Below are 54,795 nucleotides of genomic sequence, written 5' to 3' on the forward strand. Positions count from 1 at the left end.
CCGGGCGACGAGGTCACCATCACCTACGAACGCGACGGCAAGCAGCACACCACGGAACTCACCCTGGGTTCCCGCGTAGGCGACAGCTGACCGCACCCGCACACCGCGAACCCGTTACCCTGGTCCCCGCGCCGCCGATCACCGGCAGGCGCGGGGAGGTGTGCCCGAGCGGCCGAAGGGAACGGTCTTGAAAACCGTCGTGGCAGCGATGTCACCGTGGGTTCAAATCCCACCGCCTCCGCGCAGGTCATAGACATTGCAGGTCAGAAGGGGTGCCCCGTCCGCCGGGGTACCCCTTCTGCATGGGTCCTGTCTCACCCTGTCCCGCCCGTATCCCACCGTTGACCAGTACGTATGGGCCATCTGTGGGCCAGGAACGGGCCTACTCCCCCTTGTTCAGTTCCTGCGCGATGAGCTGGTTGGAGCGCGACTGTTCGCCCCGCAGGATCTTGGCGTAGAAGCGGAACAGAACCGCGATGCTGTGGCCGGCGCGGCGGGCCACTTCTACGGGGTCCACCCCGGATTTGATCCACAGCGAGACTCCGGCGTGCCGTAGTGAGTAGGGCACTCCGGCGAGTGGCGTTGCCGCTTCCTCGGCCGAGAGGACAGCAGAACGGGCCCTCTCCCATAGGTCGCAGTACTCCGTGGAACGGACCCGCCCACCCTCGGCGGCGCGGAACAGCCGACCATCCGGCGCAGTGCCGTGCGTAGTGATGTGCTCCCGCAGCATCGTCACGAGGATCGGTGGAATGGGTACGGACCGCGTCGCGCCACGTGCCCGCCGCTTCAGACTGCGCGTCTCGTACGACGATCCGTCGTCAGTCCACCCGCCCCCGACTTCCGGCCGGCTCTCTCCCAACAGCAGCTCGCCCCACTGCTCTGCCGAGTCGTCCGATCCGGGCGGCAGAGTGCAGTCCGCGCGCTTGAGCGAGGCGATCTCAGCGGGGCGCATGGCCGCGTAGTACAGGCACCCGAAGAATGTCGCAAGGTGCTTGCCACGTGTCCCCGTGGCACGTACGGCGTCGATGAACGAGCGAGCCAGGGCGGGCCCTGGGACGTATCGGAAGTCGATTTCGTCGTCCGTCTCGGGTGGCGTCCAGTCGACGCGAGCAAGGGGGTTCGTGGAGAGCAAACCCTTTTCCTCGACTGTGTACCGGAGAAGGTTGCTCAGCACCATGCGCTTCCTACGCGCGGTGTTCTCAGCGGCCTTCCTGCCGTCCATCCGGAGCGAGAGGGCTTCCAGGGCAGGACGGAGAAGGGCGGGGTTCTCCAGGGCGTTCACCTTCATGGAGTGCTCGCGGATCCAGACCAGAGCGGCCCGAATCTCGGCCGGGGGCTCTTCGACCTCGTGCCGGGCGACCAGCCGTCCGGCGGGCCCGGGGACCGCACGAAACGCCCACTGGTAGAGAGCGGCCCGCAGCCTTTCGGGCTGCGGCGCACCGCGAGACGTCGTGACCAGGGCCGGGACTACCACCGCCAGGGCTTCGGCGATTCCGGCCCGGTGCTTGGCTGCGGCTCGCGGCCACTTCATCAGGGCGTACATGGTGGCGTGCTCGAACCAGGTGGGCGACGTGAGCGCGGCCAACTCCCGCGCGGGCAAACCGGTGTCCTCGTCGAACTGCTCGCGCTCGCGGAGCGCGGTCATCAGTTCCGACCGTCGGCCGTCAGCTTGCGGCTTGAGCTTGAAGCTTTTGGAGTGCGGGCGTGAACCGACGCGCCAACGCAGTTCGTAGGGCTTCTGGCGGTTGGCTCGCTTGCGGATGGACCAAATGTCTACGTCGTACGTGAGCATGCGTCTCCCATGAGGGAGGGCCTCGCCGTGCGGCGGGGCCCTCGGTTGATTGCTGGGCGTTCTTCGAGCTACGCGGCGCTCTCCTCGCAGTGCTCCCACCACGCGTCAAGGTCTCGCCGACTCACGCGAACCTGTCCGTTGGGGAGCTTGCGGATCCGGGGTGCCTGACCGCGTGCGCGCATGCGGTAGAAGGCGGCGCGGCTCATGCCGATCTCGGTGAGGACTTCGGGGAGCTTGAGCATCTGGGGATTGGCCATCAATGACTCCTCGACAGCCGAGGGTGCTCGGTCGGCTGTGGGTGCGTGTGTCCGAAGCGCGGATTTCTGCGTCATGTGCGTCACCTGCGTCATCCCGTACGCCTGACCTGCGCTCTCTGCATGACGCAGCGGTTTCGGTGTGCGTCATTGGCGCGTCATGGGCTGCGTCATCCCATGACGCAGATGACGCAGCATGACGCAGGCGCCGCCGTCTGCGTCATGCTTCCTTCCGCAGGCCAGGGGCTGTTTCTCTCGCCTGCATGACGCACATGACGCAGGGTTTCCCCTCTTAGGAAAAGGAGGGGGTGTTTGTGGTGGTGGGGTGCGGCTCAGGACTGAAGAAGGAGCCGCTTCGCGGCGCGTCCAGCGCAGGGCGGCGCTGCCGCCGAACAGCAAGAGGAGCACGCGCGGCCGGGGTGCTCCTCTTGCTTGTTCGCGGTGAGGGTCGCCGGGTGGTTCCGGTCAGAACGCCTGTTGCTGGTGCGGGGGCGTGGCCGGTGAGCGGCTGATCTCGATGTAGCGGCCCTCGTAGGTGCGGCCGGAGTCGATGAGGACGCCCCGGGCGGCGAGGGTGGGTTGCAGGCGCTTGAGGCGGTCGGAGAGGACTTTGCCGGTGGTCGGCCATCCCTTGGGCAGGGGGCGGTAGTCCTCGCCGGTGTAGAGGCGGGTGAAGTGGTGCAGCCACTCCGTGGACGTCATCCGCTGCCCCGGGCCCGGCTCGATGTCGGCGGCGTGCCGCAGGACGGTCTGCGCCAACAGGTCGCCCTCGATCACGTCGTCGTTGAGGTCGTCCAGGGCGGCCCGGTAGGCGGCGAGCGCCCCGAAACCGGTGGCGGCATCGAGCTGCGCGCACAGATGGGCGAAGTCCGCCATCCGCAGATCGGTCGGGGTCTCCGCGTCGACCGCACGGACCTTGACCGTGAGATCGAGCAGGGACCCGAGGACGACGGGCAGGGCTTCCGCGTACTCCGCCCACAGCTCCGCCTCGGTGCGCCGCACCCGCGGGCGTTCCAGCCGGAGCGGCAGGAGCCGTTCGGCGAGGTCGGGGCGGATGACTCCGACGTCGATGCCGGTGAGGAGCAGGGGCCGGCGGTAGCGGGCGCGGAAGACGTCCCCGTCGGTGAACAGGGCACGCTTGACGCTCTCGGCTCCGGTCACGATGCAGCACATCGCGTCGGACAGGTCGGGGGTCATGTGGGAGAGGTTGTCGAGCGCGGTGACCCATCCGGCGGCCACGGCCGCGATCAGGTTCTCCTCGTCCTTCGGCGCGCGGCGCAGGTCGCCGGTCATGCCTTCGATGATCCGGGTGAGCATCCGGCCGCCGGTGGACTTCCCCGCGCCCTGGGGACCGGTGAGGAACGGGGCGGGGACGGGCACGGACGGTTCGAGACAGCCGATCAGCCACGCGATGGCCAGGCACTCGGTCTCGGCGGTGGCGAAGTTGCACAAGCGGAGCAGCAGATCGATGCCCTTGCCGTCGGTGTCCCGGGCGGGCAGGGGCAGTTCCCCGGTGAGCTGGGTGCGCCGCCAGCACACCTCACGCGGGTCGGGAACGGTGATGTCCCACCCGGTGGAGTGGATACGGACCGATTGGCCGTCGGCTCGCCCCAGGTCCAGCCACGTTGCCCCGTCCGTCCCGGGGGCGACGCGGATGTGTACCGGTTGTACGTCCTCGGTCAGCGCGAGCGCTTCGATCAGATCGAGTGCTTCCTTGAGGGCGGTGCCGTTGAACACGCCGATGCCGTCCTTGAACAGCCCGACCATGAGTTCTTGCCGGTGGCTTCCGGTGGTGCCCTGGGAGCGGATCGGGCGGGCCACGGGGTGGCCGTTGCGCTGCGCGTACACGGTCCCGTCGGCAGTGCGGAAGTACCGGAAGTGCGCCTGCGCGTACTCGGTGATGATCTCGCGGGCGGGGGTCTTGTCGTCGTCGGACATGGTCACAGCCCCAACCGGGTACGGGCGTTGGCCCAGGCGTCGGTGCAGTGCCGGGCCGTTTCGCCCTTGGCCTGCGCGGCGGCGAACAGCCGGGCGACGTGGGTGTCGGTGAGGCAGCCGCACCGGCCGTGCCGGGACAGCACGGCGAGGAAGGTGCGGTACACGGCCGCGTGAACCGCGCTGGATGCCTCCGTGATGCGCTGCTCGGCCATGGCGACGCCCCGTTCCAGGAAGACGGGCGTGCGGTGCGGGCACTCCCCCTGACCGCCCCTCAGGAGCCCTGAGAGCGCCTGTGACGCCCTGGGGGCGGGAGACGGCTCCTTTACTGCCAAGGCCCGGACAGCGTCCGGGAGAGCGGCCATGGTGCCGGTGCCGGGTCCGAGCCAACGGGCGTAGGCCATGGTGGACTTGATGTCGACACCGGGGCGGACCGCGTTCACGGAGCGCATGGCGCCCCGGTAGATCCAGTGTTCGCCGCGCGTCGTCGGCACGGTCCGCGTGGCGGGCAGGGCGGTGCGAGCCCAGGCGATGGCGTCGGCGTCATCGAGGTCGAGGACGGTCAGTCCGGCGCCGCCGGGGTGGTAGGCGACGCACACCGCCTGCCGCCACGCCGCCGCCCACTCGGGGGAGACGATGACGGCGGGGTCGGTGGTGGCGGCGGCCCAGGCGTGGCAGACGCCGGGGCAGCGGCACGGGCCCGGGGTTCTCATGTTCGGCCGGCCGCCGCACGCGTTGTCCGCGCACGTCGTGCAGTTGCCGAAGGGGACCTTGCCCCGGCGCAGGGGCAGCACCGGGACGCCGGACGCTGCGAGACTCAGCGCCACGTGCTGCGGGTAGGGCGTGGGTTGCGTCATGCTGGGGTATCTCCAGTTCCTTGACGGGTTCTGGCAGGCAAGGGCGACCGCGAATCTTTGGCGAGAGGGGCGGTCGCCCTTGGCGTAGCTAGCCGTGGAAGTGGTTGCGTTTGATCACGGCCTTGCGGATGTTCACGGTCGTGCCGCCACGGTGGCCGCCTGCTCCGAGGACCTGGACGGCGATCCAGCCGCCGAAGATGACGGCGGCGAGGATGATGAGCTGGCCGATGAACGCGGTCAGGGCCGCGATGAACGAGGTGAGCAGCAACAGTCCGCCGCACACCGCGAGGAAGCCGACGCCCCCGAGGGCGACGTTCACCGCCGTCCGCGAGACGGCCGGCTTGGCCGCGACCGGGGCGGGCCGCGGGTGGTCGACGGCGTAGCCGGTGACGACACGTCCGTCGGGCAGGACGACGCTCGCCACCGCCGGAACGGTGCCCGGCTGCACCGGCACCACCGGCGTCGGCTGGACAGCGACGGGCGGGAGCGGGGTCGGGTAGTGGACTTCCACGGCCCGTTCGGCGGGCGCGCGGCCGGTGTGCTCGGGGTACATGCGGAATCCCTTCCGGGCATGGGTCAGGGAGGCAGCGGCGCCCCTTCCGGGGTGCCGTCGGAGGGGGTGTTCTGGGGGGTGTGACCTGCGTTCCTCCCTGCCTCCCTGAACGATCATTCGTGCAGGTCAGGGCGAGGGAGGCGGGTCAGGGAGGGGTTCAGGGAGTTCTCCCTGTCTCCCTGACCCGCAGTGGTTCGGCTCCCTGCCGTCAGTCGGCGGAAGCGGAACCGGTGGCGTCGCGGTCGGCGAGGGCGCGGGCGACGCGGTCGCGGGCAACGCACATGACGCCGTCGGACTTGTACGGCCCGGCGCCGGCGTCGTCCAGGACGCGCTTGAGGTCGAGGAACGACCACTCGCCATACGCGCCGGCGTTCCGCGCGGCGAGCCGCGCGAGGACGTCCTTGGTGCGGACGCGGGGCGCGTCGCCGATCACGGCGGCGATGTCGGCGAGCGGGTCATGTTCCTCGCTGCGGCCGATGGAGTGCAGGGTGGTCACCCCGTCCCGCAGGGCCTTGGCCCGGTCGGTGATGGCGGTGGCGGCGTCGTCGTCGATGTAGTGCGTGCGGACCGTGATGGACGACTGCCCGGCCGGGATGGTGATGCCGTCGGAGGCGACGACCAGGGTTCCGCGGTCCAGGCCGGGCCGGAGCAGGTTCGGGGCGGCGCCGCCGTCGACGGCCTTGTCCCCGAGCGCCATGCGGGCCTGCGACTCGGTGCCCAGGGCGAGGGAGGCGCGGGTGTGGGCGCCCTCGCGCACGAGCTTGGGCAGGTTCTCGTTCGTGGGGTCCTGCGTGCCCTGCCACATCAGCACGTTCACCGCACGGCCCTGGTTGTGGATCTTCCGCACGGCCATGAAGTACCGGCTGTTCGCCTTCGACCCGCCATACGGCCGCTTGTCGGCGTCCTTGGCCGGGCACATGAACGCCACCTGCGCCTCATCCACCAGCACGATGAGCGGCGGGAAGGTGGTGCCGGGCGGGGCCTGGATCCGGCGGTTCATCTCATCGACGGCGCCCTCAACCATCTCGGTCACCTCGATGACGTGCTCATCTGTCGGCCCCTGGATGAGCGTGGAGGCCAGGCCGTCGAACATGGCCCAGTCCCCGACGCCCTTGAGGTCGCCCATGAGGAACTGCACCGACCGGTCCAGCGACAGCCACAGGGCGAGCGAGCGCAGGGCCACGGTCTTGCCCTGGTTCGACAACCCGGTGATGAGCAGGTGCCGCTGGTAGAGGGACAGGGCGGCGGCGTCCCCGCGCAGGTCCTGTCCCCAGGGGGCTTTGCCTTTGGTGTAGTCGGCGGTCATCGTGTCGTCGGTGACCAGCGGCGACGGACCGATCGGCTCATCCAGCGCCCCCGAGTCGGCGACCCACAACCTGACGGTGCGGGCAGCCTGCGGGATGGTGATGAACACCTCGTGTTCGTGCCGGGTGAGGTTCTCGGCGAGCTTGCGGCGCTTGCCCTGCACCTCGTTCGTCGACACCCCCGAGGGAAGGGTGACGTCGACCTCGACACCGCATCCGGCGATGGTGATCGGCCCGAGCATGGAGGCGCCGGCGTCGCCCATCTCCTTGATGGCCCGTGCCAGGGCGGGGACTCCGAGGTCGCGCAGGGCCTTGACGACGATGGACGGCGTGATCGGCTCCCCCTCGCCGGTGCGGGCGTTGGCGGGGAGGGCCCACTGGGGTGCGGCGTGCTGCTTGCGGCCGACGGACCACAGGGCGAGCAGGGCGAGGAACGGGCCGATCGAGAGCAGCGGGCCCCACACCACCTGAACGATGCGGATCAGCAGCGCGATGAACTCGACCGTTGCCGACAGCGGGGTGACGACGTCCCCGGCGTCGCCCGTGCTGACGGCCATGACGACCCCGAGCGCGACCAGCGCACCGATTCCCATGCCGGTGCCGACGGCGACGCCCTTGGCCGCGTCCATGGGGGAGTGGAGAAGGTCCATGCGGCGGTGGTGGCGGGCGGCGCGGAAGCGCTGCAGCCGCTCCTCCCACTCCTCGGCGGCTTCCAGGTTCCCCGCGGCCTCGGCTGCGCGGATCATGCGCTCGTAGCGTGAGCCGGTGCGGCCGTCCCAGGTGCGGCGGGCCACGATCCGCCCGCCGTTGAACGTGTAGAGGCCGTGCCGGACCACGGCGCGGCCGGCGGCCCGGGTGCGCTCGTGCGTCACGGCGGTCTTCACGGCGCGGCCGGAGCGCACCCACAGCGGCACCGGCCGCGCGGGCGGCGCGTCCGGCACCACGGTGAGGGTGGTCACGGCCGCCGTGTCGACGGCGGCCGGTTCGGCGGGCAGTTCGGTGGTTTTGTGCAGGTGAACGACGTTGTCACCCATGACGGAACGTCTCCTGACTGCCCCCGGACGGGGCGACAAGACGAGAAGAAGAAGGGGGCGCCGACGTGGTGGGCGTCGGCGCCCGAGAGAGGGGGTCAGCGGCGGTGGCCGGCCTTGTGAGCGCGCAGACCCGCCTTGCAGGCCCGGCACTTACGCTCGGGCCCGTTACCGGCGACCGGGGCGGGGATCACGTCACCGCAGACGGCCCGGGTCACGCCGAACACCAGCGGCCCGCAGTCCGGGCAGTGAAAGTGCGAGATCAGGACGGGCGCCTTGCCGGTGCGCGGCATGCTCACCACCACCCCGACGCCTTCTTGGCGGCCTTGGCGCGGGCGGCCTCGTTGACGAGCCGCAGCCGCTCGCCGTGCAGGGCGGACAGTTCCGCGTTCAGCCGCGTCTCGGCGGCGCTGCTCGTGGACTCCATCTGCGTCTCGGCGCGGCCGGTGCTGCGGCCCCGCAGGGTGCGGTAGGTGCCACTGGCGGCGGCGCGGAGCATGGCGCGGCGCTCGTGGCCGGTCAGCGGCCACAACTCACCCTGGCGGACCGCTTCCAGCTTCTTGGTGGTGTGCCTGATCTCGCGGTCCAGGCGGCGCATGTCGGCGTTGCTCATGGTCGGCTACTCCTCGAGGTGTCGGGGTGGTCAGGCGGCATGTGCGGGGAGGGCGGCGGGCGCGAGGAAGCGGAGTGCGGCCACGGCCTGTTGGGGGACCACGCCGTTGCCCAGCGCCTTGAGCTGTGCGGAGCGGGACAGGCCGGGGACGGCGGTGACGTGCCCGGCGGGCAGTCCCATGAGCCATTCGACGAAGGCGGGGCTCAGCCGTCCCACAGCGTCAACTGGCCCGGGGGCGGGGCGCTGGATGACCGTTTCCCACCGCGCGACCGCTTCGGCGTACTGGCCCCACTCGACGGCTCCGCCGGGAACGCGCTCACCGCCGTCTCGGGCAGGTTCGCCGTGCCCGACCGCACGCGCCGGTCCGTCGCATCCGTGCGCGAGACCGCGCCCTTCGCGCCGTCCGTGGCCCGCGGGGTCGGCAGGAGCGAGCCCATCTCGGCGGCCAGGCTCTTGCCGTGCGTGCCCGCTTCCTGCGAGGGGCTGCGTTTGGTCTGCCGGTTCTCGTTCTCCGACGCACGCGGGGTGGGCAGCAGCGAGACGACGTGACGCAGGTTCATCCCGCCCTGCGCCGCGTGTCCGGCTCCGGTGTTCTCCGAGGTCGACGGGGTCGGCAGGAGCGAGGTGACGGCGGTCGGAAGCTGCCCGCGCTGCCCGCCGCCCTTGAAGTCCCGTGCTGCCGGCGTCGGCAGGCCAGGCGAGGACGAAGAGCCGCCTTCGCTGGTGAGCCGCTCCCACGTCAGATGCGCGAAGAGTGCACCACCGCGCATCGAACCCGAGGGCGGCAAGGTCTCCAAGCACGGTGTCGAATCCGAGAGAAAGGTGCCCTGCGACGTTCTCAAACACCGCGAGACGGGGTCGTAGAACCCCAAGGGCACGGGCGATGTCGGGCCAGATGTGCCGCTCATCAGCGGTTCCCTTCCTCTTGCCGGCGGAACTGAACGGCTGGCACGGATAGCCGCCCGTCACGATGTCGACCGGCTCCACCTCGTCCCAGGGGGCGGCGGTGACGTCCCCCAGGTTCTTCACCTGCGGGTAGCGGTGGGCCAGGATGCGGGCGGCCCCGGCGTCGTTGTCCGCAACCCAGGCCGGCGAGCCGCCGAAGACGGCCTGGACGGCCATGTCCAGGCCGCCGTAACCGGAGCAGAGCGAACCGATCCGTAACGACGTCATGCCACGACCCGCTTCCACGCCGCCCGAAGACGGACCTCGGAAGCGGAGTGCCCGGACGCACGGAACCGGGCAGCCATCTCCCGGTACGACAGAGCCGGGGTCTCGCTGTGCCGGATCTCGTCAACGACGACGTCCAGCGCCTCATCGGTGAGCGCCGGCGTGGCCTCCAACGAGCGGGCCGTGAGCGGCTCGATCGGCCCCCACACCGGCAGCTCCCACCGGGGCGTGACGCCGGGTGTGACGCGGGTCGTCACGCTGGTCAGAGCCCTGCCGGTGTCCTCACCCTGGCGGGCCGTCTCCAGCGTCGACCATGCCCCGGCGAGGGTGGCGGCGGTCTTGGCCTGGACGCGTGCGACGCGCGCCCCGGCTTCCGTCACGGCCGTCAGCCGCGTCTCCTCCGTGGCCGCCTCGGCACGCAGTCGGGCGCGGGCCACGGCCGCTTCGTCGCGCGCTTCCTGCTGAATCCCGCGGATCGCGTCCAGGGCGACCGGGGTGAGCGCGGTGCGCTCCCACAGGCCGTGCACGAGCCACAACGCTTTGGCCGCGATCGGCAGCCACGCCACGGCCAGCCACGCCCCGGCGGAATGCTCCGCGGTGAGCGCGTGCGCGACCAACACTCCGGTGGCCAGGAAGCCGAAGGACCAGCCGACGGCGGTCACGGCCCGGTTGTGGTCACCCTGGGCTGCGAGGCGGCGTTCGTAGGCGAGGGTGGCCAGCCATCCCCCGTCGATCCCGAGACCGACGACCACGGCGACTGGCCACGGCATGGCCGTGCCCAGCCACATCACCACCACCGCGAGGGTGAGGACCATGGACACGGCCGTCATGGCAACGGCCGGCAGTACGGTCTTGGCGCTCATACGGTGGCCCCTTCCTGCTCGCGCACGTCCACGGCCGCGATCAGGACGACCGGAGTGCTGTCATCGCCGTGCTTCTGGCTGTCCTCGATCCAGGACCACTCGGCACCGGGCGACACCTCGTAACCGAGGGAGGCCAGTGCCTCCCGGCGCTCCGCACCGGTGGGCACCGGGCCGGGCTCGAACCGGACGGTGGGCCACTCGGTCTCCCCGTACCGCACGACGTACAGGCGCCACGCGCTGTCGTCGCTCGCCATCTGCGCGGTCAGCGTCCTCACGCGGCACCTCGCTCGAACGAGGGGTTGACCAGGCCGGTCAGCGCGGCGATGTCGTTGCCCGTGAGGAGCGTGCGTTCGGTCATGGCGTGCGCCACGATGCGGACCTCGCGCCACAGGTGGCCGATCTTGCGGCGGGCCATGCCCCGGACCATCGCCCAGGACTTGCCGCCCGCGGGGACGTGGTCACGGGCCAGGCAGTAGCCGAACTTGGCCAGCGTGTCGATGGTCTGCTCACGGTCGTGGTCGGCCGTGCACGCCAGCGCACGCTCCGGGGTCCACAGCCCGTAGGCCATCAGGTAGCCCACCTGCGCGATCTCACCGGCCGCCGCCATCGCGGCGAAGTGCCACGGCGGCGTGTTCCTCGCCTCGTGCGCGGTGTTGCCGGTCAGTGCCCAGCCGCCCGGCTCCGGCTCCCAGGTGATCACCTCGGAGGTGATGACGCGCATTCCGTAGGCCATGGCGAGCACCGCGTGCCCGGCCTCGTGGAAGGCGATCCCGAGCCGCGCCGCCTCGTAGGGCAGCGGCATCTCGAACGCGGGCCGGGGGTTGCCGCGGTGGTCGTTCAAGAGCTCGGGGGCGGGTGCCGTGGCCATCATGCGGCACCACCCGGGAGGCTCGCGCCGGCGCTGCGGTTGAGCAGCGCGACCCGCGCGGTGAGGGCGCGGCGGCGGGCCCGGCGGATGCGGCGGATGTCCAGCTCGGTCGGCGTGCGGTCCAGCGTGGTGATGTGCGCGTCCAGCAGCTCGACGTCCGCCAGGATGACGGGCATCTCCTGCTCGATCGCGTCCAGCTCCGCGTTCGTCGGCTCCATGAAGTCCGCGAACGCGGTAACAACGTCCTGAACAGTGACGATGTGACTCATTGGGTCGTGTTCTCCCTTGCAGGTGGCAACGGCCCGAACAGAGCCCCCGGTGTTCCCGCACCGGGGGCTCACGCCGTTGAAGTCGGGCTCTCCGGCTCCCTGCCACTCCGGCCGTACGGACCCCGCTCCGAGAGCGGTCCCGGACGGCCGAAGGAGGCAACCGGCGCAGCGCTAGCCGCCGCGATTCGGTGGAACGTGACCGGCTGGCCGTGGCGCTCGTTCGCGCTCACGGACCGGGGGGGATGAAACGGCGCTGCCGTGTCGGTCGCTCACGGCAGCGCCTATCGCTTTCGTCGACTCATTGCCGTTCCTTTGGTCGTCTGATCAGGGGGTACGCACTGCAAGGGGGACCGTTGTCCCCACTCTCCGGCCGTTGCTCGCGGTCACCGGGCGACCTCGCCAGTACGGGCCGAAGCCCTGTTCCACCTGGCCTTTAGCGGGATTGCAGCGTCCCCGCCCTCTGCTGATGAGCAGCCCAAAGAAGGCCCCTCAGGTGTTGCTGAGAACCGCTATCGAGCCGAAGCTCGATGCGATACCTCTATTACAGGTACTGCATCGAGTTCCGTCAAGCTTGCCGACGGGTTCTCCGTGTCTCGCGCCGGGACTTCTTGGCGCACCATCAGGATCGGTGCAGGTGAGGGGCGTTGTTTACCCCGCGCATGGACACCTTGGGCCGATCTCGTTACCGTCAGGAAGTCCCTAGACGTCCCACCGGGGGTAGCGATGTCCAACGAGCGCTTAAGGTCTGCTCTCTTGGCTCAGGGCATGACCGTGCAGGACCTGGCAGCCGCGATCGAGGTCAATCCGAAGACCGTGGAACGCTGGATCACTCAGGGAAAAGTCCCGTATCGGCGGCATCAGTACGCGACGGCGTCGCTGCTCAAGGTCGATGTGACGACGCTGTGGGAGGACTCCCGCACGGTCGAAAGCTCCTCCGACCTGAGCAAGGCTGAGATCGTCACCATCTACCCGCACCGGCACATGGTGCCCGCCGGCCTGTGGCGCGAGATTTACGGGCGGGCCCAGTCGCACATAGACGTTCTCGTCTACTCCGGGCTGTGGCTGTCGGAAGACCCGCTGTTCCATGACCTGCTCAAAACCAAGGCGCAGGCGAACGCCCAGGTGCGCATCCTGCTCGGGGATCCGACCTGCGCGGCGGTCAAGCAGCGCGGCATAGACGAGGGTCACCAGATCATGGACGGCAAGATCCGGAACGCACTGATGAACTACCGTCCACTGTTCGCCAGTCATCCCGACATCGGGTTCCGGCTGCATGACGCGACGCTCTACAACTCGCTGTTCCGAGCCGATGACGAGATGCTGGTGAACACCCACGTCTACGGCATCGGCGCGTACCTCGCGCCAGTCCTTCACCTCCGGCGACTGCCGGGCGGGGGACTCTTCGACACCTACGCGAACAGCATCGAACAGACCTGGGGAGGCGCGCGCCAGGTGACGGAACACGACCTCACGGGAGCCTGACCATGGGACGCATCGACTATCTGCACGACCCTGACGCCCCGCCGGCCAACTCCGTCGTGCCGTCCGTCGTCGCGTTCGTCCAGAACGACGCGGGCGAAGTACTGGTGATCCAGCGGTCCGACAACGGCCGGTGGGCACTCCCCGGTGGCGGGCACGACGTGGGCGAGTCCATCAGCGACACGGTCGTGCGTGAAGTGTGGGAAGAGACCGGAATTAAGGCCGAAGTCGTCGACGTGTCCGGGATCTACACCGACCCCGGACACGTGATGCTCTACGACGACGGCGAGGCGCGGCAGCAGTTCAGCATCTGCTTCCGCGCGCGGCCGGTCGGCGGTGACCTGCGCACGAGCAGCGAGACGACACAGGTCCGCTGGGTTGCCCCAGCGGACCTGGCGGACCTCGATATCCACCCGACGATGCGCCTGCGCATCGAGCACGCCATGGACGGGACGCGCGTCGCTCCCTACATCGGCTGACGCTTCGCGGCGGCGACCCGCTCCAGCACACGGGCGGTGCTGGCCAGGATCTCCGGTTCGGCGCGACGGATGAACGTGCCGATCAGGCTGTCCGACCCGTACCGCCCGGCGATCTCGTTCACGCGGTCCACCGGGTTGGTGGGGGTGCCGTCCGGCGTGGTGTTCATGTCGCAGTAGCAGAGAGCATCCGCGAGGTGCGGGCGCTCGCGGGGAAACTCGCTCTCCAGCTCATCGCGCAGTCCCCGTGCCTCGGCTTCCATCCATGCACAGGAGTGGTGGGCCACCAGCCGGGTCACCCGCACGTCGGCTTCGGTGTTGTCCCTCAGGTACCGGGCACCGTCCAGCGGATGGAAACCGGTCTTCGCAAGGTCCGGCGAGTACCCGATGTCATGGAGTACCGCCGCGGCCTCCAGCAGCTCGGCATCCTCCCCGAGGATATGAGCGATCGTCCGCGCTCGCTCGGCCACTCCGAGCGAGTGCTGCCACCGGCGCGGCAGCGGTTCGGCCAGTAGCGACTCTGCAAGGGGGTAAGCCCACTCCGTCAGTCCCGATGCGCTCACAGCTTGGGCCCCTCCTCTTTGCTCGGCACTGTCAGCACAGTGCGCTGCTTTCCTTGCCGCGTCGCTGACAGCAGTCCCGCGGCTTCGAGCTTGTCCAGCGCCTTCGCCACGGTCGGCCGGGAGACTCCGAATCGAGTGGCGAGTGTCGAGGCGCTGGGGAACGACTCCCCTACGGCGATCCCGTCCGTCGTGATCACCTCGGCAAGCCGCTCAGCCAGTGGCCGGCGGTCGACGCTCTCCCCCTCTTTGATCACGCGCCACCGGCCGCCAGGAACGGGCTCAGCCACCCCTTCTTCCCTGAGCACGTTGAAGGCCCGGAGCACCACGCCACGGGAAACCCCGTGCCGCTCCATGAGCATCGCCAGGGTCGGCAGCTCCGTCATCTCAGGCTCTGCCACGATCTCAGCCTTCACGGCGTCCGCGATCTTCACAAAGGTCCCCCGAGGGCTGATCTGCTGCGACACTCCCTCTCCCTCTCCGTCTGCCGTCGTCGTCTGTCGTCAAGACTCCCACGACCGTTCGCCCAGCGGCCTTCAGCATCCGCCTGCACTGTGTGCGGATCCCAGAATGTCAGTGGCAGCCGATAAAATTCGCCCCGCATTTTTCGGTGTGTCTACGCGGATAGAAATAAAACTGGAGTAAAGGCATCCGGTTCACGCGCTGTGACGCCCGGTTGAGTTGCGATGTTTTTCTTCTCCACAGTGTGTACATCGAAAAACGCCAGCTCAGGACCCCTTCTGTGGATCCATCTGTGGGTTATCCACCAGCCTGTCCACCGGGTCATGCACAGATAATGGGGGTTTACGCACAGTAATGGGAGAGTTCTCCACAGCCCCTGTGGATAACCAGATTGGCGGTTGTCTCACTCGCTGTCACTATGGCCGCTGACGGGTGGCGTGGTCGCAGAAAAGGCGGCCCCCGCTGCAACGGGAGCCGCCCCGACCTTCCCTAGCTTTGAGAAAGGTCTAGTCATGACGGTACCCACGGATCCTGAGGAACTGCACTCCGAGGTGGGCACGAAGGACATGTCCAAGCCTCCTGCTGCGCGCACTGGATGGCTGCGCAGGCGTCCATGGCTTGTGGTTGGTGTTCCAGTGCTGGGGCTCGCAGCAGGTGGCTTGGTGTTTGCCTTTCCCGGGCTCGCTGCCCCGATCGGCACTTCTGTCGGCGTCATCACTGTTGCGGTGTCGCTGGTGCGCCGCGATGGGCCGTCGGATGGAGGACCGGTTGGGTGAGCGGGAACGGCTTCCGCGGATCTGACTGGTTGGCTTGTGGGCCATGTGTGGGCCACAAGCCGGATGTGGAAGAGGTGCGAAGGCATCTCCACTGGTCAGGTACTGCTCCGAGGTCGACTGCCGACCGGTCTTGAAAACCGTCGTGGCAGCGATGTCACCGTGGGTTCAAATCCCACCGCCTCCGCAGGTCAGAGACATGCTGGTCAGAAGGGGTGTCCCGCCATGAGGGGCACCCCTTCTACATCGGTCCTGTCTTACGTTGATCCGGTCGTGTCGCGTTGTGGATCAGTGTGTGTGGACCAGGCGTGGACCAGGAACCGGCGGACGCGAGCCACTGGTACACCCCCTTCCTCAGTCGGCTGCGGGCCTCCACTGGTCGGCCTCTCGCGCCGCCGCGCGGGCGCCGAGGAACCCGACGGCGAGAGAAACCAGAGCGCAGGTTGTGATGCCGGCGGCCAGGACGGTCCAGGACACGGAGCCCTCCTGAACCAGGGCGATGAAGAACACTGAGTGCCATGCTGTTACTGCGCCGGTCACGACCGTGGCAATCAAGAGCGGGACGGTCAGGTGCCAGGAGCTCACGGAACGGAACACGTGGCGGCGGCCGGTCAGGACGGACAGCGGGGCGAGTGCGTGGCGGATACGGACGAATTCCGCCGCAGCGCTCACGGCGCCGGCGACCAGGAGGAAGAGAAGACCGGTAACGCCGAACAGCTGGATCCAGTTCGGAAGACGGGTCCCTGAGGAGCCCAGCCATGTTCCGCCCAGCTCGGTGACTTGCACCGACGGGTTCGGGAGCGTGTACGCGGCTTTCTTCACCGCAGCGAGGTGTCCTGGTGCAGGAGTCACGACAAGGAGAGACTGCGTGCCGTCCGGCCTCACCGTGATCTGGGAGGCTTGCGTGAACTTGATGTCGCCGTACCAGCGGCGCAGCTCTTCCACCTGAGCGCTCGTTCCCGCTGGGCTGGTGTCTCCGGAGCAGCTCACGCGCAGGGAGCGAAGGTCATGGCAGGAGCCCTCGATCGACACCCATGGATCTCTGGGCGGGCCAGGATCGTGCATGGTGCGGGTCAGCAGAAGCGATCCGGACGGCAGTGAGGAGCGGAATCGTTCGGTCTGCGCCGAGGTCATGCCACTGGTGGTCAGTTCGATCACCGTGTCTTTGATGCGCTGATGTGTAGCGTGAGCCGCCTTGGAGTGCTCGCCGAGTCGGCTGGTCCATACCTGCATTTGGGCGACGATCCCGATGCCGATCACCATGGCCAGTGCGAGGCGCACGATGACTCCGGGATGAGCGTGTGTCCACCGGCCGCCGATCAGGCGTCCCGCGTGGCCCCGGCGTCTGCCGCCTTCGGCGAGCCAGGCCCCCAGATGGCGGGTGGCGAGCGCCACGACGGAGGACAGGAATGCCCACATCACGACAGTTCCGCTGGTGAACACGATGAGCTGCGCTTTGCGGGGCACGTACTGGCTGGACAGGATCAGTGCGACGCCGATTCCACACGCAAGCAGGCGCCACGCCGGAACGCGTGATGTGAACGAGGTCGGGCGGGTGGACCTGCCGTCTCGGCGGACGCGGTGGGTGGCCACGACGATAGTCACCACGGCCAGCAGAGAGACGACTCCCGCCCCTGCCGCCGTGGGCCAGGCGCCCCATACATCGCGGTGATCGAGGATGTATCCGGTGGGGCCAAGGCGGATGTCGCGTAGAGAGGCGACGACGTAGGGGACGAACGCGGCGAGGGTTCCCCATGCCACGGGGAACGCAGCTTCGCCGATGTTGACCATCATTCGGTGCCGCGACGTCCCGCCGAGTGCTTGCAGCAGGCTGCTGCGTCGGTCCCGGGAGCGAGAGCCGACCCGCGCGCTGATCACAGCCAGGGCGAGAGCGGGCACGCCCGCCAGTGCCCACATCGCCGTGAGCGGAGATGTCACTGGAGCTTGATCGACCATTTCTCCAGTCGCTCCCCCGCTGCCTCCGAACGCAGCCACGGGCAGCCACCGATGGTCGCTCGTCGGTGGTGCATCGGTCACCCGGACGTAGGCGATTCGCTCGGAAGGAGTGACCAGGCCGTCGCCGGAGATGGTGCCGGCGAACGAACCGTAGCGAGTGCGGATCCCCTCCGAGTTTCCGGTGCGCAGGAGTTCGGGAGACAGCAGTACCTCGCCGGGCTCGGGCCAGCGGGTGACGCCGGCCGGGACCGGGGCCTTGGAGGTGAGGGGGTGGACGAACACGACGGATACGGGCCGCGCGCCGATGGAGTCGGCACCCTCCCGGTACAGCAGAGCGGCGTGCTTGTTGTCGGTAATCACCGGCCCTCTGGCGTCCGCTCGGGTTTCTCGGCCGTCATAAGTGGCGAACGTGGCCACGGTCGCCAGGACGACGAAGGCGACGGCGAACGAGGCGCCGAACAGACCCCACCGGCGCAGCCGGTCGCCAGGGCTGGACCGGCTGGCGGCGAGGCCGATTCTGATCAGTGTGCCCGCAGTGCGCATGCGCGTACGCATCAGAGCGCTCCTACTTCGGCCAGGATCCCGCCGTGGAGCTCGTGCCGTCGGTCGGCTCGGTCGGCGACCGAGGGATCGTGCGTGACCAGGAGCAGCGCACAGTTCCGGTCGCGGGCGGTGGTGAAGAGGAGGTGGGCGACCCCTTCCTTGGCCTCAGGATCGAGGGCACCGGTGGGTTCGTCAGCCAGGAGGACGGCAGGCTCAGTGATCAAAGCGCGGGCGACGGCGGTGCGCTGGCGCTCGCCCCCGGAGAGCATTCCTGTGGGGGTCGAACCGACGGGGACGCCGAGTTCGCCGAGGAGTTCTTCTGCGCGCCGGTAGGCGTCCTGGTGTCTGCCCCCGTCGAGCAGTACTGGCAAGGCGACGTTCTCCACCGGGCTGAGTTCGGGGAGGAGTTCGCCGAACTGGAACACCATGCCGAGAGTGTCGCGCCGCGCTTGCGCGAGCCGAGCGGACCCGAGCCCGGTGATCTCCCGTCCTCCGGCGGTGATGGTGCCTGCTTGCGGCTTGATCAGGCCCAGGATGCACATGAGCAGTGTCGACTTGCCGGACCCACTGGGGCCGGTTACCGCGACCGACTCGCCGGGCGCGACAGATAGTTCCACACCGTCGAGGAGGGTACGGTCGTCGACCTGATAGCGCAGGCCACTCACCTGGAGCCCGGACGAATCGGTTGGTTTCACAGAATCTGGCCTCTTGTTTCAGAAACAGGGGAACGCCGCACCAGCCGGGATGGGCTGGTGCGGCGGGGTGTCGGTGGGCGTCCGCGTTACGGGATGACCCACCCGGAGCAGTCGTCCGGGTTGCCGTAGTTCTCGTCGCATGCCTTGAACTTGTAGATCCTGGACCCGTCGCCAGAGGTGGCGGTCGTTCCCGGGCCGCTGTGGTTCCACAGGGTCCGCTTCGTGTCCGGGCTGGCCGTCCGGTAGTACTCGGCCTTGACCGGGTCGCCGTCCTTGCTGTTGTCCTTGACGGATATCTTCCCGTTGTCGCCGCCGGCGGGCGACCAGGCGTGGGCGCCACCACCGTAGGCGTCAGCGGCGACAGCCGTGGCCGTGGGCACCGCGAGCGCGGCGGTGAGCAACGTTGCGGCGACGATCTTGGCTCTCTTCATTTCTTTCCCCTCCTTGGTCATGTTCCTGGTGACAGGCGGACTTGCCGTGACACGGCGCCATGCCACGGCCCCGCCGTCGTCCCAGCAGCCGCGACGATCACACAGGTGACGCTCAGGAAGCCGTGAGTTTGCGAGGGGATGACTGGAAGTCGACCCGAGCTCCTGGCCGGACTGGCTCGGATACTTCGGTGAGACTCTGAAGGGAACGGAATAACTTGTGAAGGGTGCTCCCGCTTTGTGGAGTTGACGTGCCACACCGAAACGGATCTTGGGAGGGGTGCTGAGGTGCGACAGTTCGCTGACAGGTAGCCCGCCGGCAGATGCAGCCCGCCGGTTGGCGAGAATCGAACGGGTGTGCCGGGTTCACGGCCCTTCCGATAGGGGTGAGGGTGGCGCCTGTGGTCGGAGTGTCACTCGACCTATGCGCTGTCGGCAGCCTCCAAGGCCCGCTCGATCTGTTCGTTCGAGCGCTGCTGGTTCCGGTGAATCGCCTTGGCATAGAAGCGGAAGAGGACAGCGATGCTGTGACCAGCCCGCCGACCGACCTCAGCCGGGGAGACTCCGGACTCCAGCCAGAGCGAGACACCCGCGTGACGCAGGGAGTACGGTACGTCCGCCAGAGGGGAAGCCGCTTCAGCTTCGGTCAGCACCGCGAGCCGGGCCGCCTTCCAAAGCTCCCCGTACTCCTTAGCCTCGATCTTTCCCACCGCCTCCGCCCGACGAGCAGTGAGAACGGCCCCTGACTTGGTAATTCGGTCGGGGGTCGCTGCGTTTCGTGGTGCTCGTGCACGTTTTAGCGGGTGGGGGTTTTGCTGGATATCGTCAGGTCCGATCTCGCTGCTTCGTGAAGAACGTTCAGGGCCTCCACCAGGGGGATCGGGTGGAGTTCGGCTGTCCCGCTCGAGGAGAGCCGCGCCGTCCTGAGGAGTTCCCAGGTTCGCTGGTTGACAGCGTGAGCGGCGGTGGCGGCCTTGTCGTTGCTCAGGAGGACGAACGACTCGAAGAGGACCGACCTCCTGTTCTCGTTCTCCTCCATCTCGGTCAGCGCGTCGGATGCGTCCTTTCCCTGGTCACGGGCGCGCCCGGCGTCCATGGCGGCCCTCTGGATCTTCTTGATGCACGACACGTACTCGATGTAGGTGTCGAGTTTCCGTTCGTCCCAGCGGGTGGCCATCAGGTGCCGCAGCTTCGTCCGCTCGGCCATGGCCGTTGCGAAGTAGGACGTCAGGGCGCCGATGAGGACGCCGACCAAGGTAATGATCTGGGTGGCCATGCCGGACAACGTACCCGTGCGGGAAACCGCCGACCGGGTGGAGGAAGCGGCGGGCTCGGGGGCCGGGTGCGTTCGGGGGCGGAGGACGTCGTGCTGTTCGCGGATGTGTCCGGCCGCGCGTGTACGACGTCGGGTGAGGTGGCTCAGGAGGCGGCGGCGCGCAGCAGGCGGAGCTGGCCGATCTCGGCCGCGTTCTTCATCAGTTCGGCGTTCACCCACGCGAGCATGTGGGCCCGGGTGTGCGCGGGGTCGTCCGGCCAGGGGAACGGGGCCGTGGTGTCCAGGTCGGCGTCGGTGAGGTCGTCCAGCAGCGCGAGCCATTCCGTGCGCAGGGCGCGGAGCCGGTCGACGGCGGGTGCGCCCTCGCCGGGCCAGATGACGTCGGTCCGCTCCCGCGGGCGGTGTCCCCGCGCGTGGTCCAGCGTCACGCTCCACCACCAGTCGATGTGCCAGCTCAGCCAGGCGATCGTCGGGACGGGTACGGGGTCCGGTTCGGTGTCGGCCCAGTCGGGGGTCCAGGTGCCCCCGGGGGAGCGGCGTACCGTCCAGCAGTGGGGGGCCGGTTCCCAGAGGAAGTCCTCCGGTTCCAGTCGTTCCAGGTGGTACTCGAAGAGCGACCAGGTCAGTTCGAACTGCATGCGGAGGAGTTCGGTCCGGGGCGTGGCCGGGGCAGGGAGGGTCATAGTTCCTCGTCGGTGGCGAGCAGTTCCCAGGACACGTCGCGCAGGGCTGGTTCCGCGTCGCAGCCGGAGGGGACGTGCGGGGCGGGCTGGAACCAGACCACGGTGAGCCGGGAGCGGTACAGGACGCGGTCGTGGGCCGGGTCGACGGCCTCCGAGCGGAAGCTGCCGACGCAGGTCACGGCGGGCAGCACCTCCACCGGTCCGAAGGCCCCCGCGTACTGGTCGGGATACTCGCGCGGGGGCGGGACCAGGTGGACCGGTGCGCGGGGGAAGGTCCGTTCGGCGGAGCGGAGCAGGGCGGCGATCTTGAGGTCGTTCAGACGCTTGCAGGGATAGCCCTCGAGCAGTCCGTCGTACGTCGACGACATGCGCAGCTCGGTGAGGTCGACCGAGCGGCCGGAGGCGAGGACGACGCGGGCGAGTGCCATGGTCGGCACTTTAGAGCGGTGGTGCATGCGGGGCTTTCGATTTTCGGGGGGCGGAGAGAGGAGCCGGGCGGCGTCAGTGGCCCGTCATACGGGCGGCCGAGGCGATCGTCGCGCGGGCCTCGTGTTCGGACAGGCCGGTGGTGCGGGCCGCGTCGGCCAGGAGGTCCGCCAGGGCGGGGCCGATGCCGTTCTCGTAGGCGCGGCAGGCCGCCCAGAACAGGCGGGTGTTGCGCTGGCCCTCGTGCGCGGCGAGGACGAACTGGACCAGGCCCCGGCCGTGTCTGCCGGCGGCCGCAGGCGCCGGGTGGTGGGCGCGGGGTGGGGGGAGGAGCAGGCGGAGGAGGGCGGGCGGGCAGGCCGCCGGGGGCAGGTGGGCGGTGCCCGGGGCGGCCGTGTAGGTGCCGTGGGCGGTACGGGAGCCGGGGCCGACCAGGTAGCCGCCGGCGCCCCGGATGTCGATGCCGGGGGCGAGGCGGCCGGCGGAGTTGGGGACGACGGCGTCGGGCGGGCCGCTCAGCCACAGGTGGCGTCCGCCGCTCGGGGTCAGGACGACGACCGTGGGCGGGATCGTGAACAGGTGGCGCAGGGCCAGTTCGCGCAGGGCGGTGGCGGCGTCCGTGCCGGTCTTGGTGTCCAGGTCGACGCCGATGAGGTGGTGCGGGGGGAGGCCGCAGGCGATGCCGTAGCCGGTGGCGCGGGGTGCGGCGGCGAACAGTGCGCGGATGCGGGCGGGGTCGGTGGAGGCGTCGTGGACACCGTGGCCGAAGCGGCCGCAGGTGCCGTGGCATCGGGCGCGGGTGACCGGGTCGTCGCGGTGCGGGGAGCGCAGGGCCGGGAGTTTCGTCCGGGACAGGGGGATTACGGCCAGGCCGCGTTCGGCGGCTGACAGGGCGTGTGCGAGGGCCAGCGTCGTGGCCTGCCGGTCGGTGGTGGCCATGGACTTAGTTTCGTACAAGCGTTCGAAGAAGGGAAGGGGGTGGGGGGTGACGCGCCGGGCCGGGTGGGGGCGGGCGAGAAGGTGCCGTAACGCTTCCTCCCTTGCGGCGCTTGGGGTGCCGAGGTCCCGAGCGGGGGTTCGGGTGAGGGCTGGGCAACTCGGAGGCGGAATGGGGTTTATCGCCGTGTCGTCACGCTTGCGTGGGAAGCGGGGCTTGAGGGGTGGTTCGGCGGGATCCGGTGGGCAATGCTGATCTTGCGACGTCGTGCACAGCACCGGGGCGGGGGGACAACTTCCCCGGTGCCGGCCGTACTTCACGCACCTGCGGTCATGAGCCGGTGCGTCCTGTGGGTTCTGGAGGGAACACAACATGGCAAGCATCCGTACCGCCCGCGTCATCGCCGCGGTCTCCGCTCTTCCGCTCGCGGCCGCCCTGTTCGCCGGCGTGGCGACGGCGGACACCGGCGCCCTCGCGGACGACGGATCGAACGCGACGGCCACGAGCGGCGAGGCCGAGGCCCTCGGCACCGGTGTCGGCGGCGACAACTTCGGCAACTCGGCCACCACGCAGCAGCAGGCCAGCGGTCCCGGTGCTGCGAACCAGAGCAACACCGCCCAGGTCAACGGTTCCGCGTTCACGGCCGTCAACCAGGGCAACGACAACGTGGCCGTCAGCTTCACCCCCCTGTGGTGGTGATGCCGGCCGTCTGACCGTGTGGGTGTGCTTCGTGGGGTGCAGGGTGTCTGTGCGGCGGTGCTCCGGTGCCGCCGCGCAGGCGCGCCGTGGTCCGACCGGGCCGCCGGCGGCCCGGTGCCGCGCGGTCCTCCTCAGGGGCCGACCCGCAGTACCCCTCACTCGCTCGTCCACCTCCAGGAGGTGCGGCAGGCACCACCCCTACAACCTGAGGGGGATCCGGCTTCGGGACCTGCGGGCGATCCGCCGGGCGGGCCCCGCTCATAGCGTTGAGCCATGACCACACTCGTCTGCACCAGCGCTTCGAACGCCGCTGCTCCACCGCCACCGACGCCGACGCAGACCCTCCGGTACCCGTCGTTCTCGTCGTACATGAGGGCCCGCCAGCCGGTGCTCCTGCGTACCGCCCGGTCGCTGACCGGGAACCCGAGCGACGCGGAGGACCTGCTGCAGACCGCGCTCACCAAGACGTACGTCGCCTGGGAGCGCATAGAGGACCACCGCGCGCTCGACGGCTATGTGCGCCGGGCGCTGCTCAACACGCGCACGTCCCAGTGGCGCAAGCGCAAGGTCGACGAGTTCGCCTGCGACGAGCTGCCCGAGCCCGACCCGGTGCCCGGCGGGGACGACCCGGCCGAGCAGCAGGCGCTGCGCGACGCGATGTGGCGGGCGATCATGCGGCTGCCCGCGCGGCAGCGGGCGATGGTCGTGCTGCGGTACTACGAGGATCTCAGCGAGGTCCAGACGGCCGAGGTGCTCGGCGTCTCGGTCGGCACGGTGAAGTCGGCCGTGTCGAGGGCGCTCGGCAAGCTCCGCGACGACGCTGAGCTGGGGCTTGTTCGAAAATGAGCTGACTCTGTGGGAAAAAGTCCTCCGGCGGAGCGTGATCGATCATCCGCACCCCTAGTGACATACCGCGCGGTATGTGCGCAGAATCAGCGCAACCCGTACCGACGCGTAGGCGATGTCGCCCAGGAGGACGCCGTGCTGAGCACCATGCAGGACGTACCGCTGCTGATCTCGAGGATCCTGGCCCACGGGTCGACGATCCACGGCACATCGCAGGTCGTCACCTGGACCGGCGAGGGCGAGCCGCAGCGCCGTTCCTACGCGGAGATCGGCGCCCGCGCGGCCCAGCTGGCCCACGCCCTGCGCGAGGACCTCGGTGTCACCGGCGACGAACGGGTCGCCACCCTCATGTGGAACAACGCCGAGCACGTCGAGGCGTACTTCGCGATCCCCTCCATGGGCGCCGTCCTCCACACCCTGAACCTCCGCCTGCCGCCCGAGCAGCTCGCGTGGATCGTCAACCACGCCGCCGACCGGGTGGTCCTCGTCAACGGTTCGCTGATCCCCCTGCTCGCCCCGCTGCTGCCGCACCTGAAGACCGTCGAGCACGTGGTCGTCTCCGGCCCCGGCGACCGTTCCGCGCTGGCGGACGCCGCCGTCCGGGTGCACGAGTACGAGGACCTGCTCGCCGGACAGCCCGCCGCCTACGACTGGCCGGAGCTGGACGAGCGGACCGCCGCCGCCATGTGCTACACCTCCGGCACCACCGGCGACCCCAAGGGCGTCGTCTACAGCCACCGCTCCATCTACCTGCACTCGATGCAGGTCAACATGGCCCAGTCGATGGGCCTGACCGACGAGGACACCTCCCTGGTCGTCGTCCCGCAGTTCCACGTCAACGCCTGGGGCCTGCCGCACGCCACGTTCATGACCGGCGTCAACATGCTGATGCCGGACCGCTTCCTGCAGCCCGCCCCGCTCGCCGAGATGATCGAGGCCGAGAAGCCGACCCACGCCGCCGCCGTCCCCACCATCTGGCAGGGTCTGCTCGCCGAGCTGACCGCCCGGCCCCGGGACGTCTCCGCCCTCACCCAGGTCACCATCGGCGGCTCCGCCTGCCCGCCCTCCCTGATGGAGGCGTTCGACCAGCTCGGCATGCGGGTCTGCCACGCCTGGGGCATGACGGAGACCTCCCCGCTCGGCACCATCGCCCGCCCGCCGGCGAGCGCGGTCGGCACCGAGTCCGAGTTCGCCTACCGGCTGACCCAGGGCCGCTTCCCGGCCGGCGTCGAGGCCCGTCTCACCGGCCCCGGCGGCGAACGCCTCCCCTGGGACGGCGAGTCGGCCGGTGAGCTGGAGGTCCGCGGCGCGTGGATCGCGGGCGCCTACTACAACGGCCCCGACGCCGAACCGCTGCGCCCCGCCGACAAGTTCAGCGAGGACGGCTGGCTGAAGACCGGCGACGTCGGCACCATCAGCCCCGACGGCTTCCTCACCCTGACCGACCGCGCCAAGGACGTCATCAAGTCCGGCGGCGAGTGGATCTCCTCGGTCGAGCTGGAGAACGCGCTGATGTCCCACCCGGACGTCGCCGAAGCCGCCGTGGTCGCCGTCCCGGACGACAAGTGGGGCGAGCGCCCGCTGGCCACGGTCGTCCTCAAGGAGGGCGCCACCGCCGACTTCAACACCCTGCGCACCTTCCTCCAGGAGGAGGGCGGGATCGCCAAGTGGCAGCTCCCGGAGCGCTGGACGGTGATCGAGTCGGTGCCGAAGACCAGCGTCGGCAAGTTCGACAAGAAGGTCCTGCGCCGGCAGTACGCCGAGGGCTCGCTGGACGTCACGCAGATCTGACGCCGGTACGGCAACGCGCCGGGCGGTGAACGGGAAAGCCCCCGTTCACCGCCCGGCGCGCGTCGTTCGCGAGGCGGACGCCGGTCAGTTGGTCCCGATCCGCGACAGCAGGTCGACGATCCGCTCCTGCACCTCCGTACTGGTGGACCGCTCGGCGAGGAACAGCACCGTCTCGCCGGAGGCCAGCCGCGGCAGGTCCGCCTGGTCGACGGCGGCCGTGTAGACCACCAGCGGGGTGCGGTCGAGCTGCCCGTTCGCCCGCAGCCAGTCGATGATCCCGGCCTGCCGGCGGTGCACCTGCATCAGGTCCATCACCACGAGGTTCGGCCGGAACTGCCCCGCCAGCGCCACCGCGTCGGCGTCGCTCGCGGCCCGCGCGACCTGCATCCCGCGCCGCTCCAGCGTCCCGGTCAGCGCCAGCGCGATCTCCGCGTGCTCCTCGATCAGCAGCACGCGCGGGGGGTGCTGATCGCTGTCGCGCGGCGCGAGCGCCTTCAGCAGTACGGCGGGATCGGCGCCGTACGCGGCATCGCGCGAGGCCTGTCCGAGCCCGGCCGTCACCAGCACCGGCACCTCGGCCGCCACCGCCGCCTGCCGCAGCGACTGCAGCGCCGTACGCGTGATCGGCCCGGTCAGCGGGTCCACGAACAGCGCGGCGGGGAAGGCCGCGATCTGCGCGTCGACCTCCTCGCGCGAGTGCACGATGACCGGCCGGTAGCCGCGGTCGCTCAGCGCCTGCTGCGTCGAGACGTCCGGCGCGGGCCACACCAGCAGCCGGCGCGGGTTGTCCAGCGGCTCCGGGGGCAGTTCGTCGTCCATCGGCCGGGGACGCGGGGTGTCCGCCACCTCGACTGCGCCACCCGGCCCGTCCAGCGGTTCGGGCCCCTCGGCGGCGTCCGCGTCGGGCGCGCCTATGGCGTACGAGCGCCCGGCGGCCTCGGCCGCGGGGGCGAGCCGGGACTGACCGGCGAGCGAGGGCTGCGGCTGCGGTTGAGCGAGGCCCGGCGCCGGGGCCCCGCTCTGCTGCGGGGCCGGTGCCTTCGGCGCCGCGGCCGGCGCGGGTTCGGACGCCGGGTGCGGGCGGCCGTGCTGCTCGGTGCCCGCGGCCGGGTCGGGGCGCGTACCGAGCTTGCGGCGGCGTCCGGAGCCGCCGGGCTGCTGCGGCGGGGGCGTGGCCGAGGGCAGCGGCTGCTGGACCTGGGCGGCCTGCCGGTTGAACGGCACACCCTGCCCCAGCGTCCGCACGCTGATCGCCCGTCCCTGCGTCGAGTCCGGGTCCACCGGCGCCGCGGTCTCCTCGGGCAACGGCTGAGCGGCCCGCTGCACGGGCGCCGGCGCGCCTTCGGGCGGCAGCGGGGTGCCACCGGAAGGCGTCGGCTGCGGCGGGGCCGGGACCTGCGGGTCCGGGGCCTGCGGGTTCGGGGTCTGCGGTACGGGCGTACCGGCGGCGGAGCCGTCACCGGCCGCGGGCCACGGCTGCGGGGCCGGGGTGCCTTCCGCCGGGGTGCCCTGCCCGGGCGCGGCCTCGGCGGGGAGCGGCTGGGCGGCGGGAAGCGGTGCCGGCGCCGGCGCCTCGGGGTGCCCCGGCGCAGGCGCGGGCGCACCCTGCGGAGGCACCGCGCCCCACTGCTCCGGAGCCCCGGGAGCCGGAGCGGCCGGAGCGGCCTCCGCCGGCGGTGCGACGGCACGCCGCCGCCGGCCGGTCGGCGCGCTGGTGGGATGCGGCTGCGGCGGGGTGTGGTCGTCGGCCTGGTCGTGCGGTACGGCGTCATGACGGCCGTGGTCGGCCGGAGCGTCCCCGGACGCGGCAGGCCCGTGCGTGCCCGCCCGATCCGGCCGGTCGAGGGCCTCGGCCTGCGCCGGCCGCTGCTTCGGGCCCTCCGGGTCGCCCTCGTTCACCTGGTCCGCGCCGGCCGGCGGCAGCGCGAACACCGTACGGGGCGCGGCCTCCTGCGCCGCCGCCCGCTCACCGGCGGCGGCCAGCGCCCGTCGGCGCCGCCCCGTCGGCTGCTGGGTCTCCCCCGACGCCTGGGCCGGTACGTGCACGGCCACCTCGGCGGCCCCGCCCCCGCCACCGGACGGTGCGGGCGGCAGCGCGTGCTGCTCGCCCGACCCGTTGCTCCCGGCCCGCAGACCGGAGGGCGCGGGCACGGGCACCCCCTGCGGCGGTACGGTCCCGCCCAGCCCGGTGTTCGACGCGGCGGCCCCCGCCGCGTGCTCGGCGGCGGTGACGACGGCCCCCTCGGACACCCCGGCACCGGCGAGTTCGAGCTCCGCGCCGGCCGGTGTGGCCTCGGCGGGCCGGCCACGCCGCCGCCCGGTACCGCCGGACACCGCCGCGCCCTCGTCGGACGCCTGGGCCGGAAGCTGCGCCCTCGCCGGCTCCTCGGCGGCCGCGCGGCGCCTGCGCCGGCCGGTGGGCGCCGTCCCGGCGGCCGGTGCGTCGTCCGCGCCGGCGACCTCGCTCTCCAGGAACGCGTCCACGGAGGAGCGCCGGGCCCGCCGCCGTCCGCCACCGGTGGCCCCTTCGGCGGGAGCGGTCTCCACGGCCTCCACGGCCTCGGCGTCCGGCACGGCCTCGGCGTCCGGCACCGGAGCCCCGGGGGTCGCGGCCACTGTCCCCGCCCCGCCGCCGATCGGCACCTCGAGGACGAACGCGCTGCCGCTCATCCCCGGCACCTCGTGGGTCTGCAGCACGCCGCCGTGCGCCCGGACGATCCCGCGCACGATCGGCTCGTGCACCGGGTCGCCGCCGCCGTACGGTCCGCGCACCTCGATGCGGACGACCTCGCCGCGCTGCGCCGCCGCGACCACGACCGTGTTGTCCAGGTATCCGCCCGCCGACAGGGGCGTGTTGCCGGTCGCGTCGACGCCGGCGACGTCCGCGACCAGGTGCGCGAGGGCGGTGGCGAGCAGCCGCGGGTCGACCTCGGCCTCGATGGGCGGTGCGTGCACGGCGAACTGCACCCGTCCGGGACCGATCAGCTCCACGGCCCCGTCGACCCCGGCGGCGACGACGGCGTCGAGCATCGCCTTGGTCCGGGCGACCTGCTCGGTACCTGCGTCGAGCCGCTGGTAGCCGAGCACGTTGTCGATGAGGGTGGTGATCCGCGCGTAGCCGGCCGACAGGTGGTGCAGCACCTGGTTGGCCTCCGGCCACAGCTGTCCTGCGTCGTCGGCGGCGAGCGCGGACAGTTCGCGGCGCAGTTCGTCCAGCGGGCCGCGCAGGGACTGTCCGAGCAGGGTGAGCAGCTGCTCCTGCCGGGCGGCGAGGGCCTCGTAGCGGTCCTTCTCCCGCTCGCCGAGGGCGGCGTAGCGCTCCTCGTGCGCGGCGAGTTCCTCCGCGTGCTTCTCGGTGAGCCGCTCCAGCTCGGTGACGTGGCTCTGGCGCAGGGCGGTGAGTTCGGAGCCGTGCTCCTCGGCGAGGCGCTCCAGTTCCTCGGTGTGCTCCCGCTCCGCGTCCTGCTTCTCCTTGGCGAGCGCGTCGTAGGGGCGGCGGTCGAGGAAGGTCATGACGGCGCCGACGAGCTGGTCGCCGTCGCGTACCGGCGCGGTCGTCAGGTCGACCGGCAGCTTGTCGCCGCTCTTGGCGTACAGCACCTGCCCGCGCACGCGGTGCTTGCGTCCGGAGCGCAGGGTGTCGGCGAGCGGGGACTCGTCGTACGGGAACGGGGAGCCGTCGGCGCGCGAGTGCAGGACGAGGGTGTGAAGTTCGCGTCCGCCGAGTTCGCCGGCCCGGTAGCCCAGTATCTGGGCGGCGGCCGGGTTGACGAGGACGATCCGCCCGTCGGTGTCGGTGCCGACGACACCCTCCGAGGCGGCACGCAGGATCATCTCCGTCTGCCGCTGCGACCGCGCGAGCTCGGCCTCGGTGTCGACGGTGCCGGAGAGGTCGCGGACGACGAGCATCAGCAGTTCGTCGCCGGCGTAGCCGTAGTTGTCGTAGGCCTGCTGGCCCGTGTCCAGATTCGCGCTGGTGACCTCGACCGGGAACTCGCTGCCGTCGGTGCGCCGGGCCGTCATCCGCGTCGGCTTCGTGCGCGCGCGGGGGTCGATGTGGTCGGGCCGCCGCATGGAGCCCGGGATGAGCTTGCTGTCGAACTGCGGCAGCAGATCCAGCAGCCCCCGTCCCACCAGGGCCGTGCCCGGGGTCTCGAAGGCCTCCAGGGCGATGGTGTTGGCGTTGACGACGGTCCCGTTGGCGTTGACCAGCACCAGCGCGTCGGGAAGCGCGTCCAGTATGGCTGCGAGGCGAGCAGCGCCTCGGGATGGCCTGCTGCTCACGAGACCGCTTCCTCCCTGTTACCGCGACGTGCCGACCGCTCGGGCCATCTTGCCAACCTGCCCGCAACGTGTCACGCGAGGGAGTCTAAGGGCTGGGGTTGCGCTCGCGACGCCGGATGGGACGGACATCGCATCAGGAAGTGACGACGATGTGACGCCCGGTACGCCCCGAACCCGTGACTGCCTGCACCGACGCGTCCCGGACCTTCGCGGGACCTTTACGCCCCCTGTGCCCCGACTCGCCGCCCCGGCCCGCCGCGCGTGTCCCGTTCGTCGCGGCACGCCGACGTCATCGGCGGAAGTGCTTTGCCCTGCGGGCTCCCCGCCTAGTACCGTGGGCACCGATTGGTGACACCCCACGCGGTTGTGTCATCATCGGCACGCACCGACCCGCTCGCGCTCCTGCGCGGGAGGTCATGTGTGGAGGAGGCGTCGCCTAGTCCGGTCTATGGCGCCGCACTGCTAATGCGGTTTGGGCCTTAAAGCCCATCGAGGGTTCAAATCCCTCCGCCTCCGCCCCATCACGAAGCCCCGCGCCACTACGGCCGGGGCTTCGTCGCGCTCCCCTGCGGATTCGGCATTCGTGCAGGTCACAAGGGGTGCGGCAAACGGATTTCACATGGCGGCGGCAGTCATGTAATGTTCTTCCTGTCGCCGCGAGCGGGCCGGAAGGGCCGGGAGCGGCGAGATAACTGAAGAGACAAGCACTCGTAGCTTAACGGATAGAGCATCTGACTACGGATCAGAAGGTTGCAGGTTCGAATCCTGCCGAGTGCACAGTGAGAAAAAGCCCCGTGGAGTGATCCACGGGGCTTTTCTGCATGCCAGCCGCGGGAGGGCGCCGGTCAGGCCGCCGACGGGGTGATGTTCTGGTTGGCGTGGAAGAAGTTGTGCGGGTCGTAGGCGCGCTTGACGGCGGTCAGGCGGTCGTAGTTGTCGCGGTAGGTGGAGCGGACGCGTTCGGGGCCTTCCGACTCGCCGAGGAAGTTGACGTACGAGCCGCCCATGGAGTGCGGGTGGAGGTCGGTCCAGTAGTCGACGCACCACTGCCGGACCGCGTCCGCGTTGGCCGGGTCGGGGTCGATGCCGGCGACGACACCGGACCACACGGCGTCCCGGTAGGCAGGCCCAGGCCGTCTCGCCGGGGGCGACCCGGTGGGCCGCTCCGTCGACGGGGTACAGGTGCATGGTCGACAGGTCGGTGGGGAGGGCATGGCCGTACCGCTCGTGCACGGCGACGGCTTCGTCCGGGATGGAGTCGAAGAAGTCGCCGCGCCAGTACCACTGCAGGCCCTTGGGGACCAGTTCGTCGAACATGGTCTGCAGGGCGGGGTACGGCATCGGCGTGGCGAAGTGGAAGGCCGGCGGGGCCGGTTCGTTGACCAGGGACAGCGCGTCCTCCAGGCGGTCGTCCCGCAGCTCGCCGGTGTAGCACCAGATCACGGCGCACATCTTCTGGCCGTGGATCGGTTCCGGGAAGGGCGGCCCGGGCGGGACGGTCATCAGCGCGAAGAACCCGTTGAGGTCCTCCGGCGCGGCCGGCAGGAACTCCCGGTACCAGCGCAGCACGTGCGGTGTGCGCTCGACCGGCCACACGGTCACCGCGACGCCGACCGTGTCCACCGGGTGCGGCCGGAAGGTGAACGACGTGACCACCCCGAAGTTCCCTCCACCGCCGCGCAGCGCCCACAGCAGGTCCGGGTGTTCCTTCTCGGAGGCGGCCACGACGCTGCCGTCGGCCAGGACGACGTCCGCGCCGATCAGGCTGTCGACCGTCAGTCCGTACTTGCGGGTGAGGTGGCCGTGTCCGCCGCCCAGGGTGAGACCGCCGACCCCGGTGGTCGAATTGATGCCGCTCGGTATGCCGAGGCCGAAGGCGTGCGTCTCGTGGTCCAGGTCGCCGAGCAGGCTTCCGCCGCCCACCCGCACGGTTCCGCCCTCCGGGTCTACGCGCACCCAGCGCAGGGGGGACAGGTCGAGGGTGATCCCGCCGTCGACCAGGCACAGGCCCGGCCCGCTGTGCCCGCCCCCGCGGACGGCGAGGTCGGCCCCCGTCTCCTGGGCGAAGGCGATGGTGGTCCGTACGTCCGCCGTGCCCGTGCACCGGGCGATGGCGGCCGGGCGCCGGTCGATCATGGCGTTGTAGATGCTGCGGGACTCGTCGTAGTCGGCGTCCCGCGGTGTGACGACCCGTCCTCGCAGGGCCGTGCGGAGGCTGTCGAGAGCAGTTGCGTCCAGGCCGCTCATGAGCGGACACCCCTCGGGAGAATTGCGGTACCGGATGGCCGAGGGCGGACGGGAACGGCGGGGCGGCCGGCGTTCGTCCAGGGGCCCGGGGAACGGATCCCCGCCCTCTCAGTGTGACGCAGGTCACATCGGACCGCGACAGGGGCGGATCACGGCGGATCACTCCGGCCGGTGCGGATTCTCGCGGTGGCGGACCGTGTCACGGAGGTAGCGGGTCAGGCTGGTGGCCGCCGCGGTGAGGAAGACGAAGGTGTAGACGATCTGCAGGACGGCGACCAGACGCGCCGCCTGGCCGCGCGGGGTGATGTCCCCGTAGCCGATGGTGGCGAGGGTGACCAGCGTGAAGTAGAGGGCGTCCAGACGGGTGGCGATGCCGTCGAGTTCGCCGGGCTGCCGGGCCAGCGCCAGGTAGGCGGTCGCGAAGACCAGGATGGACAGGCACATCAGCAGCGGGATGACCAGCCCCGGCCGGACCCCGGGGGCGGACAGCAGTACATGCACGACCTGCCGCAGCAGCAGGAGCGCGATCAGCGCCAGCGCGACGCCGAAGAGGACCCAGCTCAGCACCGGGCGGTGCGGCCCCAGCCCGTCCAGGGGCAGGAGGAAGTAGGCGGCGACCATCACCGTCACTCCTGCCGCCTGGACCAGCCAGGGCCACAGGGCGCTCCAGAGCGTGGAGGCGCGCTTTACGCCGGGCTCTCGCGGCGCGGTGCGCACAGGGCCCAGATGATGAAGCCGTCGATGACGATGAGGACGATCGACCACACCGGGAAGTACGGCAGCCACACGAAGTTGGCGATCATGCTGAGCCCGGCCAGCGTCACGCCCACCACCCTCGCCCACGTGGATCCCTTGAACAGGGCGATACCGGCGAGGGTCACCAGCGCGCCGAGGATCAGATGGACCCAGCCCCAGCCGGTCAGGCTGAATTCGTAAGTGAAGTCGGGGGTGGCGACGAAGACGTCGTCCTGGGCGATGGCGGCGATGCCCTGGAAGATCGCCATGATGCCGCCGAAGGTCATCAGGACGGCCGCGGCGACCGTCCAGCTCGTCGCCCAGGGGCTCTCCGCCTCCCAACCGGTTCCGTGGTGGCGCGTACCGCTGACATTGCTCGCCATGTTCTCGGCCTTTCGGACGTCCCCGAGCGGTGCCATGCCTCAGTACAGGTTGGCACCCCGGGCCGCACCCGGCACTTCGGAGCGGACCGCCGGGCGGAGGCGTTGTCAGTGGTGCCCCCTACGCTCGGCGGGGATGGCACAGGCATGGAACTGCTCGGGGCTGCGGTGGTCGGCGGACGGTCCCGTGCTGGAGTGGGACGGTGGCCGGCGCTCGGCGCTGACCTGGGGGAAACGGGTGGCCTTCGGGGTCGCGGAAGGGGGTGTGCGGACCTGTGCGGGGGCGCGGGGGCACGCGTGCCCGCTCGGGGCGGCGGTGCCGGGGCGCAGTACGGGGGCGCGCTGCGAGGAGTGCGCCCGGCTGGACCGGGCGCACTCGGTGGCCGCCGACACCCTCGCGGACGATCCACGGCCCTACCGGGTGTACCTGGCGTGGTTTGGGCCCGGGATGGCGAAGGTCGGGATCACCGCGGTGGCGCGGGGGCGGGCGCGGCTGCTGGAGCAGGGGGCGGTTTGTTTCACCTGGCTGGGCAGCGGGCCGCTGATGGCGGCGCGGCGCACCGAGGAACTGCTGCGCGCCGCGCTCCGCGTGCCCGACCGGGTCCCCTACGCGGACAAGCGGGCGGCGAGGGCGGCCCTCCCGGCGACGGCCGGGGACCGGGCGGCGGAGATCGCCAGGCTGCACGAGCGGGCGGTCGCCCTGAGCGGCTGGCCGGAGTCGCTCGCCCCCGCGCCGTTCGAGCCCGTCGACCACGTCGGGGTGTTCGGGCTGGCGGAGGCACCGGCCGCCGTGGGGGAGGTCCGTGAACTGGTCGCCGGGGGCGCGGTGAGCGGTGAGCTGGTGGCCGCCGCCGGTCCCGATCTGCATCTGCTGACGGCCGGCGGGGTCGTGGTGCTGGACACCCGGCTGCTGACCGGGTGGGGGCTGGTCCCGGCCGCCGGGGAGGAGTTCGCGGTGCCGGTCCGGCCGCTGAGGGAGAGGGCGGCGGCGCAGGACGGGTTGTTCTGACCCCGCCCCTGGACCACGGGCGCGGTCACGGGTGATCGTGTCGGTATGAGCGATCATCCCGTGCCCGGTACCGAGGCCGCCGACGTGCGGCGTTTCTGGGAAGGGCTCGGGCTGCCCGGGCTCGTCGACGTGCACACGCACTTCATGCCGGAGCGGGTGCTGCACAAGGTGTGGGCCTACTTCGACGCGCTCGGGCCGCTGACCGGCGGGGTCGAGTGGCCGATCACGTACCGGGCGGAGGAGGGCGAACGGGCCGCGCTGCTACGGGCGTTCGGCGTGCGCGCGTTCACGGCGATGCTCTACCCGCACAAGCCGGGCATGGCGCGCTGGCTGAACGACTGGGCGGTCGCCTTCGCCCGGCGCACCCCCGACTGTCTGCACACCTCGACGCTGTTCCCCGAGCCGGGCGTGGCGGACTACGTCCGGGAGGCGGTGGAGGCGGGCGCGCGCGTCTTCAAGGCACACGTGCAGGTGGGCGCGTACGACCCGGCCGACGAGGCGCTCGACGCGGCCTGGGGTCTGCTCGCCGAGGCGGGCGTACCGGTGGTGATCCACTGCGGGTCCGGGCCCGCGCCCGGCAAGCACACGGGGCCGGAACCGGTCGGCCGGGTGCTGGCCCGCCATCCGCGGCTGCGGCTGGTGGTGGCGCACCTCGGGATGCCCGAGTACGAGGACTTCCTGTCGCTCGCCGAGCGGTACGGGGAGGTGCGGCTGGACACGACGATGGCGTTCACCGGGTTCAGTGAGCGGCTGGCGCCGTTTCCCCGGCGGGCTCTGCCGCGGTTGGCCGCGCTCGGGGACCGGATCCTGTTGGGCACGGACTTTCCCAATATTCCCTACCCGTATGTCGAGCAGCTGTATGCGCTGGAGGGGTTGGGGCTGGGGGAGGAGTGGTTGCGGGGGGTGTGTCATGACAATGCGGCGGGGCTTTTCGGGTTGACGGGGCGGTGAGGGGCGGGACTGCGGTCCGGTGAGGACGGGATCTGCGGTCCGGTCGGTTTTCGCCGTCGCCGTGCTGCGGGACGGGCCCGCGCTGCGAGGTGCGTCCCTGTGGGTGTCGGCCGGGGGGGTGTTCGCGCAGCCCGGCGCCGGCGGGGTGCTGGGGTTTCTCAGGGAAAACACAGGTGGGGAAAAGGGGGTTCTCAGAGGGCGTGTGGATCGTGTGCGGTATGACCACGACCTCGCCCCAGGGGCGCACCGAACTGCTCAGGCCGGACGGGAGCGCCGTCCGCGTGCTGGTGGTGGACGACGAGCAGTCGATCACCGAACTGCTGTCCATGGCCCTGCGGTACGAGGGCTGGCAGATCCGCAGCGCCGGGGACGGCCAGGGCGCCCTCCGTGCCGCGCGCGAGTTCCGGCCCGACGCCGTCGTCCTGGACATGATGCTGCCGGACATGGACGGGCTGGCCATCCTCGGACGGCTGCGCCACGACCTGCCCGACGTGCCCGTGCTGTTCCTGACCGCCAAGGACGCCGTCGAGGACCGTATCGCCGGACTGACGGCGGGCGGGGACGACTACGTCACCAAGCCGTTCAGCCTGGAGGAGGTCGTCGCCCGGCTGCGCGGCCTGATCCGCCGCTCCGGCGCGGCCGACCGACGCCCCGAGTCGGTGCTGGTCGTCGGCGACCTCACCCTCGACGAGGACAGCCACGAGGTCACCCGCGGCGGGGACGGCATCCACCTCACCGCCACCGAGTTCGAACTGCTGCGCTTCCTCATGCGCAATCCGCGGCGGGTGCTCAGCAAGGCCCAGATCCTCGACCGGGTCTGGTCGTACGACTTCGGCGGGCAGGCGAACGTCGTCGAGCTGTACATCTCGTATCTGCGCCGGAAGATCGACGCCGGCCGGGAGCCGATGATCCACACCCGGCGTGGTGCCGGATACATGATCAAGCCCGCGGTGTCGTGAGGGAGCGGCGGCGACCGCGTCCGCGGACCCTGCGGACACGGCTCGTCGTCGTGTCCGTGGCGCTGATCGCGGTGGTGTGCGCGGTGATCGGCACGGTGACCACGCTGGCGCTGCGGTCCCATCTGTACGAGCAGCTGGACGGCCGGGTGCGGGAGGTGGCGGCGCGCGCCGCGAACGCCTTCGGGCCGCCGGGCCCCGGCGGCCCGAAGGCGATCGACCTCGCGGAGTTCGTCGCCCACGGTCCGCAGCCGAGCCGCACCGTCGCGGCGAAGGTCGAGAACGGCACCGTCACCGAGGCCCGGTACGGGAAGAAGTCCGAGGACGACTTCTCGATGAGCGCCGAGTCGCTGGACGCCGCCCAGACCGCCGCGCTCGCCTCGGTCGCCCGGGACGGCGCCGACCACACCGTGGACCTCCCGGACCTCGGCAGCTACCGCGTCACCTACCGGGTCGGCCCGGGCGGTGCCTTCTACGTCGCCCTCCCCACCGCCGACGTCGACAGCACGGTCAACACCCTGATCCTCGTGGAGATCAGTGTCACCGCGGCCGGCCTCGTCGCCGCCTCCCTCGCCGGTGCCGTACTCGTCGGCGTGGCCACCCGCCCGCTCCGCAGGGTCGCCGCCACCGCCACCCGCGTCTCCGAACTCCCCCTGCACCGGGGCGAGGTCACCCTCGAGGAACGCGTCCCGCCCTCCGAGTGCGATCCGCACACCGAGGTCGGCCGAGTCGGCGCCGCGCTGAACCGGATGCTCGACCACGTCCACGGCGCCCTGCACGCACGCCAGGAGAGCGAGACGCGGGTACGGCGCTTCGTCGCGGACGCCAGCCATGAGCTGCGTACGCCGCTCGCCTCCATCCGCGGGTACGCCGAACTCACCCGCCGCGGCGGGGAGGAGGCCGGCCCCGACACCCGGCACGCCCTCGGGCGGATCGAGTCCGAGGCCGGCCGCATGACCCTGCTCGTCGAGGACCTGCTGCTGCTCGCCCGCCTGGACGCCGGACGCCCCCTGCGGTTCGAGCCGACCGATCTCGTACCGCTCGTGGTGGACACCGTCAGCGACGCCCGTGCCGCCGGCCGGGAGCACACCTGGCGTCTGGAACTGCCCGACGGTCCCGCCCCGGTGGCGGGAGACGCGGCCCGGCTCCAGCAGGTCCTCGTCAACCTGCTCGCCAACGCCCGCACCCACACCCCGCCGGGCACCACCGTCACCGCACGCGTGCGCGGGGACGGCGCGTGGTTCCGCGTGGACGTCGAGGACGACGGCCCCGGCATCCCGCCCGCCCTGCTCCCCCACGTCTTCGAACGGTTCGCGCGCGGCGACTCGGCGCGCACCCGGGCCACCGGATCGACCGGTCTGGGCCTGGCCATCGTGCAGGCCGTCGCCACCGCGCACGGCGGTGCCGTGACCGTCGACAGCAGGCCCGGACGGACCGTGTTCACGCTCCGCCTGCGCCGGGCGGGCGCGCAGTCGGCGCCGGAGCCGCATTCACAGCCGCGGCACAGCCTCACCACACCGGCACGACAGGACACTTGATCAGAGTCGGTTCCCATGCGAACCGATTCCTCTCCCGGCACCCTGCCGGCGCGGGAGCACCTTCCGGCCGCCGGGGCCGGCACGCCGGTCCTGGACGTCGTGGTCCCCGTCCACAACGAGGAGAAGGACCTCCAGCCGTGCGTGCGCCGGCTGCACGAGCACCTCTCCCGCACCTTTCCCTACGCGTTCCGCATCACGATCGCCGACAACGCCTCCACGGACGGCACCCCGTACCTGGCCGGCGAGCTGGCCGAGCGGATCGCGGAGGTCCGGGCCGTCCGCCTGGAACAGAAGGGACGCGGGCGGGCGCTGCGGACCGTCTGGGCGGCCTCCGACGCCCCCGTCCTCGCCTATACGGACGTCGATCTGTCCACCGACCTCAACGCCCTGCTGCCACTGGTCGCCCCGCTGATCTCCGGCCACTCCGACCTCGCCATCGGCTCCCGGCTGAGCCGCAGCGCACGTGTGGTGCGGGGCGCCAAACGGGAGTTCGTCAGCCGCGGCTACAACCTGATCCTGCGCGGCTCGCTCCAGGCGCGCTTCTCCGACGCGCAGTGCGGGTTCAAGGCGATCCGCCGTGACGTGGCGCAGGTGCTGCTGCCGCTGGTGGAGGACAGCGGGTGGTTCTTCGACACCGAGCTCCTCGTGCTGGCCGAGCGCGCGGGGCTGCGGATCCACGAGGTGCCGGTCGACTGGGTCGACGACCCCCGCTCGAGCGTGCACATCGTGCGGACGGCGACCGAGGACCTCAAGGGCGTCTGGCGGGTCGGCAGGGCCCTGGCCACCGGCTCACTGCCGCTGGACCGGCTCGCCCGGCCCTTCGGCGACGACCCGCGCGACCGGGACATCGAGGACGTGCCGCGGGGCCTGGCCCGTCAGCTGCTCGGCTTCTGTGCCGTGGGCATCCTGTCCACTCTCCTCTACCTGCTGCTCTACAGCGGCTTCCGTACCTTCACCGGCTCCCAGACCGCCAACGGTCTCGCCCTGCTGGTCTCGGCGGTCGCCAACACCGCCGCCAACCGGCGGCTCACGTTCGGGGTGCGCGGGCGCGCCGGGGCCGTACGGCACCAGGCGCAGGGACTGGTGGTCTTCGGCATCGGTCTCGCGCTGACCAGCGGCTCGCTCGCCGCGCTCAACACGGCGAGCAGCGACCCCGCCCACTCCACCGAACTCGCCGTCCTCGTCGCGGCCAACCTCGCGGCGACCGTACTGCGGTTCCTGCTCCTGCGCGCCTGGGTCTTCCCGGACGGCTCCCCGTCCCACGCCGCTCCCGCCGGACACCACCCGAAGGACCTGTGATGACCACGCGCCACGACGCGTCGAACCCCCCGGCGGACACCGCCACCTGGACGCCACCGCCCGCGCCCGCACCACCCCGCCCCGCGACACCCGCCTCCCCCGGGGACCCGCGCTGGGCCCGCCCGGCCTTCCTCGCCCTGCTGCTGGCGACCGGCGTGCTCTACCTCTTCGACCTGAGCGCCTCCGGATACGCCAACTCCTTCTACTCGGCGGCCGTGCAGGCGGGCAGCGAGTCCTGGAAGGCGTTCTTCTTCGGCTCGCTGGACGCGGCGAACGCCATCACCGTGGACAAGCCCCCGGCCGCGCTGTGGCCGATGCAGTTGTCGGTGCGGCTCTTCGGCCTGAACTCCTGGGCGATCCTCGTGCCCGAGGTGCTGATGGGCGTCGGCACGGTCGCCGTCGTGTACGCGGCCGTGCGCCGCCGCTTCGGTGCGACGGCCGGTCTGATCGCGGGCGCGGTGCTCGCGCTCACCCCGGTCGCGGCGCTGATGTTCCGGTTCAACAACCCGGACGCGATGCTGGCGCTGCTGATGTCCGTCGCCTGCTACCTCGTCGTCCGGGCCATCGAGGACGGCCGTACGAAGTGGCTGGTGTGGGCCGGGGCGGCGATCGGCTTCGCGTTCCTCACCAAGACCCTCCAGGCGTTCCTGATCCTGCCCGCCCTCGCGCTCGTCCACGGCGTCTGCGCGCCGGTGCGCTTGCGGAAGCGGCTGGCGCAGCTCGGCCTGGCGGCCGTCGCGCTGGTCGTCTCCGGCGGCTGGTGGGTCGCGGTCGTCGAACTGTGGCCGGCGTCCTCGCGCCCGTACATCGGCGGGTCGCAGACCAACAGTTTCCTGGAGCTGACCTTCGGCTACAACGGCCTCGGCCGGCTCAACGGGGAGGAGACGGGCAGCGTCGGCGGCGGGGGCATGGGCGGCGGCCGGTGGGGGGAGACCGGCTGGGACCGGATGTTCGGCTCGGAGGTCGGCGGCCAGATCTCCTGGCTGCTGCCCGCCGCGCTGATCCTGCTCGCCGGGGGCCTGGTCCTCACCCGGAAGGCGGCGCGGACCGACCCGGCGCGGGCGTCCTTCCTGGTGTGGGGCGGCTCGCTGCTGATGACCACGGCCGTCTTCAGCTACATGGCCGGCATCTTCCACCAGTACTACACGGTGGCCCTCGCCCCCTACCTCGCGGCCGTGATCGGCATGGGCTCGGTGACCCTGTGGGAGAAGCGGCGCTCGCCCGGCGCGTCGATCGCCCTGGCGGCGGCCGTGACGGCGACGGCGGCCTGGGGGTACGTGCTGCTCCACCGCACGCCCGGCTATCTGCCGTGGCTGAAGTGGCTGGTCCTGGTCGGCGGGCTGGTCGCCGCGCTCGGCCTGGTCTTCGCGGGCCGGGTGCGGCGCCGGGTGGCGCTCGGGGCGGCGGGCCTCGCCCTGGCGGCGGCGCTGGCCGGTCCGACGGCGTACACGCTGAGCACCGTGCAGGAGGGGCACACCGGTTCGATCGTCATGGCCGGTCCGGCGGGGGCGGGCATGGGCGGCGGGGGACGGCCGGGGGGTGGCGACGGTCCCGGTGGCGGAGGCGGATTCCCCGGCGGGGGGCAGAACCGGCAGGGGCAGACACCACCCGGCGGCGGCCCGACGGGCCAGGACGGCCAGAACGGCCCAGGCGGCCCGCCCCCGGGCCGGACCCAGCAGAACGCCCCCGGAGGCACCACCGAGGCCGGCGGCATGCGCGGCGGCATGGGCGGCGGTCTCCTCGGCGGCGCGAACGTCGACGACGAGGCGAAGGAGCTGCTGGAGACCGACGCCGGCGACTACACCTGGGCCGCCGCGGCCGTCGGCGCCCAGAACGCCGCGAGTTACCAGCTCGCCACCGGTGCGCCCGTCATGGCGATCGGCGGCTTCAACGGCACCGACCCCTCCCCGACCCTCGCCCGGTTCAAGGAGTACGTGGCGGACGGCGCGATCCACTATTTCGTCGCCGGAGGCGGCATGGGCGGCGGTACGGGCGGCGGCAGCGACTCCGGCAGCGCCGCCCGGATCGCCTCCTGGGTGGCGGAGAACTTCAAGGAGGTGACGGCCGGTTCGGCGACCTTCTACGACCTCACGCAGCAGGCCGACCACTGACCGGCCCACGTCACGCTGTACGCCGTATGGGTGAAGCTATACGGTGTACAGCATGACGACGTCCCCCCAGGAGCAGGCCCCCGACCGGTCCCCGGACCAGGTGGCCCTCCCGCCGCAGGGCCACGCCCGGCGCTGGCTGATTCTCGGTGTCATCTGTCTCGCGCAGCTCACCGTGCTGCTGGACAACACCGTGCTCAACGTGGCGATCCCCTCGCTCACCCGGGAGCTGGACGCGTCGACCGCCGACATCCAGTGGATGATCAACGCCTACTCCCTGGTGCAGTCCGGGCTGCTGCTCAGCGCGGGCAACGCCGCCGACCGCTACGGCCGCAAGAAGATGCTGATCGTGGGCCTGGCCCTGTTCGGCGTGGGATCGCTGGCGGCCGGACTGGCCCAGTCGTCCGGTCAGTTGATCGCGGCGCGGGCCGGTATGGGCGTGGGCGGCGCACTGCTGCTGACCACGACCCTCGCCGTCGTGATGCAGATTTTCACGCCCGAGGAGCAGCCCAAGGCGATCGGCATCTGGAGCGCCGTCAACTCGCTGGGCTTCGCGGCCGGTCCGCTGGTCGGCGGCGTCATGCTGAACCACTTCTGGTGGGGCGCGATCTTTCTGATCAACCTCCCGGTCGTGGCCCTCGCGCTCGCCGCCGTCGCCGCCTACGTCCCCGAGTCGAAGAACCGGCAGGGCGACCGCCCCGACCTGGTCGGCGCGGTGCTCTCCACCATCGGCATGGCGGCCCTGGTGTACGCGATCATCTCGGGTCCCGAGCACGGCTGGACCTCCCCCCGGGTGCTGGCCACGGCGACGGCCGCCGCCCTGGTCCTCGGCCTCTTCGCCTTCTGGGAGAGCCGCATCCCGTACCCGATGCTCGACCTGCACTTCTTCCGCAACCGCCGCTTCACGGGCGCGGTCGGCGGTCTGGTGCTGATCACCTTCGGCATGGGCGGCGCGCTGTTCCTGCTCACCCAGTACCTGCAGTTCGTCCTCGGCTACGCCCCCCTGGAGGCGGGCCTGCGCACCGCGCCGATGGCCATGACCGTCGTCGCCCTCAACTTCACGGGCATCGGCACCAGGTGGGCGGCGAGGATGGGCACCCCGCTCTCCATAGCCGTCGGCATGACACTGATGGCGGGCGGGCTGGTGTCGATCGCCACGCTCACCGAGCACGGCTACGCCGGTACGCTGCTCGGCCTGGTCATGATCGGGGCGGGCACGGCGATCGGCAGCCCGGTGATGGCGCACGCGGTGATGAGTTCCGTACCGCGCGAGAAGGCGGGCGTCGGCGCCGGGATCAACGGCACCCTCGCCGAGTTCGGCACCGGGCTCGGGGTGGCCGTGCTGGGCGCGGTGCTCAACGCGCGGTTCGCGGCGCTGGTGCCGGTGGCGGCGACCTCGCTCCCGGTGGCGCTGGCCGCGGCGGACTCGGACGGCGAACGGGTGCGGATCACCGACGCGTTCTCCGCCGGGCTGGAGACGAGTCTGCTGGTGGGCGCGGTGGCCGTGCTCCTCGGTGGAATGATCGCGGCCGCGTTGCTGCGCCGGGCCGACCGGGCAGAATCGCGGGAGAAGGCCTGAGAGCCGTACGGTCCGCGCACCCGGGTACGGGTGGAGGGGCACGGGACGGTGCCGGCGAGTCGAGGAAGGTGCGCCATGGTGAGGGCAGCCCAGCGGTCCGACAGGGTGCCGCGGCCCAGTGTCTGGCTGGAGGGCAGGGCCCGCCGCGGCGGGCGGGGCGGCGGACAGCCCTCGGGCCTGGACCGGGAGAGGATCACCGAGGTCACCGTACGGCTGCTGGACGCCGAGGGGCTCACCAAGTTCTCCATGCGCCGCCTCGCCGCCGAGCTGAACGTGACGGCGATGTCCGTCTACTGGTACGTCGACACCAAGGACGACCTCCTCGAACTCGCCCTGGACCGCGCCTTCGGCGAGCTCACCCTGCCCGATCCGCACGGCGGCGAGGACTGGCGCGACCGGCTGCGCGCCCTCGCCCGCGAGTACCGCGCCCTGCTGGTGCGCCACCCGTGGCTGTCGCCGCTGGCCGGCCGGTTCCTCAACATCGGGCCCAACGCGCTGCGCTTCTCCCGGGTGATCCAGCAGGTCATCCGCGGGACGGGCCTGCCGGCGCACGGCGTGACCGGGGCCATCTCGGCCGTCTTCCAATTCGTGTACGGCTACGGCACCATCGAGAGCCACTTCCACGCCCGCGTCGCCGCGACGGGCATGACCCCCGACGAGTACCACCGGTACGCCATGAGCGAGGCGACGCAGTCGCCGGACGCCTCCGAGGTGATCGAGGAGACGGCCAGGATCATGCAGGCCCGCGGCGGTGACACGGTCGAGGAGATGCTGGAGCGGGACTTCGCCTTCGCCCTGGACCTGCTGTTGGCCGGCATCGAGGCGATGGTCGCCCGCACCCGGCCCTGATCCGCCGGCCGGGGCGTTACTCCTCGTCCGCGAGCCGCGCCGGGAACCCGCCGGTCGCCACCGGCCCCCAGCGCTCCGGAGTGATCCGGAGGATCGACTTGCCCTGCTTCACCATCGCCGCCCGGTACTCGTCCCAGTCGGGGTGCTCACCGGCGATGTTCCGGTAGTACTCCACCAGCGGCTCCACGGACTCGGGCACGTCCAGCACCTCGGCCGTGCCGTCGATCCGCACCCAGGGCCCGTTCCACTCGTCGCTGAGCACGATCAGGCTCACCCGGGGGTCCCTCTTGGCGTTCCGCGTCTTGGCACGCTCGGGGTACGTGGACACCACGATCCGGCCCGAGTCGTCGACCCCGCAGGTCAGCGGCGAGCCCTGGGGGTCGCCGCCGGCCCGCCGGGTCAGCAGCACCGCCCGGTGCCGGGGCCGTACGAAGTCCAGCAACTCGTCGAGGGAGACACGGGTGTTCGTCGCGATCTGTTGTGCCATGGGCTCACACTAGGCGGCCATCGCCTCGGGGAGGTTGTCGTAGACGGGGATGTCGCGGCGCAGGCCGGTCAGTTCCAGTACGCGGCCGGGCAGGCTCTCCGGGCGGGCCACCACGTACACCCGGGTGGCCGGGCGCAGCAGCCGGCGTACGTCGTTGATGAGGCGGACGCCCTGGGAGTCCATGAAGTGCGTCGCGGTGAGGTCGAGGACCAGCACCGGGGAGGGCCGGCCGGGGCGGGGGAGGGCGCTGGACATGATCAGCGGCCGCAGCCGGTCCGCGTTGGAGAAGTCGATCTCCGCGGGGAAGGGGAACCGGACGCGCTCGGTCGGGGCGGGCGGCTCGGCGGGTTCTGGAAGGAAGGTCATGACAGTCACCTGGCAGACGTACGTCCGGATTTCCGGCAAGGCCACTTCCTGACCGCCCCCATTGCACCACGTCGGAGCGCATCACCGGAAGCGGCTAAAGTTCTGTACGTCCTGTGCTCGCAGTCGGGAATGTGCTGCGGAGCTCTCCTGCGCACGGCCGTTCGGTCGTGCTCGCCGAAGAGGTTCGTGGTGGCTGCGTCCCGCTTTTCTGATTTGCCCCGTTTCCCCGCCGGTCCGGATCTGGCGGAGGCGCTGACGGCGGCGGCATGCCGGCTGCACGAGACGTCCAGCCCGGACAGCACCCTGGACACCGCCGTCCGGCTCGCCGTGGACCTCCTCCCCGGCGCCGAGCACGCGGGCATCTCCGTCATAGAGCGCGACAACCGCCGGCAGACCCTGGCCTGGACCGACGAGGTGGTGCGCGCCGCCGAGGACGGCCGTCCCGAGCCGGGGACGCAGCCGTACTGGCACCGGCTGTGGAGCGCTCCGGTGGCCGGGGTCGAGGACAGTGAGGGCGAGGACGGTGCGGACGAGCTGTCCGTGCTGGGACTGCGTTCGGTGCTGTCGCTGCGGCTGCGCGCCGACCGCCGGCGGCTGACCGTGCTCACCGCGTACGCCCGCAAGCCGCGCGCCTTCGACGAGTCCGCACTGCGGATCGGGCGGCTGTTCACCGCGCACGTGGGCATCGCCCTGGACTCGGCCACCGTGCGTGAGCAGCTCACCGAGGCGATGCGGACGCGGGATCTGATCGGGCAGGCCACCGGCATCCTCATGGAGCGGATGGACATCGACGCGGCGGGTGCGTTCGACAGTCTGGTGCGGGCCTCGCAGCGGGAGAACGTGAAGCTGCGCGATCTCGCCCGCCGGATCGTGGACGCCCACGAGAAGCCCTGAACGCCGGAGGGGCTGCGAGCAGCCCCTCCAGCGGAAGCGGAGGTCCGGGGGCAGCGCCCCCGGACGACGGGACTACTCCTGCCGGGACCGGTTCACCGGCGACGCGGCGACGCGGGCGGCCTCGGCGGGGGCGGGCGCGGCCGGCGGGGCGTCCGCGGCCGAGGCCTGAGCCGCCTGGGCCATCGCGCCCGCGGTCCGCAGCGGGACCTCCTTGATGAACAGGGTCACCAGGAAGGCCAGCAGGGCGACCGGCGCGACGTACAGGAAGATGTCGGCGATGCCGTGCCCGTAGGCGCTCTCCAGCCAGGTGCGGATGGACGGCGGCAGCAGGTCCATGTCGGGTATCGCGCCACCGCCGGAGGCCCCGGCGGCGGCCGCCTGCTCCCGCGGGCTGAGCGAGCCGATGGTGTCCGAGGCGTAGTGGCTGATCCGGGACGACATCACCGAGCCGAGGACGGAGACGCCCACCGCGCCGCCGAGGGAGCGGAAGAAGGTCACGACGGAGGAGGCCGCGCCCAGGTCGCTCGGGTCGACCTGGTTCTGCGTGCACAGCACCAGGTTCTGCATCATCATGCCGACGCCGAGGCCCATGAGCGCCATGTGGACGCCGATGTGCCAGTACGGGGTGTCGTAGCGCATGGTGCCCAGCAGGCCGAGGCCCGCCGTCAGCAGGACGCCGCCGGCCAGCAGCCAGCTCTTCCACTTGCCGGTCCGGGTGATGATGATGCCGGAGACCGTGGACGATATGAACAGGCCGCCGATCATCGGAATGGTCATGACGCCCGACATCGTCGGGGACTTGCCCCGGGCCAGCTGGAAGTACTGGCTGAAGTAGACGGTGCCCGCGAACATCGCGATGCCGACGAACAGCGAGGCCAGCGAGGCCAGCGTGATGGTGCGGTTCCGGAAGAGCCGCAGCGGGATGATCGGCTCGCTCGCCCTCGACTCGACGAAGAGGAAGACCAGGGTCAGGAGGACCGCGCCGCCGACCATGACGCCGGTCTGCCAGGACATCCAGGCGTACTTGTCGTCGGCGAAGGTCACCCAGATGAGCAGCAGGCAGACGGCCGCGGTGACGAAGAAGGCGCCGGCCCAGTCGACCTTGACCTTCCGCTTGTCCACGGGCAGGTTCAGCGTCTTCTGCAGCACGATCAGCGCGATGATCGCGAAGGGCACGCCGACGTAGAGGCACCAGCGCCAGCCGAGCCAGCTGGTGTCGGTGATGACACCGCCCAGCAGCGGGCCGCCGACGGTCGCGACGGCGAAGGTCGCGCCCAGGTAGCCGGAGTAGCGACCGCGCTCACGTGGGGAGATCATCGCGGCCATGATGATCTGCGCCAGGGCGGACAGACCGCCGCCGCCGAGGCCCTGGATGGCGCGGGCGGTGATCAGCATCGCCGGGTTCTGCGCCAGACCGGCCACCACGGAACCGATGACGAAGACGACGAGGGCCGACTGGACCAGGACCTTCTTGCTGGTGAGGTCGGCGAGCTTGCCCCACAGGGGGGTGGAGGCGGTCATCGTCAGCAGCGAGGCGGTGACGACCCAGGTGTAGGCGCTCTGGCCGCCGCCGAGGTCGGAGACGATCTCGGGCAGGGCGTTGGTGACGATGGTCGACGACAGGATGGCGCAGAACATGCCGAGCAGCAGCCCGGACAGCGCCTCCATGATCTGCCGATGGGTCATCGGAGCGTCCGCGGAGGAGCCTCCCCCGTGCTTGGCATGAGCCCGCACACCGTCCGGTGTGGTCGTTGCCATGGGCTTCCTTCTCTTAGGTGCTTGCGGGTGTACGGGTGGTCTGTTCGGATGCGGGAGGCGCCGGCCGGGGCACGGTGCGGCAGTCGCCGAAGCTGTCCCTGAGCCGGGCCATCAGCTGGGTGAGGCGGCCGACCTCCTCGTCGGACCAGTCGCCCAGGCGCTCGGCGAGCAGCCGGGTGGTCCGCCGGAGCAGCTCGTCGAGCTGGGCCCGGCCGGCCGGGGTGAGGCGCAGGATGCGCGACCGTTTGTCGGCGGGGTCCGGGGAGCGCTCGATCCAGCCGCGCTCGGCCAGATGGGCGACATGGCGGCTGGTGACGGACATGTCCACGGAGAGCAGCTCGGCGATCCTGCTCATGCGCATGTCGCCGTGGCGGCCGAGGAGCGTCAGCACGGACGCGGAGCCGCTGGGGCAGTCGGCCGGCATGATCCGGTTCATCTCCCGCTTGACGGCGCCGAAGGCGCTGAACTGTCGGACCAGTTCCTCGTACTGTGCCGACCCGGCCATGGCACCTCCCGATTCGTTGCTTAAAGCAACCGTAGAAGTCGATGGTTGCTACAGGCAAGCAATTGGGGGCCGAGGGGCTCAAAAACTTGGCAAAGGGCAAGTGATCGCGTCAGTAAACACGCAGGTCGCGAGGTCGGGCCCGGCCCGCGGGGGTCCGCGACCCGCGTCCGTGCGGTGGGTCACCGCCCCGCTTGGGCCGCTCCCCGGGGATTCGCTAGGGTCTCGTGACATGGCTAACACCCAGGGCCCGCAGGGCCATCACGACCCCGCCGGCAGCACCCAGATGTTCCGCGCGTTCGTCGACGAGGCCCCTCAGGGCGGTCCGGCGGCGTCCACGGGCGGCGGGCCGCGCGTCGGTCTGATCGTCGGCATCGTCGTCGCCGTGGCGGTCGTCGCCGCGGTGGCCTGGCTGGCGCTCAAGTAGCCGCGGCGCGGCGGAGAGACGACGGCGGCCGCCGTCGCGCCCCTGGAGGGCGCCCCGGCGGCCACGTGTCCGGTCCCACCCGTGGAGCCGATCCGCGTCGTGGGTGCCTCGGACCGAGATTCAGTCCGCGATTCAGTCCGGGATTCGGTCCGGGAGTCTCAGCCCGGGATTCGGTCCGGGATTCGGTCCGGGATTCTCAGTCCGAGATTCTCAGTCCGAGATGAGGCCCTCCCGCAGCTGCGCGAGCGTCCGCGTGAGCAGCCGCGAGACGTGCATCTGGGAGATGCCGACCTCCTCGCCGATCTGTGACTGGGTCATGTTGGCGAAGAAGCGCAGCATGATGATCCGCCGCTCCCGGGGCGGCAGCTTGGCCAGCAGCGGCTTGAGCGACTCCCGGTACTCCACGCCCTCCAGCGCCGTGTCCTCGTAGCCGAGGCGGTCCGCGAGCGAGCCCTCGCCGCCGTCGTCCTCCGGGGCGGGGGAGTCCAGCGAGGACGCCGTGTACGCGTTGCCGACCGCGAGGCCGTCGACCACGTCCTCCTCCGACACGCCCAGGACGGCGGCGAGTTCGGGAACGGTCGGGGAGCGGTCCAGCTTCTGGGAGAGCTCGTCGCCGGCCTTCGTCAGCGCCAGGCGCAGCTCCTGGAGCCGGCGCGGCACCCGCACCGACCACGACGTGTCGCGGAAGAACCGCTTGATCTCGCCGACCACCGTCGGCATCGCGAACGTCGGGAACTCCACGCCCCGTTCGCAGTCGAAACGGTCGATCGCCTTGATCAGGCCGATGGTGCCGACCTGGACGATGTCCTCCATCGGCTCGTTGCGCGAGCGGAACCGCGCCGCCGCGTAGCGCACCAGCGGGAGGTTGAGCTCGATCAGCGTGTCCCGGACATAGGCACGCTCCGGGCTGTCCTCGTCGAGGACGGCGAGCCGCAGGAACAGGGAGCGGGACAGGGTGCGGGTGTCGAGGGCCGCCGTGTCCGGGAGCCGGGACGTGTCCTGGAGTTCCGGAGCCGGTGTGGCCGGGCCTTCGTCGATGGGGCCGAGTGCGTCGAGAGCATGGGGAGCTGTCTCGCTCTCCGCGAGCGTGAGCACCTTCGAGCTGCCCTGTTCTGCGGACATGCCACCCCCTTTGGGTCGCGGGACGGTCGCGGCGGACGTTCCCGATCTGAGGAACGCAGCCTTCACCTGAATACCGGCGCCGGAGCCCCGGCAAACGCGCTTCCGGCAGAATGTCACATGTCGGCAACGCGCTGTAGTGACATGTCGACATCCGAGATGCGAATCAGCCCTGGAAACAAGGGGTCTGACGGCCTTTCGGCTCAGAACGGCGCAGAACGGCGCTTCTGGGCGATTCGCTCGTTCCGGTTACGCGTCGATCCTGTTTGCGGACCGCAGTCGCTGGAAGCTGCGTGCCAGCAGACGGGACACGTGCATCTGCGAGACGCCGAGTTCCGCACTGATCTGGGACTGCGTCAGATTGCTGTAGTAACGCAGCAACAGGATGCGCTGCTCCCGCTCGGGGAGCTGGACGAGGAGGTGCCGGACGAGGTCGCGGTGCTCGACCCCGTCGAGGGCGGGGTCCTCGTAACCGAGCCGGTCCAGCAGCCCGGGCATCCCGTCGCCCTCCTGCGCGGCCTCCAGGGAGGTGGCGTGGTACGAGCGTCCCGCCTCGATGCAGGAGAGCACCTCCTCCTCGGTGATGCGCAGCCGCTCGGCGATCTCGGCGGTCGAGGGGACGCGCCCGAAGGCGGTGGTGAGGTCCTCCGTCGCGCTGTTGACCTGCACCCACAGCTCGTGGAGCCGGCGCGGTACGTGGACGGTGCGGACGTTGTCCCGGAAGTACCGCTTGATCTCGCCGACCACCGTCGGCATCGCGAACGTCGGGAACTGCACGCCCCGCTCCGGGTCGAAGCGGTCGATGGCGTTGATGAGCCCGATGGTGCCGACCTGGACGACGTCCTCCATCGGCTCGTTGCGGGAGCGGAAGCGGGCGGCCGCGTAGCGCACGAGCGGCAGATTGGCCTCGATGAGCGCGGCGCGCACGCGGGCGTGCTCCGGCGTGCCCGGCTCGAGCTCCTTGAGCTGACCGAAGAGCAGCTGGGTCAGGGCCCGGGTGTCGGCGCCGCGCCGTTTGGCGGGGGCCTGCACCGCGTCGGGGGACACCTCGTCCTGGGGCGGCGCAGTACTGGCCGGCACGGTCAACGCCACCTCGTCATCGCTCTCATGTCCGTCAACTCATCCGTCAAAAGCGGTCATAGCATCACAAGACTGACTCACTGTGTGCAAGCACCGCATATTCCGTGTTGTGCGCGGGAGCGTACGTACGGCGCACGAAGGCCCCCTGCCGGGACGGCGGGGGGCCTTCGGGAAGCGGAAGGGGGCGGGGTGCCGGAGCGTCAGAACTCGTAGTCGGCGATCACCCACGTGGCGAACTCGCGCCACAGTCCGACGCCCGCCTGGTGGTCCGGGTGCTCCACGTACCGGCGCAGCGCGTCCGCGTCGTCGAACGCCGAGTTGATGGCGAAGTCGTAGGCGATGGGGCGGTCGCTGATGTTCCAGGCGCACTCCCAGAAGCGGATCTCCGGGATCTTCCCGTCGAGCGACTCGAAGGCCGCCACGCCCTGCACGACCCTCGGGTCGTCGCGCCCGACGCCCTCGTTCAGCCGGAAGAGCACCAGATGGCGGATCATCACTTACCTCCGTTGGCGAGCCAGGTCATGAAGTCGCCGATGGCCTTCGCGGCGTCCGAGATGCCCTCGAACCCGACCGTGACGTAGTCGCCGGCCGTCTCCGGATCGGTGATGATCAGATACAGCACGAAGACCACAAGCGCGTAGACCACGGCCTTCTTCGCGTTCACCGCCATCGCGGCCCTCCCCTGTCACTGATGTGTGCCGGTGTCACACGCGTCGAGCGGGCCCATGATCGCACGAAGGGCCCCGTCTGACGACGAGGCCCTTCACCAGCGGTAGCGGAGGGATTTGAACCCTCGGTGACTTGCGCCACACTCGCTTTCGAGGTCTGTTCCTGCTGGTCAGAGCGTGATTCGGAGGCGTTCAACCTCGTTCATTCTCGGACCCCTCCTCGTCGCGTGAATCCATATGGACGGCCCTGAACTAGGTTGAATGAGACGGAAACTGAGACGGAGGGCGACGTGGCTAGCCCTTGCTGACCTGCGGCGCGCGCCGCGCAGAGCTAGCGCTCTAGGTCAGTACTTCCGTGGCGACCGCCAGCTTCCGTGGACTCGGAGCCCAAGACGGCCATGATGCTGGCCGTCGCCACGAGTGCTTCCGTCAAGCGGGGCAAGAGGACGGCGAGAATCACGAGCACCACGACGACGAACCAGCGCTTCCGGGTAACGCTTGACGGTAGAGGTAAGCAGTAGGCGACACTCATGTCGGCTCTCCAAGAGTCAGGCGTGAGCTGCCCCCGTCAGCCTCGACAGTTAGCGGGGGCAGCCACGTTGTGGTTGCCGAGACCAGGGTGACGCATCCCTGGCCCTGCCCGCATGGATGTCCCGGCAGGTTCCCCTAGTGAAAAGTTTGCAATTTGGAACGTTCCACCGTAACCCGTTAGCCATGGCAATGCCATGGTTAACGCGGGTGCGAATGGAAAACCCATGTGAATGTCGTTGCAGAGGTGAGCAAGGATTAATGCAGGTGGCGCCAGCTAGGTCGCCACGCTGCGGCGGCCGGGTTTCCTGAGGGGTGCTCATCCCGCTCAAGACCTGAGGCGTCGGCGTGTGGCGTCAGGTTGAGTGCTCCGCGAGGCTCGCCACCGTTGCGATACAGAAGACAGGGGAACTGCGTGTGATGCACTTCACAGCCTGCTCATTCCAACAGTGAGCTTAGGTCGCGTCCAGGGCCGCGAGTACGGTCGTGATGTCGCCGTCGTACACGAGATGCGGTTCGTTCGCCTGGGGCGGGACGAACCGGTTGCGATACCGCTGAAGATCACTCTCTGAGAAGTAAATAGAGTTGGGATCGTTCTTGTGGAACTCGTTGCGCTTGCTGATCCTGGCCCAAAGCTCGTCATGATCGGCTGCGAGGTAGACGAGTACAGGGGCGGCGCCGGCGTCGGTGGCGATCGCTCGCCACTTGGCCCGGTCCTCCGGGGTCCAAAAGCCGTGGTCTACGACGACGTCGTGCCCGGCTTTGAGATGCTCCCGGAGATCGACCGCCACGTCTTCGAGGACGGGTCGTTCAAGGGTTGGGAAAACGCCCCGCGGGAAGTCCACGCCGTAGACGCCGTGCCGGCGGAACATCTCCTCGTCCGGGCACAGTCGTATGAACCCGCGAGCGGTCAGGGCGCGAGAAAGGGTCGTCTTGCCGGAGCCGGGAAGCCCGGCCATCAGGACACAGAACGGCGGGTGCGGGGGCATCGGTCTCGTCATGGTTCGGGAGATGGCGGCCACCTCCGCTTCGGCTTCGGACGTGATTGTGCCAGCCCGGCGGGCCGCCAGCAGTGCATCAAGGCGGCCTTCGAGCACATTCACAAGCGTGTCATCCACAACCGTCACGGGGACACCTCCGACCTGTGCGCCAGGTACGGCCCGGACCGCCGAGGTCCACGCCGTACTCCACGATGTTGCCCTCGCTGTCCACGAATTTGGCCGTCATCACGACCACCGGGTCCGTCGGAGGGTTGTCAGGGTCCAACTCCAGGAGTCGCGCGTACTCCGGGGTTAGTAGGCGGGCCGATGCGGTGTCGATGCGGTGGCTGATCGGGTGGCCGGTCGCCTGGGCGATGAGCTGGAGTGAGGTTCCCCCCGTCAGTCGCTCGCTCGCTGCAAGCTGAGGGATCAGCTTCCCGTACCGCGCGGGGATCCATGACGTGCTGTGGGCGACGATGCCGTGCCGGTCCCTGTATACGCGGCTACGACGGACCACGTCAGAGCCGGGCTGAATGTCCAGCGCTTGCGCCACTTCGTCGGGCGCGGGCACCACGGCCGCCTGGTGCGAGTCGGACCGTTCGCCTGCCCCCCAACTAGACCCGGTACGGCTTCCCCGGTCCTGCCGTTGTGCCCCGGACGACATCGGAGCCGGCCGGTCCAGCACTTCGGTACCGATGCCATGGATGCCACGGACAAGCCCCTCGTTGCGCAACTTGCGTAGGGCTTTCTCGGCTGTCGCCGTGCTCACCTTCCACTTTTCCGAGAGGTTCTTGATGCTCGGCATCACGACCTACCGCAGCGCTTCCGTGCTACGGCCGGTTGCCTCCGCTGCTCGTCCCGTACGAGCGGCGTTGAGGGGAGCCGGAACCGACTCCAACGGCGCGCGGCCCCGGTGCTGGAACACCGGGGTCGCTGTTCGGGCCGTTCCTCGCTGGAAGGAACCACGACCCAATGGATCACATCGTCACTGTTCAGGACGCTGTTACCGCGTTCGCCGACTTCATGGAACCGACGAACGCCGAGCTGGACGCGATCGAGCAGGAGATGCCCGTCATCCTGGCGGACGTCGAGCTGCTGGACGCGCACATCGTCACGCTGGACCGGCCGCCGACCGAGCTGGACGCCCGCCGCATCCGGCGGGCCCGCCGCCGCGCGCTGGTCGCCCGGGTCGCGCTGCTCAACCGCACCACGGGCGCGAGCTTGTCCGGCGGTGCCGCATGAGTGCCGCCGACCGGACCTTGACCCGCACGCAGGTCGGCGTCTTGGCTGCTGCGTTCGTGCCGATGCTGGCCACGGGCGTGTTCGGCGGGATCGGCACCTACAGCAACATCGGCCACTCCTACGGCTCCGGGACCGCGATCGGGGCGCTCGCCGCCGGCGAGGGCGCCACCGCCGTGCTCGCCCTGGTCCTGCTCGGGCTGACCATGCTCGGGCAGTCCTCCCCGCGAATCGTCCGCATCGGCCTGTGGGCGCTGCCGGCCGCCGCCGCCGTCATGGGCGCGATGGCCGCCCCCGACCTGGGCCGCACCGTGATCTACGCCCTCACTCCGATGGGCATGTCCGTCTCGGCCGAGGGTATGGCGTTCCTGGCCCGCAGGATCGTGGTCCACATCCACGGACGGGATGCGGAGAACGAGCGGCGGACCGCCGATCTGGTGCAGGCGCTCGCCTACCACCGCGCCCGCGCCACACACCACCCCAGCGACCGGGTCAAGAAGTGGTCCGAGCGCAAGTCGTGGCGTCTGGCCCGCAGGGTCGGTGTCGGGGATGCGGCGCTGGGATCGAGGCTGCTGGACGTGCAGCGCGACCGCGTCACCGCCGGTGCGGACGCCGCACTCGCGTCGATGTTCGGCGCCGCCGCCCTCGACCCCGCCTCAGTCGCGGATGCGGAGGAATCTACCAAGACTATAAGGAAACGGTCTATGGCTGACCTGCCGGAATCGACCCAGGACCCGGTGGTGACGCTGACCCGGTTGACCGTGCCGGAACCGGTCGCGGTCGACCTGGGCAAGTCGATTCCACTGCTTAAGCCGATGCCCGCCATCCCCGCCCCGACCGACACCGCGACCCGTTCCGCGCGGCGGTCGGTTCCGGCGGAGTCGACCCCGCCGCGTCGGACGACCGGTCGACTCCCCGAGGTGGCCCGATCACCCCGACCCAAGCGCACCTGGGACCAGTTGCTCGCCGAAGCACGGACGGCGACGGTTGGACTGCCGGATGCGAAGGTGACGGCCGAGGGCATCCGCCGCACCATCCACACCTCACCGGCGAACGCGCGCAAGCTGCGTGACGCCATCCTCGCCGACCGCGCCCCCGCCGCTGAGGCGGCGTGATGGGGGCGCTACCGGTGTTCCGGTGGCGCCTCGCCCCGGACGGCTACGCCACCCGCCGCCAACTCCGCGCCCTGGGCCTGCGGCCCGGCGGTCAGGACGTGGCCGCACAGCTCGAACGCCCCCGCCGCCGGCGGGGGCCGCTGGTCGCCTACCTGTAC

At 70.8% G+C, this 54,795-nt stretch carries 52 protein-coding genes, 3 tRNA genes and 5 pseudogenes (2 of these 60 running past the window's edge); 22 read left to right on the forward strand and 38 right to left on the reverse strand.

Annotation, left to right across the window (positions count from 1 at the left end; genetic code table 11):
- Both ACZ434_RS28860 and ACZ434_RS28865 read left to right on the forward strand, forming a co-directional pair.
- Positions 1-90 carry the 3' end of a S1C family serine protease gene (locus ACZ434_RS28860; protein WP_468460932.1) on the forward strand. 1,407 nt of this gene lie to the left of the window's left edge, so the window shows 90 of its 1,497 coding nt (coding positions 1,408-1,497); its start codon lies beyond the left edge, outside the window; its stop codon occupies positions 88-90.
- 64 nt (positions 91-154) lie between these two features.
- Positions 155-241 (forward strand) — tRNA-Ser (locus tag ACZ434_RS28865).
- Between the two features lie 141 nt (positions 242-382).
- On the opposite strand, the gene ACZ434_RS28870 is transcribed toward ACZ434_RS28865, so the two are convergent.
- The 14 genes and pseudogenes from ACZ434_RS28870 to ACZ434_RS28935 form a co-directional block, all read right to left on the reverse strand.
- The gene (locus ACZ434_RS28870) at positions 383-1,792 is read right to left on the reverse strand and encodes a tyrosine-type recombinase/integrase (protein WP_468460934.1); all 1,410 of its coding nucleotides are present in this window, start codon (positions 1,790-1,792) and stop codon (positions 383-385) included.
- Positions 1,793-1,860: 68 nt separating this feature from the next.
- Complete coding sequence (locus tag ACZ434_RS28875; RefSeq protein WP_468460936.1) at positions 1,861-2,049, reverse strand: helix-turn-helix transcriptional regulator; 189 nt, start codon at positions 2,047-2,049, stop codon at positions 1,861-1,863.
- A gap of 462 nt (positions 2,050-2,511) precedes the next feature.
- The gene (locus tag ACZ434_RS28880; protein ID WP_468460939.1) at positions 2,512-3,984 is read right to left on the reverse strand and encodes an ATP-binding protein; all 1,473 of its coding nucleotides are present in this window, start codon (positions 3,982-3,984) and stop codon (positions 2,512-2,514) included.
- Positions 3,985-3,986: 2 nt separating this feature from the next.
- Positions 3,987-4,838, reverse strand: a complete 852-nt coding sequence (locus tag ACZ434_RS28885) for a bifunctional DNA primase/polymerase (RefSeq protein WP_468460941.1) — start codon at positions 4,836-4,838, stop codon at positions 3,987-3,989.
- Between the two features lie 88 nt (positions 4,839-4,926).
- Positions 4,927-5,391 (reverse strand): hypothetical protein, encoded by a 465-nt coding sequence (locus ACZ434_RS28890; protein ID WP_468460943.1) that lies wholly within the window; start codon positions 5,389-5,391, stop codon positions 4,927-4,929.
- Positions 5,392-5,599: 208 nt separating this feature from the next.
- Positions 5,600-7,729 (reverse strand): FtsK/SpoIIIE domain-containing protein, encoded by a 2,130-nt coding sequence (locus ACZ434_RS28895; protein WP_468460945.1) that lies wholly within the window; start codon positions 7,727-7,729, stop codon positions 5,600-5,602.
- A 95-nt stretch (positions 7,730-7,824) separates the two neighbouring features.
- The gene (locus ACZ434_RS28900) at positions 7,825-8,031 is read right to left on the reverse strand and encodes a hypothetical protein (protein WP_468460947.1); all 207 of its coding nucleotides are present in this window, start codon (positions 8,029-8,031) and stop codon (positions 7,825-7,827) included.
- The gene (locus tag ACZ434_RS28905; RefSeq protein ID WP_468460949.1) at positions 8,022-8,339 is read right to left on the reverse strand and encodes a hypothetical protein; all 318 of its coding nucleotides are present in this window, start codon (positions 8,337-8,339) and stop codon (positions 8,022-8,024) included. The genes ACZ434_RS28900 and ACZ434_RS28905 overlap by 10 nt, the downstream gene beginning before the upstream one ends.
- Positions 8,340-8,369: 30 nt before the next feature.
- Positions 8,370-8,555: a hypothetical protein gene (locus ACZ434_RS28910; RefSeq protein ID WP_468461052.1), complete on the reverse strand. Its 186-nt coding sequence runs from the start codon at positions 8,553-8,555 to the stop codon at positions 8,370-8,372.
- 534 nt (positions 8,556-9,089) lie between these two features.
- A pseudogene (locus ACZ434_RS28915) lies at positions 9,090-9,512 on the reverse strand (DNA cytosine methyltransferase); the annotation flags it as partial.
- The gene (locus ACZ434_RS28920; protein WP_468460951.1) at positions 9,509-10,372 is read right to left on the reverse strand and encodes a protein spdB; all 864 of its coding nucleotides are present in this window, start codon (positions 10,370-10,372) and stop codon (positions 9,509-9,511) included. The pseudogene ACZ434_RS28915 and the gene ACZ434_RS28920, both read right to left, overlap by 4 nt.
- Positions 10,369-10,647, reverse strand: coding sequence for a DUF6303 family protein (locus ACZ434_RS28925; protein WP_468460953.1), 279 nt, complete (start codon positions 10,645-10,647; stop codon positions 10,369-10,371). Before ACZ434_RS28925 ends, ACZ434_RS28920 begins: the two co-directional genes overlap by 4 nt.
- Positions 10,644-11,243, reverse strand: a complete 600-nt coding sequence (locus ACZ434_RS28930) for a hypothetical protein (protein ID WP_468460955.1) — start codon at positions 11,241-11,243, stop codon at positions 10,644-10,646. Before ACZ434_RS28930 ends, ACZ434_RS28925 begins: the two co-directional genes overlap by 4 nt.
- Positions 11,240-11,509, reverse strand: coding sequence for a DUF6284 family protein (locus tag ACZ434_RS28935; RefSeq protein ID WP_468460957.1), 270 nt, complete (start codon positions 11,507-11,509; stop codon positions 11,240-11,242). Before ACZ434_RS28935 ends, ACZ434_RS28930 begins: the two co-directional genes overlap by 4 nt.
- Before the next feature lie 765 nt (positions 11,510-12,274).
- Here ACZ434_RS28935 and ACZ434_RS28940 point away from each other — a divergent pair.
- Both ACZ434_RS28940 and ACZ434_RS28945 read left to right on the forward strand, forming a co-directional pair.
- Positions 12,275-12,991 (forward strand): XRE family transcriptional regulator, encoded by a 717-nt coding sequence (locus tag ACZ434_RS28940; protein WP_468460959.1) that lies wholly within the window; start codon positions 12,275-12,277, stop codon positions 12,989-12,991.
- A 2-nt stretch (positions 12,992-12,993) separates the two neighbouring features.
- Positions 12,994-13,467, forward strand: a complete 474-nt coding sequence (locus ACZ434_RS28945; RefSeq protein WP_468460961.1) for an NUDIX domain-containing protein — start codon at positions 12,994-12,996, stop codon at positions 13,465-13,467.
- Here the strand turns inward: ACZ434_RS28945 and ACZ434_RS28950 are convergent.
- The 10 genes from ACZ434_RS28950 to ACZ434_RS28995 form a co-directional block, all read right to left on the reverse strand.
- Complete coding sequence (locus tag ACZ434_RS28950) at positions 13,455-14,027, reverse strand: HD domain-containing protein (protein WP_468460963.1); 573 nt, start codon at positions 14,025-14,027, stop codon at positions 13,455-13,457. The genes ACZ434_RS28945 and ACZ434_RS28950 overlap by 13 nt on opposite strands.
- Positions 14,024-14,491, reverse strand: a complete 468-nt coding sequence (locus ACZ434_RS28955; RefSeq protein ID WP_468460965.1) for a GntR family transcriptional regulator — start codon at positions 14,489-14,491, stop codon at positions 14,024-14,026. Before ACZ434_RS28955 ends, ACZ434_RS28950 begins: the two co-directional genes overlap by 4 nt.
- 1,122 nt (positions 14,492-15,613) lie before the next feature.
- Positions 15,614-17,770: a permease gene (locus ACZ434_RS28960; RefSeq protein WP_468460967.1), complete on the reverse strand. Its 2,157-nt coding sequence runs from the start codon at positions 17,768-17,770 to the stop codon at positions 15,614-15,616.
- Positions 17,770-18,453, reverse strand: a complete 684-nt coding sequence (locus tag ACZ434_RS28965; protein ID WP_468460969.1) for an ABC transporter ATP-binding protein — start codon at positions 18,451-18,453, stop codon at positions 17,770-17,772. The genes ACZ434_RS28960 and ACZ434_RS28965 overlap by 1 nt, the downstream gene beginning before the upstream one ends.
- Positions 18,454-18,539: 86 nt before the next feature.
- Positions 18,540-18,884, reverse strand: a complete 345-nt coding sequence (locus ACZ434_RS28970) for a hypothetical protein (RefSeq protein WP_269956800.1) — start codon at positions 18,882-18,884, stop codon at positions 18,540-18,542.
- 419 nt (positions 18,885-19,303) lie between these two features.
- A complete protein-coding gene (locus ACZ434_RS28975; RefSeq protein ID WP_468460971.1) occupies positions 19,304-19,591 on the reverse strand; it encodes a hypothetical protein in 288 nt (95 codons plus the stop codon).
- 86 nt (positions 19,592-19,677) lie between these two features.
- Positions 19,678-20,157: a hypothetical protein gene (locus ACZ434_RS28980; RefSeq protein WP_468460973.1), complete on the reverse strand. Its 480-nt coding sequence runs from the start codon at positions 20,155-20,157 to the stop codon at positions 19,678-19,680.
- Between the two features lie 143 nt (positions 20,158-20,300).
- The gene (locus ACZ434_RS28985; protein WP_468460975.1) at positions 20,301-20,840 is read right to left on the reverse strand and encodes a DinB family protein; all 540 of its coding nucleotides are present in this window, start codon (positions 20,838-20,840) and stop codon (positions 20,301-20,303) included.
- Positions 20,837-21,268 carry a hypothetical protein gene (locus tag ACZ434_RS28990; protein WP_468460977.1) on the reverse strand — a complete coding sequence of 144 codons (432 nt, stop codon included), beginning with the start codon at positions 21,266-21,268 and terminating at the stop codon, positions 20,837-20,839. The genes ACZ434_RS28985 and ACZ434_RS28990 overlap by 4 nt, the downstream gene beginning before the upstream one ends.
- 73 nt (positions 21,269-21,341) lie before the next feature.
- Positions 21,342-22,205: a bifunctional DNA primase/polymerase gene (locus tag ACZ434_RS28995; protein ID WP_468460979.1), complete on the reverse strand. Its 864-nt coding sequence runs from the start codon at positions 22,203-22,205 to the stop codon at positions 21,342-21,344.
- Between the two features lie 370 nt (positions 22,206-22,575).
- On the opposite strand from ACZ434_RS28995, the gene ACZ434_RS29000 reads away from it, so the two are divergent.
- The 3 genes from ACZ434_RS29000 (at position 22,576) to ACZ434_RS29010 (ending at position 25,539) form a co-directional block, all read left to right on the forward strand.
- Entirely contained in the window at positions 22,576-22,902 is a 327-nt protein-coding gene (locus tag ACZ434_RS29000; RefSeq protein WP_468460981.1) for a hypothetical protein, read from the forward strand.
- A 273-nt stretch (positions 22,903-23,175) separates the two neighbouring features.
- Positions 23,176-23,748, forward strand: a complete 573-nt coding sequence (locus ACZ434_RS29005) for a SigE family RNA polymerase sigma factor (protein WP_468460983.1) — start codon at positions 23,176-23,178, stop codon at positions 23,746-23,748.
- A gap of 135 nt (positions 23,749-23,883) precedes the next feature.
- Positions 23,884-25,539, forward strand: a complete 1,656-nt coding sequence (locus ACZ434_RS29010; RefSeq protein WP_468460985.1) for a long-chain fatty acid--CoA ligase — start codon at positions 23,884-23,886, stop codon at positions 25,537-25,539.
- Positions 25,540-25,623: 84 nt separating this feature from the next.
- On the opposite strand, the gene ACZ434_RS29015 is transcribed toward ACZ434_RS29010, so the two are convergent.
- Complete coding sequence (locus ACZ434_RS29015; protein ID WP_468460987.1) at positions 25,624-29,823, reverse strand: hybrid sensor histidine kinase/response regulator; 4,200 nt, start codon at positions 29,821-29,823, stop codon at positions 25,624-25,626.
- A 425-nt stretch (positions 29,824-30,248) separates the two neighbouring features.
- Here ACZ434_RS29015 and ACZ434_RS29020 point away from each other — a divergent pair.
- Both ACZ434_RS29020 and ACZ434_RS29025 read left to right on the forward strand, forming a co-directional pair.
- A tRNA-Ser gene (locus tag ACZ434_RS29020) sits at positions 30,249-30,339 on the forward strand.
- Positions 30,340-30,527: 188 nt separating this feature from the next.
- A tRNA-Arg gene (locus ACZ434_RS29025) sits at positions 30,528-30,600 on the forward strand.
- Positions 30,601-30,668: 68 nt separating this feature from the next.
- Here ACZ434_RS29025 and ACZ434_RS29030 read toward each other — a convergent pair.
- From ACZ434_RS29030 to ACZ434_RS29040, 3 genes and pseudogenes are all read right to left on the reverse strand, one after another.
- Positions 30,669-32,070, reverse strand: a pseudogene (locus ACZ434_RS29030) (FAD-binding oxidoreductase).
- A 159-nt stretch (positions 32,071-32,229) separates the two neighbouring features.
- Positions 32,230-32,691, reverse strand: coding sequence for a potassium channel family protein (locus tag ACZ434_RS29035; RefSeq protein ID WP_468461048.1), 462 nt, complete (start codon positions 32,689-32,691; stop codon positions 32,230-32,232).
- A 65-nt stretch (positions 32,692-32,756) separates the two neighbouring features.
- Entirely contained in the window at positions 32,757-33,188 is a 432-nt protein-coding gene (locus ACZ434_RS29040; protein WP_468460989.1) for a DUF7144 family membrane protein, read from the reverse strand.
- A gap of 133 nt (positions 33,189-33,321) precedes the next feature.
- Here ACZ434_RS29040 and ACZ434_RS29045 point away from each other — a divergent pair, with 133 nt between their 5' ends.
- The 8 genes and pseudogenes from ACZ434_RS29045 to ACZ434_RS29080 all read left to right on the forward strand — a co-directional run bounded on the left by ACZ434_RS29045 (position 33,322) and on the right by ACZ434_RS29080 (position 43,474).
- The gene (locus tag ACZ434_RS29045; protein WP_468460991.1) at positions 33,322-34,194 is read left to right on the forward strand and encodes a DUF2797 domain-containing protein; all 873 of its coding nucleotides are present in this window, start codon (positions 33,322-33,324) and stop codon (positions 34,192-34,194) included.
- Between the two features lie 45 nt (positions 34,195-34,239).
- Complete coding sequence (locus tag ACZ434_RS29050) at positions 34,240-35,145, forward strand: amidohydrolase family protein (protein ID WP_468460993.1); 906 nt, start codon at positions 34,240-34,242, stop codon at positions 35,143-35,145.
- Positions 35,146-35,363: 218 nt separating this feature from the next.
- Positions 35,364-36,104 (forward strand): response regulator transcription factor, encoded by a 741-nt coding sequence (locus ACZ434_RS29055; RefSeq protein WP_468460995.1) that lies wholly within the window; start codon positions 35,364-35,366, stop codon positions 36,102-36,104.
- On the forward strand, positions 36,101-37,639 hold the full coding sequence (locus tag ACZ434_RS29060) for a sensor histidine kinase (protein WP_468460997.1): 1,539 nt from the start codon (positions 36,101-36,103) through the stop codon (positions 37,637-37,639). Before ACZ434_RS29055 ends, ACZ434_RS29060 begins: the two co-directional genes overlap by 4 nt.
- Before the next feature lie 15 nt (positions 37,640-37,654).
- Positions 37,655-38,897 (forward strand): annotated as a pseudogene (locus tag ACZ434_RS29065) (bifunctional glycosyltransferase family 2/GtrA family protein); the annotation flags it as partial.
- 40 nt (positions 38,898-38,937) lie between these two features.
- Positions 38,938-41,049, forward strand: coding sequence for an ArnT family glycosyltransferase (locus ACZ434_RS29070; protein WP_468461000.1), 2,112 nt, complete (start codon positions 38,938-38,940; stop codon positions 41,047-41,049).
- Between the two features lie 52 nt (positions 41,050-41,101).
- Positions 41,102-42,625, forward strand: a complete 1,524-nt coding sequence (locus tag ACZ434_RS29075; RefSeq protein WP_468461002.1) for an MFS transporter — start codon at positions 41,102-41,104, stop codon at positions 42,623-42,625.
- A 75-nt stretch (positions 42,626-42,700) separates the two neighbouring features.
- Positions 42,701-43,474, forward strand: a complete 774-nt coding sequence (locus ACZ434_RS29080) for a TetR/AcrR family transcriptional regulator (RefSeq protein WP_468461004.1) — start codon at positions 42,701-42,703, stop codon at positions 43,472-43,474.
- Between the two features lie 16 nt (positions 43,475-43,490).
- On the opposite strand, the gene ACZ434_RS29085 is transcribed toward ACZ434_RS29080, so the two are convergent.
- Together ACZ434_RS29085 and ACZ434_RS29090 are read right to left on the reverse strand one after the other, a co-directional pair.
- Positions 43,491-43,961 (reverse strand): PPOX class F420-dependent oxidoreductase, encoded by a 471-nt coding sequence (locus tag ACZ434_RS29085; protein WP_468461006.1) that lies wholly within the window; start codon positions 43,959-43,961, stop codon positions 43,491-43,493.
- A 9-nt stretch (positions 43,962-43,970) separates the two neighbouring features.
- Entirely contained in the window at positions 43,971-44,327 is a 357-nt protein-coding gene (locus ACZ434_RS29090; RefSeq protein WP_468461008.1) for an STAS domain-containing protein, read from the reverse strand.
- 129 nt (positions 44,328-44,456) lie between these two features.
- Here ACZ434_RS29090 and ACZ434_RS29095 point away from each other — a divergent pair, with 129 nt between their 5' ends.
- Entirely contained in the window at positions 44,457-45,221 is a 765-nt protein-coding gene (locus ACZ434_RS29095; protein ID WP_468461010.1) for an ANTAR domain-containing protein, read from the forward strand.
- A 93-nt stretch (positions 45,222-45,314) separates the two neighbouring features.
- Here the strand turns inward: ACZ434_RS29095 and ACZ434_RS29100 are convergent.
- Together ACZ434_RS29100 and ACZ434_RS29105 are read right to left on the reverse strand one after the other, a co-directional pair.
- Positions 45,315-46,907, reverse strand: a pseudogene (locus ACZ434_RS29100) (MDR family MFS transporter); the annotation flags it as partial.
- An 85-nt stretch (positions 46,908-46,992) separates the two neighbouring features.
- Positions 46,993-47,484: a MarR family winged helix-turn-helix transcriptional regulator gene (locus ACZ434_RS29105; protein ID WP_468461012.1), complete on the reverse strand. Its 492-nt coding sequence runs from the start codon at positions 47,482-47,484 to the stop codon at positions 46,993-46,995.
- 229 nt (positions 47,485-47,713) lie between these two features.
- On the opposite strand from ACZ434_RS29105, the gene ACZ434_RS29110 reads away from it, so the two are divergent.
- Complete coding sequence (locus ACZ434_RS29110) at positions 47,714-47,908, forward strand: hypothetical protein (RefSeq protein ID WP_468461014.1); 195 nt, start codon at positions 47,714-47,716, stop codon at positions 47,906-47,908.
- Positions 47,909-48,118: 210 nt separating this feature from the next.
- Here the strand turns inward: ACZ434_RS29110 and ACZ434_RS29115 are convergent, their stop codons facing one another.
- The 6 genes and pseudogenes from ACZ434_RS29115 to ACZ434_RS29140 all read right to left on the reverse strand — a co-directional run.
- On the reverse strand, positions 48,119-49,030 hold the full coding sequence (locus tag ACZ434_RS29115) for an RNA polymerase sigma factor SigF (protein WP_468461016.1): 912 nt from the start codon (positions 49,028-49,030) through the stop codon (positions 48,119-48,121).
- A 246-nt stretch (positions 49,031-49,276) separates the two neighbouring features.
- Positions 49,277-50,113: an RNA polymerase sigma factor SigF gene (locus tag ACZ434_RS29120; RefSeq protein WP_468461050.1), complete on the reverse strand. Its 837-nt coding sequence runs from the start codon at positions 50,111-50,113 to the stop codon at positions 49,277-49,279.
- Between the two features lie 194 nt (positions 50,114-50,307).
- Entirely contained in the window at positions 50,308-50,601 is a 294-nt protein-coding gene (locus tag ACZ434_RS29125; protein WP_468461018.1) for a Dabb family protein, read from the reverse strand.
- Positions 50,601-50,777 carry a hypothetical protein gene (locus ACZ434_RS29130; RefSeq protein WP_468461020.1) on the reverse strand — a complete coding sequence of 59 codons (177 nt, stop codon included), beginning with the start codon at positions 50,775-50,777 and terminating at the stop codon, positions 50,601-50,603. The genes ACZ434_RS29125 and ACZ434_RS29130 overlap by 1 nt, the downstream gene beginning before the upstream one ends.
- A 981-nt stretch (positions 50,778-51,758) precedes the next feature.
- Positions 51,759-52,430 carry a P-loop nucleotide/nucleoside kinase family protein gene (locus ACZ434_RS29135; protein ID WP_468461021.1) on the reverse strand — a complete coding sequence of 224 codons (672 nt, stop codon included), beginning with the start codon at positions 52,428-52,430 and terminating at the stop codon, positions 51,759-51,761.
- A pseudogene (locus ACZ434_RS29140) lies at positions 52,427-53,091 on the reverse strand (GntR family transcriptional regulator); the annotation flags it as partial. The pseudogene ACZ434_RS29140 and the gene ACZ434_RS29135, both read right to left, overlap by 4 nt.
- A gap of 164 nt (positions 53,092-53,255) precedes the next feature.
- On the opposite strand from ACZ434_RS29140, the gene ACZ434_RS29145 reads away from it, so the two are divergent.
- The 3 genes in view from ACZ434_RS29145 to ACZ434_RS29155 are tightly spaced (each overlapping or abutting the next) and all read left to right on the forward strand, a layout consistent with a single transcriptional unit that may run on beyond the window.
- Entirely contained in the window at positions 53,256-53,525 is a 270-nt protein-coding gene (locus ACZ434_RS29145; protein WP_468461023.1) for a DUF6284 family protein, read from the forward strand.
- Positions 53,522-54,637, forward strand: coding sequence for a conjugal transfer protein (locus tag ACZ434_RS29150; RefSeq protein WP_468461025.1), 1,116 nt, complete (start codon positions 53,522-53,524; stop codon positions 54,635-54,637). Before ACZ434_RS29145 ends, ACZ434_RS29150 begins: the two co-directional genes overlap by 4 nt.
- A protein-coding gene (locus tag ACZ434_RS29155) for an RRQRL motif-containing zinc-binding protein (RefSeq protein ID WP_468461027.1) crosses the window boundary here: on the forward strand, positions 54,637-54,795 show its start. It continues 192 nt past the right edge of the window; only the first 159 of its 351 coding nucleotides appear in the window; its start codon is at positions 54,637-54,639; its stop codon lies beyond the right edge, outside the window. The genes ACZ434_RS29150 and ACZ434_RS29155 overlap by 1 nt, the downstream gene beginning before the upstream one ends.

The sequence above is a fragment of the Streptomyces sp. NPDC030893 genome (assembly GCF_055571535.1).

Coding starts and splice junctions, on each gene's coding strand:
- ACZ434_RS28870 (WP_468460934.1), bottom strand. CDS start 1,792: ATGCTCACGTACGACGTAGACATTTGGTCCATCCGCAAGCGAGCCAAC.
- ACZ434_RS28875 (WP_468460936.1), bottom strand. CDS start 2,049: ATGGCCAATCCCCAGATGCTCAAGCTCCCCGAAGTCCTCACCGAGATC.
- ACZ434_RS28880 (WP_468460939.1), bottom strand. CDS start 3,984: ATGTCCGACGACGACAAGACCCCCGCCCGCGAGATCATCACCGAGTAC.
- ACZ434_RS28885 (WP_468460941.1), bottom strand. CDS start 4,838: ATGACGCAACCCACGCCCTACCCGCAGCACGTGGCGCTGAGTCTCGCA.
- ACZ434_RS28890 (WP_468460943.1), bottom strand. CDS start 5,391: ATGTACCCCGAGCACACCGGCCGCGCGCCCGCCGAACGGGCCGTGGAA.
- ACZ434_RS28895 (WP_468460945.1), bottom strand. CDS start 7,729: ATGGGTGACAACGTCGTTCACCTGCACAAAACCACCGAACTGCCCGCC.
- ACZ434_RS28905 (WP_468460949.1), bottom strand. CDS start 8,339: ATGAGCAACGCCGACATGCGCCGCCTGGACCGCGAGATCAGGCACACC.
- ACZ434_RS28920 (WP_468460951.1), bottom strand. CDS start 10,372: ATGAGCGCCAAGACCGTACTGCCGGCCGTTGCCATGACGGCCGTGTCC.
- ACZ434_RS28930 (WP_468460955.1), bottom strand. CDS start 11,243: ATGATGGCCACGGCACCCGCCCCCGAGCTCTTGAACGACCACCGCGGC.
- ACZ434_RS28935 (WP_468460957.1), bottom strand. CDS start 11,509: ATGAGTCACATCGTCACTGTTCAGGACGTTGTTACCGCGTTCGCGGAC.
- ACZ434_RS28940 (WP_468460959.1), top strand. CDS start 12,275: ATGACCGTGCAGGACCTGGCAGCCGCGATCGAGGTCAATCCGAAGACC.
- ACZ434_RS28945 (WP_468460961.1), top strand. CDS start 12,994: ATGGGACGCATCGACTATCTGCACGACCCTGACGCCCCGCCGGCCAAC.
- ACZ434_RS28960 (WP_468460967.1), bottom strand. CDS start 17,770: ATGCGTACGCGCATGCGCACTGCGGGCACACTGATCAGAATCGGCCTC.
- ACZ434_RS28970 (WP_269956800.1), bottom strand. CDS start 18,884: ATGAAGAGAGCCAAGATCGTCGCCGCAACGTTGCTCACCGCCGCGCTC.
- ACZ434_RS28980 (WP_468460973.1), bottom strand. CDS start 20,157: ATGGCCACCCAGATCATTACCTTGGTCGGCGTCCTCATCGGCGCCCTG.
- ACZ434_RS28985 (WP_468460975.1), bottom strand. CDS start 20,840: ATGACCCTCCCTGCCCCGGCCACGCCCCGGACCGAACTCCTCCGCATG.
- ACZ434_RS28990 (WP_468460977.1), bottom strand. CDS start 21,268: ATGGCACTCGCCCGCGTCGTCCTCGCCTCCGGCCGCTCGGTCGACCTC.
- ACZ434_RS28995 (WP_468460979.1), bottom strand. CDS start 22,205: ATGGCCACCACCGACCGGCAGGCCACGACGCTGGCCCTCGCACACGCC.
- ACZ434_RS29000 (WP_468460981.1), top strand. CDS start 22,576: ATGGCAAGCATCCGTACCGCCCGCGTCATCGCCGCGGTCTCCGCTCTT.
- ACZ434_RS29005 (WP_468460983.1), top strand. CDS start 23,176: ATGACCACACTCGTCTGCACCAGCGCTTCGAACGCCGCTGCTCCACCG.
- ACZ434_RS29035 (WP_468461048.1), bottom strand. CDS start 32,691: ATGGTCGCCGCCTACTTCCTCCTGCCCCTGGACGGGCTGGGGCCGCAC.
- ACZ434_RS29040 (WP_468460989.1), bottom strand. CDS start 33,188: ATGGCGAGCAATGTCAGCGGTACGCGCCACCACGGAACCGGTTGGGAG.
- ACZ434_RS29045 (WP_468460991.1), top strand. CDS start 33,322: ATGGCACAGGCATGGAACTGCTCGGGGCTGCGGTGGTCGGCGGACGGT.
- ACZ434_RS29050 (WP_468460993.1), top strand. CDS start 34,240: ATGAGCGATCATCCCGTGCCCGGTACCGAGGCCGCCGACGTGCGGCGT.
- ACZ434_RS29055 (WP_468460995.1), top strand. CDS start 35,364: ATGACCACGACCTCGCCCCAGGGGCGCACCGAACTGCTCAGGCCGGAC.
- ACZ434_RS29070 (WP_468461000.1), top strand. CDS start 38,938: ATGACCACGCGCCACGACGCGTCGAACCCCCCGGCGGACACCGCCACC.
- ACZ434_RS29075 (WP_468461002.1), top strand. CDS start 41,102: ATGACGACGTCCCCCCAGGAGCAGGCCCCCGACCGGTCCCCGGACCAG.
- ACZ434_RS29080 (WP_468461004.1), top strand. CDS start 42,701: ATGGTGAGGGCAGCCCAGCGGTCCGACAGGGTGCCGCGGCCCAGTGTC.
- ACZ434_RS29085 (WP_468461006.1), bottom strand. CDS start 43,961: ATGGCACAACAGATCGCGACGAACACCCGTGTCTCCCTCGACGAGTTG.
- ACZ434_RS29090 (WP_468461008.1), bottom strand. CDS start 44,327: ATGACCTTCCTTCCAGAACCCGCCGAGCCGCCCGCCCCGACCGAGCGC.
- ACZ434_RS29095 (WP_468461010.1), top strand. CDS start 44,457: ATGTGCTGCGGAGCTCTCCTGCGCACGGCCGTTCGGTCGTGCTCGCCG.
- ACZ434_RS29105 (WP_468461012.1), bottom strand. CDS start 47,484: ATGGCCGGGTCGGCACAGTACGAGGAACTGGTCCGACAGTTCAGCGCC.
- ACZ434_RS29110 (WP_468461014.1), top strand. CDS start 47,714: ATGGCTAACACCCAGGGCCCGCAGGGCCATCACGACCCCGCCGGCAGC.
- ACZ434_RS29115 (WP_468461016.1), bottom strand. CDS start 49,030: ATGTCCGCAGAACAGGGCAGCTCGAAGGTGCTCACGCTCGCGGAGAGC.
- ACZ434_RS29125 (WP_468461018.1), bottom strand. CDS start 50,601: ATGATCCGCCATCTGGTGCTCTTCCGGCTGAACGAGGGCGTCGGGCGC.
- ACZ434_RS29130 (WP_468461020.1), bottom strand. CDS start 50,777: ATGGCGGTGAACGCGAAGAAGGCCGTGGTCTACGCGCTTGTGGTCTTC.
- ACZ434_RS29145 (WP_468461023.1), top strand. CDS start 53,256: ATGGATCACATCGTCACTGTTCAGGACGCTGTTACCGCGTTCGCCGAC.
- ACZ434_RS29150 (WP_468461025.1), top strand. CDS start 53,522: ATGAGTGCCGCCGACCGGACCTTGACCCGCACGCAGGTCGGCGTCTTG.